Raw genomic sequence first — 56955 nt, 5'->3', positions numbered from 1 at the left:
AAATTCCCACCGACTTCCTCATCGGCATGGGCAAGCTCGATACACGTCTAGTGGTGCTGCTCGACATTGGCCGCGTGCTGTCGCTCGATGACCTGCAGTTACTCGCCGGTCGCGAACTGCCCGAATCGGCCTGAGCCCAGGAGCCTGCAATGAGTGTCACCAACCTGAGCAACCGCGAATTCCAGCAGTTTCGCGACATGATCTACGAGATAGCCGGCATCGCCATGGGTGAGGCCAAACGCCAGCTGATCGCCGGTCGCCTGAGCAAGCGCCTGCGCCACTACGGGCTGAACAGCTTCGGCGATTATTTCCAGTTGCTGCTCAAGGACCAGGCCGAGTTGCAGACTGCGGTCGACCTGCTGACCACCAACGAAACCTACTTCTTCCGCGAGCCCAAGCATTTCGACTTTCTCCGCGAGCGCCTACAAAACGAACTGCGCAGCACAAGCCAACCGCTGCGCGTCTGGAGCGCGGCGTGCTCCAGTGGCGAGGAACCCTACACCCTCGCCCTGCTCCTGGCCGACTGTCTGGGCCCGCGGCCATGGGAGATACTCGCCTCGGACATCAGCACACGCATCCTCGACAAGGCGCGCGCCGGTATCTATCCCCTGGAGGATGCCAGTGGCATCCCGCGCGATCTGCTGCATCGCCACTGCCTGCAAGGCACCGGCCAGCATGCCGGCCTGTTCACCCTGGAGCCGTCGCTCAAGCAGCGGATCAGCTTTCGCCAGATCAACCTCAACAATGCCTTGCCTGACGTCGGCCTGTTCGACGTGATCTTCCTGCGCAATGTGATGATCTATTTCGACCAACCCACCAAACGCCAGGTGGTCCAACGCCTGAGTGCACGGCTGCGGCCGGGGGGGTACTTCTTCGTCAGCCACTCGGAAAGCCTTAACGGCTTCAGCGACGAGCTGCAGGCCCTGCGACCCTCCATTTACCGCAAGCCTCATGCATAAGCCCGAGGGCGTTATCGAGATATTCCTGCAACCAGGGGATCTCTACTTCGGTGACCGCCACACGCGCATCCGCACGTTATTGGGTTCGTGCGTGTCGCTGGTGCTGTGGCATCCCCGCGAACGGCTCGGTGGCATGTGCCATTACATGCTCCCCAGCCGCAACCGCCAGGGTGAGCAACTGGATGGCCGCTATGCCGACGAAGCGCTGCACCTGCTGCTCAAGGAGGTTAATGCCAGTGGCACCCATATCGAGGACTACCGCATCAGCCTGTTCGGCGGCGGCAACATGTTTGGCGCCCTGACGCCGCGCAACATTGGCGAAACAAACGTCAGCGCAGGCCTGGAACTGCTCGCCGCTCACGGCCTGCGTTGCCACGCTCGGCATGCCGGCGGGCGGGGCTACCGCAACCTGATTTTCGACATACGGAGCGGCCACGTCGCACTGCGCTGCCCCTCTCAACAACAGATCGCTACACGCCGCTATGAGGCGCAACCATCATGAAGAACATCAAGGTGATGATCGTCGACGACTCCGCTGTCGTCCGCCAAGTGTTGAGCGGGAGCCTGTCCGAACACGCAGGTATCGAGGTGATCGGCACAGCTGCCGACCCCCTCTTCGCCATGGACAAGATGCAACGTAACTGGCCTGACGTGATTGTCCTGGACGTGGAAATGCCGCGCATGGACGGCATCACCTTCCTCAAGAAGCTGATGGCCGAACACCCGACGCCCGTGGTGATCTGCTCGACCCTCACCGAGAGAGGCGCAGCCACCACCATGGAAGCCATGGCAGCAGGCGCGGTGGCCATCGTCACCAAGCCACAAGGTGGCCTGCGCCAGTTCCTGCTGGAGGCCACCGAGGAGCTGGTCAGCGCCATTCGCGCCGCCTCTCAGGCCCGGCTCAAGCGCCTCACGCCCGCATCACCGCCCGTACAGCCGACCCCGAAACTCAACGCCGACGCCATACTCGCCCCGGGCAGTGGCAATGCCATGACCCGCACCACCGAGCGCATCATCGCCCTTGGCACCTCCACCGGTGGCACACAGGCCCTGGAATACGTGCTCACTGCGTTGCCACGCGTCTGCCCGGGTATCGTCATTGTCCAGCACATGCCCGAACGCTTCACCGCAGCGTTCGCCGAGCGCCTCAACGGCCTCTGCCAGATCGAAGTAATAGAAGCCCGCAATGGCGACCGTGTCATACCCGGGCGCGCCCTGATCGCCCCCGGCGGACGCCATATGCTGCTCAAGCGCAGTGGTGCGCAATACCTGGTCGAAGTGGTCGACGGCCCGCCCGTATCCCGTCATAAACCCTCGGTCGACGTGCTGTTTCGCTCCACCGCCCGCGCCGCCGGGGCCAATGCCACCGGCATCATCATGACCGGCATGGGCGACGACGGCGCCCGTGGCCTGCGCGAAATGCACGACGCCGGCGCCCTCACCCTCGGCCAGGACGAAGCCAGTTGCGTGGTCTATGGCATGCCCAGAGAAGCGATGAAGCTCGGCGCGGTCAACCGCGAGATTGCGCTGGAGCAAATCCCCGCCTACATCCTGCGCAGCGACCGCCCCTAACCAGCAGCCTTCCCCACATACCCTGCCGGGCGTAGAATCAAGCGATTCATCGCCTGGCACCCCCCGGCGGACCCGTGAGCTCCGGCTGCCCGAACGGTGATCCCGTTTCGTCATGCAGCCCCACAACCCTGCGGCGACCTGCCGCCCAACGACGCTCACCGCACACATACCCCGAATTAGTCGCAGGAAACCGCCATGCCTGATTACCGCTCGAAAACATCCACCCACGGCCGCAATATGGCCGGCGCTCGCGCCCTGTGGCGCGCCACCGGGATGAAGGACGAAGACTTCAAGAAGCCGATCATCGCCATCGCCAACTCCTTCACCCAGTTCGTGCCCGGCCACGTGCACCTGAAGGACATGGGCCAGCTGGTCGCCCGCGAGATCGAAAAACACGGCGGCGTGGCCAAGGAATTCAACACTATCGCGGTCGACGACGGCATCGCCATGGGTCACGACGGTATGCTCTATTCGCTGCCAAGCCGCGAGATCATCGCCGACTCCGTGGAGTACATGGTCAACGCCCACTGCGCCGACGCCATCGTCTGCATCAGTAACTGCGACAAGATCACCCCCGGCATGTTGCTGGCATCGCTGCGCCTGAACATCCCGGTGATTTTCGTGTCCGGCGGCCCAATGGAAGCGGGCAAGACCAAGCTGGCCAGCCACGGTCTGGACTTGGTCGACGCCATGGTGATCGCCGCCGACGACACGGCCAGTGACGAAAAAGTTGCCGAATATGAGCGCAGCGCCTGCCCGACCTGCGGCAGCTGCTCCGGCATGTTTACCGCCAACTCGATGAACTGCCTGATGGAAGCCCTGGGTCTGGCCCTGCCGGGCAACGGTTCGACCCTGGCCACCCACAGCGACCGCGAACAGCTGTTCCTGCAAGCCGGCCGCACCGCCGTCGAGCTGTGCAAGCGCTACTACGGTGAAGGCGACGCGTCGGTGCTGCCGCGCAACATCGCCAACTTCAAGGCGTTCGAGAACGCTATGACCCTGGACATCGCCATGGGCGGCTCAACCAACACCATCCTCCACCTGCTGGCTGCCGCACAGGAGGGCGAAGTCGATTTCGACTTGCGCGATATCGACCGTCTGTCGCGCAAAGTACCGCAGCTGTGCAAAGTCGCGCCGAACATCCAGAAGTACCACATGGAAGACGTGCACCGCGCCGGCGGCATCTTCAGCATCCTCGGTTCGCTGGCCCGTGGCGGCCTGCTGCACACTGACCTGCCGACCGTACACAGCACGTCCATGGCCGAAGCCATCGCCAAATGGGACATCACCCAGACCGACGATGAAGCCGTGCATACCTTCTTCCGTGCAGGCCCGGCCGGCATCCCGACACAGACCGCGTTTAGCCAGAGCACCCGCTGGGACACCGTGGATGATGACCGTGAAAACGGTTGCATCCGCAGCGTCGAGCATGCGTATTCGCAAGAAGGCGGCCTGGCCGTGCTGTACGGCAATATCGCCGTCGACGGCTGCGTGGTGAAAACCGCGGGTGTGGATGAGTCCATCCACGTCTTCGAAGGCTCCGCGAAAATCTTCGAGAGCCAGGACAGCGCCGTGCGCGGCATCCTCGCCGACGAAGTGCAGGCTGGTGATATCGTCATCATCCGCTACGAAGGCCCGAAAGGCGGCCCGGGCATGCAGGAAATGCTCTACCCGACGTCCTACCTGAAGTCCAAAGGCCTGGGCAAAGCCTGCGCCCTGCTCACTGACGGCCGCTTCTCCGGCGGCACCTCGGGCCTGTCCATCGGCCACGCCTCGCCGGAAGCCGCAGCAGGTGGTGCCATCGGCCTGGTGCGCGAAGGCGACAAGATCCTGATCAACATCCACGAGCGCTCGATCAACCTGCTGATCAGCGATGAAGAGCTGGCCGCACGCCGCGTGGAACAGGACAAGAAAGGCTGGAAGCCGGTAGAAGTGCGCCCGCGCAAAGTGACCACAGCACTCAAGGCCTACGCCCTGCTCGCCACCAGCGCCGACAAGGGTGCAGTGCGTGACAAGGCCCTGTTGGACAAACTGGTGCCGTAAACCAACACGCAGCAGACACAAGCCCGGCCTAGTGCCGGGCTTTTTGTTTTCAGCTGACGCCCATGTAGCGCCCGGCGCGGTGGTTGATCGCCAGCACCATATTCAGCGCCAGCGCACCGAGGATCGACAGCGCCACCTTATCCAGCGGCACAACCAGCACGGCACCCAGCACGATCAGCACATCAATGGCCATCTGCACCTTGCCGGCGCGCAGGCCGAAACGTTCCTGCAGGTACAGCGCGAGGATATTCACCCCGCCGAGGCTGGCGCGGTGACGGAACAGCATCAGCAGCCCCAGGCCCATCGCGAAACCGCCGAACAGCGCGGCATACACCACATTCAGGTGAGTGAAGCCGATCCAGTGCGGGGTTAATTCGGCCAACAGCGAGACCATCCCCACCGCACAGAAGGTGCGCAGGGTGAACGGCCAGCCCATACGCCAGATGGCCAGGGCATAGAACGGCAGGTTGATCAGAAAGAACACCAGACCGAAGGGCCAGCCAAGCAGGTACTTCATCAGAAAGGCCAGACCCACCGTGCCGCCTGTGAGCAACCCGGCCTGGCTGTACAAGGTGATGCCCAGCGCCACCATGGCGGTACCCAGCAGCAGCGCCAGGCCATCTTCCCAGAGCGGGTGGCGAATAAAGAGCGCGGCAATACGATCCGGCTCGGCGTGATCGGCATCAGCGTCATGCATGGAGAACAACCTGTAGAGGGCAAACGACAAGAGACAGCGTAGCGGCCAGCAAGGCAGCGCCTGGCATGGATTAACACGACACAACGACGATGAGCAGCGTGACACGCTCTTCCGACGGCCAGCCTGGCGGAGATCAATGCTGCACAGAAAAACTCAGCCCGAACGGGCTATTTGCGATCCCACACTTCAAACACATAGCCCGGCGTTTCCATGCCTTCCGGGTGTTCGATGGCGGAAGACAGGTGCCAGCCAGCCTCATCCACGTCAGGGAAGTAGGCATCGCCCTGAGGGCTGATGCCGACGCGAGTCAGGTACAGGCGTTCGGCCTGGGCCAGGCCCAGTTCGTACAACTGCGCACCACCGATCAGCATCAGTTCCTCGGCATCCTCTTCGCGCGCCCAGGCTTCAGCCCGCTCAAGCGCGGCGTCGAGGCTGGCGAACACTTCTGCACCTTCCAGCTGCAAGCCAGGCTGACGGCTGACCACCAGATTAAGCCGACCCGGCAAGGGGCGACCGAGCGAGTCCCAGGTCTTGCGACCCATGATGATCGGCTTGCCGAGGGTCAGCGCCTTGAAGTGCTTGAGATCCGCCGGCAAATGCCAGGGCAGTTGGTTATCGCGGCCAATGACGCGGTTTTCCGCGAGGGCGGCGATCATGCAGAGAGGCAGGGAATTTTTCATAGACGCGAGAATACCGTCTGCGTAGCGATCATTGAAGCCTTCCCCTGAACAGACTCAGTACCCTTAACCATCCTGGCGCTTACCCACCACGCGGTTGCGCCCCTGCTCCTTGGCCAAGTAGAGCGCGACATCTGCCAGGCGCAAGGCATCGCCCATACTCTGATGCGGCTGCGGGGTCAGGTAGGCCATGCCGATGCTCAGCGTGACCACGCCGGCGGCATCCGAATGAGCATGCGTCAAGCCCAGACCTTCGATGGCGCTGCGAATGTCCTGCAGAATCGCCAGCAGTTGCGCTTCCTCCAGGCCATACCAAACGCCGACAAACTCCTCACCGCCATAGCGCGCCGCGCAATCCAACGGCCGCCGGGCATACTCGCCAATCACCCGAGCCACCTGGCGCAGCGCCTCGTCGCCGGCCGCGTGGCCATAGTGGTCGTTGTAACGTTTGAAGAAGTCCACATCCATCATCACCACGCCCAGGGCCTGCTTATCGCGCTGCGCCTGACGCCAGCTGCGCTCGGCACGCTCACTGAAGGCGCGACGGTTAAGCAGTCCGGTGAGGAAATCCTTCTCGGCCAGGTCCTGCAACAGCCCATTGGCCAGGAAGTTCTGCCGCGTGGCGTACTCGAGGGAATAGCAGCCCACCGAGCCAATGATGTTGGCCAGCGCCAGGAAAAGGGCGTTGCTCAGGAGCAATTCGCCTGCCAGCCCCAGGCTCAATTCCACAGCCAGATAGGCGAAGAAAGTCAGCCAGCCACACAACACCGCAGTGGTGAAGCGCAACCCGGTGAGGAAGTAGAAGAACACCGTGACCAGAATGATGCCCTCATAGGGCAGCGCAAAGTGGTGGTAACGGGCCAGGCCAATGATGCCCGCCACGGCCAGGCCGGAGAGTAACGCCACGATGCCGCCGATCAGCTGCAGATGATCACGCAAACCCGGTCGGTAGGTGGCCAGCCAGGCCAGGAGCAGCATCGGCTGGATGACCCCCAGTCGTAGGGCGAGTATCCGGCCGCGCAGTGGATCCGGCAGGTTGATCGCATCCAGCAACACAAACAACAGCGCCATCAGCGTCGCCACCAGCAATGACCAGCGCATACGTCGCAGAAACACGTTGGCGTGATAACGCTTGAACGCCTGCTCCAGTTCATCGTCAAAACTCAGCGCACGAAAACCCTGCTGATGCTGACGCAGGTAGGGCGAATCCTGATTGACCCAATCCAGATGCGGTAACTTCACGATGGCACTCGCTTTTATTGTTATGCATTCAGGGGCTAGTGATCGATACATGCAGCCGCCCGCTGACGACAGACTAGCTGGACTGGCCACAGTAGTACACGCATGCACCGCGGTGCCATGTACCGGCCGCTACGGTTATGCTCTGGCTTCCACTCAGCTATGGAACACCGCGTGAGCCCACTCAACACCCCCACGCCCAGCCGACTGCAGCGCCTCTGGCTCAGTGAAACCATTCGCTTGCGTGAGGAGCATGCCGGCCCGCTGGACGACAGCGAAGCCAACCGTCGCGCCCAGGCCAAAGGAGGGGCACTCGCTGAGCGCATCCAGAATCGTGCCTGGGCGCTGGGCGAACGCGACGGCCAGGTATCGGCGCTGCAGCATTGGTTACACGGCGCACGCCTGGCTGGGTTGTTGCTGGTGCTGCTGGCCATCCTCAGCGGCAGCGGCCTGGCAGTGGCAGCGTTGGGCGATGGTTTGCGCCCGGTCAATGTGTTCTGGGCCCTGGGCAGCCTGCTCGGGCTGAACCTGCTTCTGCTGCTGGGCTGGGCGCTGGGGCTGCTGCTAAGCCGCGACAGCGCGGGCGCCCTCGGCCATCTGTGGTTATGGCTGAGCGCCAAGCTCGCGCGCGACGCCCAAGCCGCACAACTGGCCCCTGCCCTGCTGTTGATGTTGCAACGCCAGCGCCTCAGTCGCTGGGGCCTGGGCGTACTGGTACAGGGCTTCTGGCTGCTGACCTTAATCACCGCGCTGCTGACCCTGCTGGCCCTGTTGGCCACCCGCCGTTACGGCTTTGTTTGGGAAAGCACCCTGCTTGGCGGCGACAGCTTTATCGCCATGACCCAAGCCATCGGCACCCTGCCGGCGCTACTGGGTTTTAGTCTGCCGGATGCTGAGTTAATCCGCGCCAGCGGCGACAGCGCTCTGGCCAACGAAAGCGCGCGGCTTAGCTGGGCCGGCTGGCTGGTCGGCGTATTGGTGGTCTATGGCCTACTGCCGCGCCTGGGCCTGCTGCTGTTCTGTCTATGGCGCTGGCGTCGCGGTTGTGCGGCGCTGAGCCTGGACCTCAGCTTGCCGGGCTACAGCCTGCTGCGCGAACGCCTACAACCGAGCAGCGAACGCCTCGGGGTGTGCGATGAGGCTCCGACGCAGCTGCATCAGCCGCATGCAGGCAGCCATACCGAAGGTAGCCAGGGCGCGCTGCTGGTAGCCGTCGAGCTGGACCCGCAACGCAGCTGGCCACCCGCGCTACCCAAGGGCGTCGGCGATGCCGGAGTGATCGACAGCCGCGAACAGCGCAACCAGCTGCTCGACCAGCTCAGTCGTTTCCCACCGGCGCGCCTGCTTATTGCCTGCGACCCGCGCCGCTCGCCGGATCGCGGCAGCCTGGCGCTGCTCGGAGAACTGGCGCGTACGGCCAGCGCTACGCGGATCTGGCTGCTGCCCCCACCGCCCGGTGAAGCGCTGGACAGCGCCCGCTTGGGCGACTGGCACCGCGCCCTGGAGCAATTGCAGCTGAGCTACAGCGACAGTGCGCCGTTCAGCTGGCTGGAGCATGGCCATGACTAAAGCCCTCAAGCTGGCCGTGGTCGGCCATACCAATGTCGGCAAGACCTCGCTGCTGCGCACGCTGACCCGCGATGTCGGCTTTGGTGAGGTGTCCCATCGCCCCAGCACCACCCGCCACGTCGAAGGCGCACGGCTGTCGGTGGACGGCGAGGCGCTGCTGGAGCTGTACGACACCCCCGGTCTGGAAGACGCCATCGCCCTGCTCGATTATCTGGAACGCCTGGATCGCCCCGGCGAACGCCTGGACGGTCCGGCAAGGCTGGCGCGCTTTCTCGACGGCAGCGAAGCACGCCAGCGTTTCGAGCAGGAAGCCAAGGTGCTGCGCCAGCTGCTGGCCTCGGATGCCGGCCTCTATGTGATCGATGCGCGCGAGCCGGTGCTGGCCAAATACCGTGATGAGCTGGCCGTACTGGCCATGTGCGGCAAACCCTTGCTGCCGGTGCTGAACTTCGTCAGCAGCAACCAACACCGCGAGCGAAACTGGCGCGATGCCCTGGCCCGCCTTGGCCTACATGCTCTGGTGTGTTTCGACAGCGTGGCGCCGCCGCTGGATGGCGAACGACGCCTGTACGACAGCCTGGCGCTGCTGCAGGAAAAAGCCCGACCGCAACTGCAACGCTTGATCGACGATCACCTGGCGCAGCGCCAATTACGCAAAAGCAGCGCTGCGCGGCTGATCGCCGAACTGCTGCTGGACTGCGCCGCCTGCCGCCGTAGCGTGGCGGCGCAAGCGGTGCTGGAACAGGGTGCAATCCGCGACCTGCATCAAACTATTCGCCAGCGCGAACAACGCTGTGTGGAAGCCCTGCTGCGTCTGTATGCCTTCCGCCAGGATGATGCCAAGGCCGGTGACCTGCCCTTGCTCGACGGTCGCTGGGGCGACGACCTGTTCAACCCGGAAACTCTCAAGCAACTCGGCATCAATATCGGCGGCGGTATGGCGGCGGGTGCGGCCACCGGGGTGGGCGTAGATCTGCTGGTCGGCGGCATCACCCTCGGTGCAGCCGCGCTGATCGGCGCCGTGCTCGGCGGCAGCGCGCAAACCCTGCGCGGCTATGGCGCGCGGCTGAAAGGCAAACTCAAGGGCCAACGCGAGCTGACCGTGGACGACGCCGTGCTGCGTCTGCTCGCGCTGCGTCAACAGCTGCTACTGCAAGCACTGGAAGCCCGTGGCCATGCTGCGGTTGAGGCCATCAACCTGAGCACGCCGCAGGACACCAGCTGGCGCGAAGGCAAGCTGCCGGAGGCCCTGCACAAAGCCCGCGCGCACCCGGAATGGTCATCGCTCAACCCCGGTGCAACGCTGGAAGACAGCGAACGCCAGGAGCAGGTGCAGCAGTTGGCGGCTGAGTTGCTCTAGCTCTAAGACATCGCGGCCATGGCCGCGATTAACGATCAGACCGCGACAGGCGCCGGAATATGCGGATGCGCCTGGTAGCCGACCAGCTCGAAGTCCTCAAACTTGAACGCCAGCAGGTCCTTCACCTCGGGATTGAGCTTCATCACCGGCAGCGGCAGCGGCTCACGGCTCAGTTGCAGGTCGGTCTGCTCGATATGGTTGGCGTATAGGTGACAGTCGCCGCCAGTCCAGATGAAGTCACCGGGCTGCAGGCCGCAGACCTGAGCAACCATCAGCGTCAGCAGCGCATAACTGGCAATGTTGAACGGCACCCCAAGAAAGATATCCGCCGAGCGCTGATAAAGCTGGCAGCTCAGCTTGCCGTCGGCCACATAGAACTGGAACAGCGCATGACACGGCGGCAGGGCCATCTGCTCGACCAGCGCCGGGTTCCAGGCGGAGACGATCAGACGGCGCGAGTCCGGATTCTTCTTGATCATCTCGATCAGCTTGCTGATCTGGTCGATCGACTCACCGTTCGGCGCCGGCCAGCTGCGCCACTGGTAGCCATAGACCGGGCCGAGGTCGCCATTCTCGTCGGCCCACTCGTCCCAAATGCGCACACCGTTGTCCTTCAGGTACTTGATGTTGGTGTCGCCCTGGAGGAACCACAGCAGCTCGTGAATGATGGATTTCAGGTGGCACTTCTTGGTGGTCACCAGCGGGAAGCCGTCTGCCAGGTTGAAACGCATCTGATGGGCAAAAATACTGTAGGTGCCAGTGCCAGTACGGTCACTCTTGAAGGTGCCCGTCTCGCGCACCAGGCGCATCAGGTCGAGGTACTGTTTCATTGCACGGCCTCCTGCGCCGCCTGGCGCTTGTAGGCATAGGCGATCAGACCCAGGCCACCGAGGATCATCGGCACGCAGAGTACCTGGCCCATGGTCAACCAGCCGCCTGCCAGGTAACCAAGTTGAGCATCCGGCACGCGGACGAACTCAACGATAAAACGGAAGATCCCGTAGCACATGGCAAACATGCCGGACACGGCCATGGTCGGCCGCGGCTTGCGCGAGTAGAACCAAAGGATGGCGAACAGCGCCACACCTTCCAAGGCGAATTGGTACAGCTGCGAGGGGTGGCGCGCCAGTTGCTGCGGGTCGGTGGGGAAGATCATCGCCCACGGCACGTCGGTCGCCTTGCCCCACAGTTCGGCGTTGATGAAGTTGCCGATACGCCCAGCACCCAAGCCAATCGGCACCAGCGGCGCAATAAAGTCCATCAGCTCAAAGAAGCTCTTGTTGTTGCGCTTGCCGAACCACCAGGTGGCCAGCATTACGCCGATCAACCCGCCGTGGAACGACATGCCGCCTTCCCAGATGCGCAGCATGCGCACCGGTTCGGCGATATAGGCAGCCAAATCGTAGAACAGCACGTACCCCAGGCGGCCACCGAGGATCACGCCCATGGCGACCCAGAACACCAGATCGGAGAGCTTCTCCTTGTTCCAAGTCGGCGCGAAGGCGTTGACCCGGCGCGAGGCCAGCCACCAAGCGCCGCCGATGCCGATCAGGTACATCAGGCCGTACCAATGGATTTTCAGTGGGCCAAGGGCCAGCGCAACTGGGTCGATCTGCGGGTAAGGCAGCATCAAAAACTCCTTAAACGAGGAAACTCAGGCCCACGCTAAACAGCAGCAGGGCAAACAGACGCTTGAGCAGGCGCGGCGACAGCTTGTGCGCCAAGCGTGCGCCGACACGAGCAAAGTACATGCTGGGGATCGCAATGCCGACCAACGCCGGCAGGTAGACAAAGCCCAGGCTCCACTCTGGCAGCGCGGGTTTATCCCAGCCCAGCCAGATAAAACTCAGGGCGCTGGCTATCGCAATCGGCAAACCGCAGGCCGAAGACGTGGCCACCGCCTGCTGCATCGCAACGCTGCGCCAAGTCAGGAATGGCACAGTCAGCGAACCGCCGCCAATCCCGAAAATCGCCGAGGCCCAGCCAATCACGCCACCGGCCAGGGTCAGCGCCGGCTTGCCTGGGACAGTGCGGCTGGCTTTGGGTTTCAGTTCCAGGGCCATTTGCACGGCAATAATGATCGCAAACACGCCGATGATCTTCTGCAGCAGCGGCCCCTGAATCGCCGCTGCAGTCATTGCGCCCAACCCGGCACCGAGCAGAATGCCCAGGGTCATCCAGGCAAATACCGGCCACAGCACCGCGCCTTTGCGCTGATGTTCTAGCACCGAGTTGATCGAGGTGAAGATGATCGTCGCCAGCGACGTACCGACCGCCAGGTGGGTCAGAATCATCGGATCAAAGCCCTGCGCAGCAAAACTCAGCACCAGCACCGGCACGATGATAATGCCGCCGCCCACCCCAAATAACCCGGCAAGCGTTCCGGCGGCAGCCCCCAGGACCAAATACAGCAGCAGTTCCATCAGCACCCCCGCAAACAATCCGGCATGGTAACGGATGCACAGGGCCGGACTCTACTTTGGGCGATGGATGTCCGTCCTGGCTTTGCGTAAAGTGCCTGCATCGCCTGTGGAATAGACCAGCATGCGCCCGACCCTGTACCTGAAGCTGAGCTGTAACCAGATGCACCTGACGCACCTGCAGAGTGGCCGCGTACTGCACTTGCAAGCGGACCCTGCGTTCAGCAACCCACGCCTATTGGTGGCAGATTTTGCGGCAGCCCAACACCTGCTGCTGGGCGGTATCACGGCCCTGTTGCCCCATCGCTTCCTGCGTCTGAGCCGACCACCACAACTGCTGATTCAACCGCTGGAACGCCTGGAGGGCGGTTTGTCTCAGGTTGAAGAACGCATTCTGCTGGAGCTTGGCCTCGGCTGCGGCGCGCGCAAGGTACGCCTGCACCTGGGCCAGGAGCTGGACAATGCCGGCGTGCTGGCGAAATTAGGGAGCTGATCATGTGCCTGATCGTCCTGGCCTGGCGACCGGGCCATGCCCAACCGCTGCTGGTGGCCGCCAACCGCGATGAGTTCTATGCCCGCCCGAGCCAACCTCTGGCCGAATGGCCCGACAGACCGGGACTGATTGCCGGGCGCGATCTGCAAGCCGGAGGTACCTGGCTGGGTATCGGTCCGGGCGGACGCTTTGCCGCACTGACCAATATTCGCGCCCCCGGCCAGGCATTAGGCAGCCGCTCTCGTGGCGAGCTACCGGTGGCCTTTCTTAGTGGCGAAAGCAGCATCGATACATTTCTACAAGACCTGCACGAGCAGCGGCACCACTACAGCGGCTTTAACCTGCTGCTGGGTGACCCTCAGCAACTCTGGCACTTCAACTCCCATACCGGGAACGCCACGCCCTTGGCGGAAGGCGTACACGGCCTGTCGAATGCCGACCTGAATACACCCTGGCCCAAGCTGCAGCGGGCCAAGCAGGCCCTGAGCGACGGCCTGCATGAAGCCACCCCACAAATGTTGCTCAAGCTGTTGGCCGACCCCACCGGTGCGGCGGACGCGGAGCTGCCGCAAACCGGTATCGGCCTAACCGGCGAACGCCTGCTTTCCAGCGTGTTTATTGCCAGCGCCAGCTACGGCACGCGCGCCAGCACCGCCTTGATTGTGAATGCCGACGGCAGCCGCACGCTCACCGAACGCACGTTCGGCAGCCATGGCAGTTATCTGGGTGAGGTGCTCGTTCCCTGTTGAGGCCGCTCAGTCGCTGCGCACAGGTTCGCTGAGCTCATCCAAGGTAAACAGCGGCGCGGCAATCGCCGGGTCGTCGGCATCCGCCACCAGCAGGGGTCGACCATCGGCCTGAAAGGCCAGCCCTTCGATCTTCACCACTGGCGCCAAGCGGTTCAGCGCGACGATATTCAGTTGCGCGTCCAGCCGCCCAAGCACGCTGCCAACGCAGGCACCGTCCAGGTAGCTGGAATCAGTAGCTTCCGCCGATGCCGTGAAATACAGCGCGCCACTGGGCGCCACGCTGAGATCGGTGAGGCTCAATTGCACACCGTCCAGCTCCGGTAATTGCAGCGGCACGATCTGCTGCAATGCAGCGGCACTCAGTTGTCCGTCCTGTAGATCGCGCAGCACATGCGGCAAATCGAGCAGCACCAGGGCGTTTTCTCGGCCGCGACCATTGCCGCGCTGCGCCAGCAGCACCTGCTCGCGATAGACCACGCCGCCTTCGATATTCAGGTCCTGAAAGTGCTCAGCGAGCGCCCGGTACAAGGGATTAAGGTCGATCACGCGCACATTCCCAGCCTCAACCAGACAACCGCGACAGCGGCGTTCGGTGGAACCGGAACCTAACGCCAACAGGCTGTCAGCGGGCAATGATATCAAGGCTTCGAAGTCGGGCTTTAGGCGCTTGCGCAGCTTGGCATCGCGGGGTAATTCGCCGGGGAGCAGAGTCAGCTCGGCCTGCCAGTCGCCGCTCAGGCTGTAGCGCTGCAGCACCAGCGCATCATCGGCCAACACCCAGAAACTATGCCCCTGACAGACCAATGCGCTGGCTGCCGACAGCCGCAGCGTGGTCAGTTGGCGCAATTGCATGGGGGTTGCGGCGAGCGTCAGCATGAGCCGCGAGCACTCACGCCTGAATATCTGACGCCGGATTGATCATCCGACCCAGGCCGAGGTTGCGCAGGGCCAGCTGCAGGGTGCTGTGAATCACCTGTGGGTTGTCGATGTTCATCACTTGGCCCAGCAGCTCCTGGGCTTTGCCCAGGCTGATCTGCCGCAGCAGCCATTTCACCTTGGGCAGGTTGGTGGCGTTCATCGACAAGCCATCGAAGCCCATCGCCATCAGCAATACTGCGCACGCCGGATCACCGGCCATCTCGCCGCAAATGCTCACCGGCTTGCCTTCGGCGTGGGCGCCGGCCACTACCAGGCGCAGCGCCTGCAAGACCGCCGGATGGAGGAAGTCGTAAAGATCAGCAACGCGAGGGTTGTTACGATCCACGGCCAACAAGTATTGGGTCAGGTCATTCGAGCCGACCGAGAGGAAGTCGACTTGGCGCGCCAGTTCGCGCACCTGATAGACCGCTGCGGGAATCTCAATCATCACCCCGACCGGCGGCAGTGGCACGTCGGTGCCTTCATCGCGCACTTCACCCCAAGCACGGTGAATCAAGTGCAGCGCCTCTTCCAGCTCCTGAATCCCGGAAATCATCGGCAGCAGAATGCGCAGGTTATTCAACCCTTCGCTGGCCTTAAGCATGGCGCGGGTCTGCACTAGGAAGATTTCCGGGTGGTCGAGGGTGACGCGAATACCGCGCCAGCCGAGGAAGGGGTTGTCTTCCTTGATCGGGAAATAGCTCAGCGCCTTGTCACCGCCGATATCCAGGCTGCGCATGGTCACCGGCAGCGGGTGGAAGGCGGCAAGCTGCTCGCGGTAGATCGCCAACTGCTCTTTCTCGCTGGGGAAGCGCTCCTTGATCATAAAAGGCACTTCGGTGCGGTACAGACCAACGCCTTCGGCACCGCGCTCCTGGGCGCGCTTTACATCAGCAAGCAGGCCGGTGTTGACCCACAGCGGCATACGGTGGCCGTCGAGGGTTTCGCACGGCAAGGCGCGCAGTGCATCAAGACCCTGCGCCAGCTGGCGTTCTTCCTCGACCACTTCGGCGTATTGCTTGCGCAACACTTCGCTCGGGTTGGTGAACACCTCACCGTGGTAGCCGTCGACGATCAGCTGAATACCGTCGATCTTCGAATACGGCAGGTCGACCACGCCCATGACCGTGGGAATACCCATGGCCCGCGCAAAGATGGCCACATGCGAGTTACCCGAGCCCTGCACCGAAACCAGGCCAACCAGCTTGCCTTCCGGCACTTCGCCAAGCATCGCCGGCGACAGCTCTTCGCTGACCAGAATGCAGTTGTCCGGGTACACCAAGGTCTGCTGCCGCGCCTGCTGCAGGTAGGCGAGCAGGCGTCGACCGAGGTCTTTGACATCGCTGGCGCGCTCACGCAGGTAGGCGTCGTCCATCAGTTCAAAACGATTGATGTGCTCGCCAATCACCTGACGCAGTGCGCCCTGGGCCCACTGGCCGGTGCGAATGACCTTGACCACCTCGTTACCCAGGGCGGCGTCTTCCAGCATCATCAGGTAGACATCGAACAGCGCGCGCTCTTCCGGGCGCAGCTGCGTGGCCATTCTCGCCGACAACGCGCGCATGTCGCTGCGTACGCCTTCCAGAGCATCATTGAACAGGGCCAGCTCGGCGGCGATGTCGTCGACGGTCTTATCCGGCACCACTTCCAGATCAGCCGGCGGCAGGACCACCACTGCGGTGCCCACGGCTGCGCCAGGCGAGCCGGGTACGCCGATGAACTTGGCTTCCTGAATGCCCTTGCCCTGCCGACCCAGGCCGCGGATCGAACCGGTGGCCTCGGCGTGGGCGATAACCCCGGCGAGCTGGGCGCTCATGGTGACTAGGAAGGCTTCTTCGCCTTCGTCGAACTGGCGCTGTTCTTTCTGCTGGATAACCAATACGCCCATCACCTTGCGGTGGTGAATGATCGGCGCACCGAGAAAGGAGGCGTAACGCTCCTCGCCGGTTTCGGCAAAGTAGCGGTAGCGTGGGTGCTCGGAAGCGTGTTCGAGGTTGAGCGGCTCTTCGCGGGTGCCGACCAGGCCGACCAAGCCCTCGTTGGGGGCCATGCTGACCTTGCCGATGGCTTTCTTGTTCAAGCCCTCGGTGGCCATCAGCACAAAGCGATTGCTTTCCGGGTCGAGCAGGTAGACCGAGCAGACCTGGCTGCCCATAGCCTCGCGCACTCGCTGCACGATAATGCCCAGCGCCGCCTTGAGGTCCTTGGCGGCATTTACTTCCTGGACAATCTTGCGCAGCGTATTGAGCATACTTGGCTCTAGCCTGTGTCAGTCCCGCGCCAAGAGGCGCGGAGCGAGTTCCTTGAGGGCGCGACGGTAAACCTCGCGCTTGAATGTCACCACCTGGCCCAGCGGGTACCAGTAACTGACCCAGCGCCAGCCGTCGAACTCCGGCTTACCGGTCAGGTCCATGCGCACCCGATCCTCTGCGCCAGTCAAACGCAGGAGGAACCACTTCTGTTTCTGCCCGATGCACAGCGGCTGGCTGTGCGTGCGCACCAGGCGCTGAGGCAGACGATAACGCAACCAGCCTCGGGTGCAGGCGAGAATTTTCACATCCTGCTGTTCAAGGCCAACTTCTTCGTTCAATTCGCGGTACAGCGCTTCTTCCGGCGACTCATGGTCATTGATCCCGCCCTGCGGAAACTGCCAAGCGTCCTGGTTTATCCGACGCGCCCACAGCACCTGGCCGACATCATTGGTCAGAATGATGCCGACATTCGGGCGAAAACCATCGGAATCGATCACGGCACACAACCTCGTAAACGCCTGAATTTAAGACATGCGGGCATTGTTCCACAAAGGCCGCGGCAGCAGCAACGCGAGCGGGGCGCGTAATAGGAATGACCTATAAAAGCCGTTATTCTTGCCGCCTTTCGTAGCTGGCAATCAAAGGTGCTCCCGTGCGTTTGGCTTTATTCGATCTCGACAACACCCTGCTCGGCGGCGACAGCGATCACGCCTGGGGAGACTACCTGTGTGAGCGCGGCATCCTCGACGGGATTGCCTATAAGGCGCGCAACGATGACTTCTATCAGGACTACCTGGCCGGCCGCCTGAACATCACCGACTACCTGAACTTCAGCCTGGAAATCCTCGGCCGCACGGAAATGGCGCAGCTGGAGCAGTGGCACCGCGAGTTTATGCGCGACTGCGTCGAGCCGATCATCCTTGCCAAAGGTGAAGCGCTGCTCGCCGAGCACCGCGAAGCCGGCGACAAGCTGCTGATCATCACCGCCACCAACCGCTTCGTCACCGCGCCGATTGCTGCGCGCCTTGGGGTCGACACCCTGCTGGCCACCGAATGTGAAATGGCCGACGGCCGCTACACCGGACGCACCACCGACGTGCCGTGCTTCAAGGAAGGCAAGGTCACCCGCCTTAACCGCTGGTTGGCGGAAAGCGGCCTTAACCTCAACGACAGCTACTTCTACAGTGACTCAATGAACGACCTGCCCCTGCTGGAGCAAGTCACTCACCCCTTCGCCGTCGACCCCGATCCAAACCTGCGCGCCGAAGCAGAAAAGCGCGGCTGGCCGGTGATCTCGCTACGCTAAACTGGCTACAAATAAAAACGCCGCCTGATCAGGCGGCGTTTTTTATTGCGGTATTGATCAAGCTGGCTTGGCGCCCATCAACCCCATGATCACCAGCAACAACAACACGATCAGCCCGGCATAGGCCGCGCAGAAACCCAGCAGGCGCTTGGGTGCTGGCGCGCCATTAAGGGCTTGCCAGGTGCTCAGGCGGCCCGCCAGCAGCAACCCGGCAACCATCAACACACCAAACAGCACGCTGCTGAGCAGAAGCCAGGTTTGGCTCAGCGGCAAACCGATCAGGTCAACCAGCAACCAGCCGGTTACCGGCAGGCTCAGGGCCAGCAGGCCGAGCACCGGCATGCTGATCAAGCGGGTGCGTTTCAGCTTGCGCTGCAAGATGGCGGCATCACCGCCACGCGAGGCCTTCCATAACATAAACAGATGTACCAGCACCCCAACCAGCAAGAGGATGCCGGGCAGCATGTGCAGCATTTTCAGCAATGGGTAATGTTCCATTGTTTCAGTCCTACCGGGTTTCCGGCTTATCCAAGAAAGAGTTTGTACGCCGGGTTATCGCTCTCATCCCAGTAGGGATAGCCGATGGCTTCCAGCGCCGCTGGCACCAAATGGCGCTCGGCCTGCGGCACCTGCAGGCCCGCGACCACTCGACCATCGGCCGCGCCGTGATTGCGGTAGTGGAACATCGAGATGTTCCAGCGCCCACCTAATTTCTGTAAGAAATTGAACAATGCACCCGGACGCTCAGGAAACTCGAAGCGGTAAACACACTCATCCGGCACCGCTGCCGCATGACCGCCGACCATATGGCGGATATGCAACTTGGCCAGTTCGTTGTCAGTCAGGTCCAACACCGGGAAGCCCTGGTCGCGCAGACCCTGAACCAGCGCGGCACGCGGGTCACTTTCCGGGTGGGTTTGCACGCCGACAAAGATGTGCGCCTCCTTATCTTCGTGATAGCGGTAGTTGAACTCGGTGATCTGCCGCTTGCCGATGGCTTCGCAGAACGCCTTGAAGCTACCCGGTTGCTCGGGGATGGTCACGGCGATGATCGCTTCACGCTTCTCGCCCAGTTCGGCGCGTTCAGCAACGTGGCGCAGACGGTCGAAGTTGACGTTGGCCCCCGAGTCGATGCCCACCAGCACGCGCCCACTGCAGCCCTCGCGCTCCACATACTTCTTGATCCCAGCCACGCTCAGCGCACCGGCCGGTTCGGTGATCGAACGGGTGTCGTCGTAGATGTCCTTGATCGCCGCACAGATCTCGTCGGTGCTGACGGTGATCACCTCGTCAACATGGTCCTTGCACACATCAAAGGTGTGCTGACCGATCTGCGCCACGGCCACGCCATCGGCAAACAGCCCAACCTGCGACAGCACAACACGTTCACCGGCGGCCATCGCGACCTGCAGGCAATTGGAATCGTCCGGCTCAACACCGATGACCTTGATCTCTGGACGCAAGTATTTGACATAGGCGGCGATACCCGCAATCAGCCCGCCGCCGCCCACCGGCACGAAGATCGCGTCGATCGCCCCCGGTTGCTGACGGAGGATTTCCATCGCAATGGTGCCCTGCCCGGCAATGGTGTGCGGGTCATCATAGGGATGGATATAGATGTAGCCCTTCTCATCGACCAGCTTCAGCGAGTAGGCCAGTGCTTCCGGGAAGCTGTCGCCGTGCAGCACCACCTTGCCGCCGCGCGAGCGTACGCCCTGCACCTTGATTTCCGGGGTGGTCTTGGGCATCACGATGGTCGCTTTGACCCCCAGCACCTTGGCCGCCAGCGCCAGGCCTTGGGCATGGTTGCCGGCCGAGGCGGTCACCACACCGCGCGCCAGCTCCTCAGTCGAAAGCTGCGCCAGTTTGTTGTAGGCACCGCGAATCTTGAACGAGTACACCGGCTGCAGGTCTTCACGCTTGAGCAGAATCTGGTTGCCCAGGCGCTCGGAAAGCTGGTTAGCGGCTTGCAGCGGGGTTTCAACCGCCACGTCATAAACGCGCGAGGTGAGGATTTTCTTGACGTACTGTTCGAGCATGGCGGGATCGCAGGCGGCTTTTCAGAGAGTCAGCGAGTCTACCCCAGCGCCGCGCCGAACGACCATACAAGCCACAGGGTTTTCCCGGCCAGCGGCCCCCTGGCGCCTCAGTCAGGCTATAATTCGCGCCTTTCAATCACTCCCACTCCAGGCCTAAAGATGAATCAGGATCAACTCAAGCAAGCCGTCGCCCAGGCTGCCGTCGACTTTATTCTCCCCAAACTCGACGCCAAGAGTGTGATCGGTGTCGGCACCGGCTCCACTGCCAACTGTTTTATCGATGCCCTGGCCAAGCACAAGATGGAATTCGACGGCGCTGTGGCCAGTTCCGAAGCCACCGCCGCACGCCTCAAGGGCCATGGCATTCCGGTGTATGAGCTGAACACCGTCAGCGACCTGGAGTTCTATGTGGATGGCGCCGATGAAAGCGACGAGCACCTCAACCTGATCAAGGGCGGTGGCGCGGCCCTGACCCGCGAAAAAATCGTCGCGGCCGTGGCACAGACCTTTATTTGCATCGCCGACGCCAGCAAGCTGGTGCCAGTCCTCGGCGCCTTCCCACTGCCGGTGGAAGTCATCCCGATGGCACGTAGCCATGTCGCCCGCCAGCTGGTCAAACTCGGCGGCGATCCGGTGTACCGCGAAGGCGTGGTGACCGACAACGGCAATATCATCCTCGATGTGTTCAACCTGTCGATCACCAACCCCGTGGAGCTGGAAACCCAGATCAACGCCATCGTCGGCGTGGTCACCAACGGCCTGTTCGCTGCACGCCCAGCTGACCTGCTGTTGCTCGGCACCGCAGAAGGCGTGAAAACCCTCAAGCGCGCCTGACGCGCAGAGCAGCAAGGTCTGACAGCTGTGCAAAAATGGATCAAGTCGGCAGACAGCCCACGCCCTTGGCGTCATGCTGCCGGCATTGCTTAGTTATCAGGATCGTCAGGGAGTTTTATGTCCGCATTCGTCTCGTCCGCCCATGACCGCCAGCTAGAGCTCGCCGATCTGCTGCGTGAGCTAGTCGCCCAGGGCCGGACCAATCAGGACAATGCCGAACAATGCCTGGCGATCCGCCGCAGTGCCGTCAATAACCAGCAGCATCCGCTGGAATTTCTTGCCGCACAGCAACTGGACGATCTAAAAAACCCTGGCAAGAAGCTTGAGCTGGAAGGCCTGACCAGTTGGCTGGCGGAACAATGCGGCCAGCCGTTTCTGCGCATCGACCCACTGAAGATCAATGTCGCGGCTATCACCCCGCTGATGTCCTATGCCTTCGCCCAGCGCCACAAGATTCTTGCCGTGGCGGTGGACAACGACAGCGTGACCATCGCCAGCAGCGAACCTTTGGTAAATAGCTGGGAAGCCAACCTGACCCACGTGCTCAAGCGTCCGATCAAGCGCGTGGTGGCTAGCCCAACGGATATCCAACGCTTTACTGTGGAGTTCTACCGCCTAGCCAAATCGGTAAGCGGCGCCTCAGCCGGCGACACTAAGCTCAGCAACATGGGCAACTTCGAGCAACTGCTCAACCTCGGCGCCCAGGATCAGGAGCCGGACGCTAACGACGCACATATCGTCAATATCGTCGACTGGCTGTTTCAATACGCCTTCACCCAACGCGCCAGCGATATCCATATCGAGCCACGCCGCGAACAGGGCAGCGTGCGTTTTCGCATCGACGGCGTGTTGCACACCGTCTACCAATTCCCGCCTCAGGTAACCATGGCCATCGTCAGCCGCCTGAAAAGCCTTGGGCGGATGAACGTTGCAGAAAAACGTAAACCGCAGGATGGCCGGGTGAAGACCAAGACCCCGGATGGCGGTGAAGTCGAACTGCGCCTGTCGACACTGCCCACCGCCTTTGGCGAAAAAATGGTGATGCGGATCTTCGACCCGGAAGTGCTGCTGAAAAGCTTCGACCAGCTGGGTTTCTCTGCCGATGACCTGAAACGCTGGCAGAGCATGACCAGCCAGCCCAACGGCATCATCCTGGTCACCGGCCCTACCGGCTCTGGCAAGACTACCACGCTGTACACCACGCTCAAGCAGCTGGCCACGCCTGAGGTCAACGTCTGCACCATCGAAGACCCGATCGAGATGATTGAGGGCGCCTTCAACCAGATGCAGGTGCAGAGCAATATCGACCTGACCTTCGCCAGCGGCGTGCGCGCCCTGATGCGCCAGGACCCGGACATCATCATGGTCGGTGAAATCCGCGACCTGGAAACCGCCGAGATGGCGATCCAGGCAGCGCTCACCGGGCACTTGGTACTCTCAACCCTGCACACCAACGACGCGCCCAGCGCCATCACCCGCCTGCTCGAACTGGGCGTACCGCATTACCTGCTCAAGGCCACCTTGCTCGGTGTGATGGCCCAGCGCCTGGTGCGCACTCTATGCCCGCATTGCAAGGCGCCACAGACGCTGGATGAAGACGGCTGGCAGAGCCTGACCAAACCCTGGAGCGCGCCGCTGCCGACTCAAGCCTGTAGCGCCGTCGGTTGCCTGGAGTGTCGCGACACCGGCTACCGCGGCCGCGCTGGGGTGTATGAAATCATGCTGATCAATGACGCGATGAAGCCGCTGATTACCGCCGATACCGACCTGATCGCGCTGCGCCGGCATGCGTTCAAGGAAGGTATGCGCAGCCTGCGCCTGTCCGGCGCGCAGAAGGTCGCCGCCGGCCTCACCACCATTGAGGAAGTGCTGCGGGTCACCCCGCAGAGTGAGCAGAAATAATCGCGGCCATGAAGTTTCAGCTGCGCGGCAAACGCTGCTGACGGGCGAGGATGCTCGCCACCCGCTGCGGCTTGCACTGCAGGTAAGCCGAGGCTTGCAGCAAGCGCTGATTGGAATGCCAGGCAAACAGAAACTGCCCGCCCTTGAGCTGATCGACCACCATCCGCGCCACTTCCGGACGCACCGCCGGGCAACCCAGGCTGCGGCCGATACGCCCATGCTTCTGTGCCCAGCGTGGGCTGACATAACCGGCGCCATGAATCACGATGGCACGCTCGCGGGCCAGGTCGTTCAGCCCAGGCTCCAGGCCATCCATACGCAGGGAATAGCCATGCTTGCCGCGGTAGCTTTCCGCCGTGCGGAACAGGCCCAGACTGGATTGGTGGCTGCCCAGACGATTGGAAAACGCCTCGGCAAAATTCTCCCCAGACTTGCGACCATGGGCGACGAAATCGCGTAATAGCAGACGCTTGCGCTGCAGATCGAATATCCACAAGCGCCGCTCGGTGGAAGGCCGCGAATAGTCGATCACTGCAAGGCGGCGAGCCGGATCCGCACCGTGATTGACCGCACACTGCATGGCCGCCAGCGCATGCTGCAGCGCCTGCTGATTAAGCCCGGGGGCAATCCGCGCCAGGTCCCTGAGCAAGCCATCCTGCTCGGTTGCAGTCGCCGACAAGGGCATGCAAGAAAGCCAAAATCCGATCAGGCAGAACCTGCCAAGACGTCCAAACATTGCGCAAATACCTCGAGTACCGTCGGACGTCCTGTCACAAGATCCGCCCCTAGCCCGCCTATACTGGTTGCGGCTAACCCGCTTTTCGGCCAAGGACTGGAGCAGTAGATTGTTCAAAAAACGTACACTCTACCTGAGCGCTGCCCTGCTCACCCTGCCATTGGTCGCCAACGCCACCGATGCGCCCTTCGCCACCAGCGTCGATCTGCGCCCATTGCTGGCTCAATTGACGCAGCGCTGCAGCCCATTACCGACAAGCCTAGACGAGAATGCTCAGCACCTGCTGCAGGCTTTTTATGCGCAACGCGACGGCCAGCCGGCCTGGCAGAACAGCGAACAACTGCTGCAATTGCGCGAACAGCTGGCGCAATTGGAAGATGACGGCCTGCAGCCCAGTGACTATCTGCTGCCCAGCCTGGTCGCGGAAAGCTTCGCCAAGCAGCGCGACTGCGCGGAACTGCTGACCAGCCACAGCTACCTGCAGGCCCTGCTGCACCTGCGTCGCGGCCGCTTGCTGCAACAGCGCATGGAACCGCTGTGGCAGGCGCCAGGGCAAACCAACCCGGACCCGCAACTGGCGACCCTCTCACTGGCCCTGCTGCATCTGCACACCCCGTCCCTGGCCTTTGCCAGCGCACGGCCGGCCACCGTGCAATACCAGCGGCTGCGTAGCGCTTATGCGCAACAACGCCTGCAGCCGCTGCAGGAGTGGACGACGCTCGCCAGCGGCCCACAGCTCAAACCCGGCGGCAAGGATGCGCGACTGCCAGCATTGCGCACACGCCTGATCGCCCAGGGTTACCTGGCTGTACCACCAGAAGAACTGGGCAACACCTATGATCTGGCCACACAAAGCGCCCTGGAGAATTTCCAACGCGACCACGGCCTCAACCCGGATGGCATTCTCGGCACCGCCAGCCTGACCGAGCTGAATGTCAGCCCACAGCTGCGCCGTGAGCAGCTGCGCGCCAACCTTGAGCGCCTGCGCTGGCTCGCCGACAACATGGGCGATGCCGAAGTGCTAATCAATGTCGCGGCCGCCGAAATCCAGGTGCAGCGCGATAATCAGCTGCTTTGGCGCAGCCGCACCCAGGTCGGCCGCGCCGAACGGCAAACGCCGCTGCTCGCCTCCAGCATTGTGCGGCTGACCCTCAATCCGACCTGGACCGTGCCGCCGACCATTCTGCGCGAAGACAAACTGCCGGCTATTCGCGACGACATCAGCTATCTGGAGCGCCACCAGATCAGCGTGCTCGACCGCGACGGCAACCTCCTCGACCCGCAGAGCATTGACTGGGAAAGCCCCGGAGCGATCCGCCTGCGGCAGTCGGCCGGCAGCCATAACCCGCTCGGCCGCGTCGCTGTGCGCTTCGACAATCCATTCGCGGTCTACCTGCACGACACTCCCAGCCAGCAGCTGTTCAGCAAAGCCCCGCGTGCTTTCAGCTCGGGCTGCGTAAGGGTCGAGGCGGTCGACACCCTACTCGCCTGGCTGCTCACCCCGGATGAGCTGAGCAGCGTGCAGACGCGTATCGCCAGCGGCGAAACCCAGCAATACCGCCTGCAGCATCCGGCGCCGCTGCTGATTGCCTATTGGACGGTCGAAGCCAGCAAGGACGGGGCACTGCGCTACTACCCGGACATCTACGCGCGCGACATGCGCCTGGTCAAAGCGCTGGCGCCAAACGTGCACTGATCGGTCGCCATGACCGTTGATCGGCACACTCTGCAACGCCATCGACAGCAGTGCCAACGCCAACTGTGCTTAGATAGCTGAACAGCTAATCCGCAGACTAAAACCCACCAAGGAGCTACACCACATGGAAATCGGCAGCGTCATCTTTCTCTTTGTCGGCCTCGCCGTCGCCATCGTTTTTATGGGCTTCAAGGTCGTGCCGCAGGGTTTTGAATGGACGGTGGAGCGCTTCGGTCGCTACACCAACACCCTTAAGCCGGGCCTGAACATCATCGTCCCGGTGATGGATAAAGTCGGCCGCAAGCTCAACGTAATGGAAAACGTGCTGGATATTCCGCCGCAGGAAGTGATCACCGCCGATAACGCCACGGTGCAGATCGACGCCATCTGCTTCTTCCAGATCATCAATTCGGCCCAGGCGGCTTACGAGGTGAACAACCTTGAACACGCCATCCGTAACCTGGTGATGACCAATATCCGTACCGTGCTCGGTTCCATGGAGCTGGACGCCATGCTCGGTCAGCGCGACGCAATCAACGAGAAGCTGCTGCGCACCGTCGATGAAGCAACCGCGCCCTGGGGCATCAAGATCACCCGTATCGAGATCAAGGACATCAGCCCACCCGCCGATCTGATGGCCGCCATGTCCGGGCAGATGAAAGCCGAGCGGATCAAGCGCGCACAGATTCTCGAAGCCGAAGGCCTGCGTGCCGCGGCCATCCTTACCGCCGAAGGGCAGAAGCAGGGCGACATCCTCAAGGCCGAAGGCCAGCGCCAGGCGGCCTTCCTCGAAGCCGAAGCGCGCGAACGTGCCGCCCAGGCAGAAGCTGAAGCCACGCGCATGGTTTCCGAAGCCATCGCCCAGGGCAACGTGCAGGCGGTTAACTACTTCGTCGCGCAGAAATACATCGAAGCCCTCGGCCAACTGGCCAGCGCCAATAACAGCAAAGTCATCCTGATGCCGCTGGAAGCCAGCCAGGTGATCGGTGCAGTCGGCGGTATCAGCGAAATTGTCAAAGCCACCTTCGGCGAGAAGAAGGGTTAAGCCATGTGGGACTTTTTACAGCACCTGTCGTACTGGAACTGGCTGGCGTTCGGCACCCTGCTGCTGATCCTCGAAGTGTTCGGTGCCGGTGGCTATCTGCTGTGGATCGGCCTGGCCGCCGCCAGCGTCGGCCTGCTGACCTTTATCTTTCCGGGCCTGCCCTGGGCTGCGCAGTTCATCCTGTTCGGCCTACTGTCGATACTCACCGCAGTGTTCTGGTGGCAGCGCCAACGCAGCGCCGCCAAGCCTTCCGACCAGCCAGGGCTGAACCAGCGTGGCAGCGAATTCATGGGACGCACCTTTGCCCTGCATGAAGCCATCCATGAGGGGCGTGGCAAGATAAAAGCCGGAGACTCGTTGTGGTTGGTCAGCGGCCCGAATCTACCGGCGGGCACGCCGGTGCGCGTGGTGGGTCAGGACGGTGTGGTGCTGCGGGTCGAAGCCGAGTAATCGGCCTAACAGGCAAACCGGCACTGGCGAAAAATGCTCAGTGCCGGCTTAGTTGCCTGTCACTCAGGCAAGGCGTACACCTTGAACAGCGCCTTGACCATATCCCCCGGCTCACCGAAGTAGCGACCGTAAATCTGCTCTAACTCACCGGAGCGCTGCGCATTGCTAAGGGCCGTGTCGACCAACAGGCGGAAGTCTTCGTCACCACGCGTTAAGGCCATCGCCACCGGGGCGAATTCGTAGATTCGCTCCAGCACCTGCATATCACTGGCATCATCACGCTTGGCCAGGTAATTCTTCAGGACCATGCGCTCAGAAAAGAACGCATCGGCCTTACCCTCGGCCACCAACTGCACACCTTCCTCCTGGCTGCTGACGGTCACCACCGTAGCGACAACACCCAGCATGCGTTGCTGCTTGCGAATCCAGGCTTCTGTCGCTTCGCCCTGTTTAACCGCATAGGTATGGTTAGCCAAGCCGCGATTGACCGTGGCGCGCCAAGTCGGTCCGCTGTGTGCAACCTCACCGTTGAGCACCTTGAGCAAAGCCACGGGCGCATCCTTACGCACCAAGACCGCCAGCCCGGCGGTGTAGATGGGCAGGGAGAAACTGACGTGCTTACGCTGACTGAGGCTTTCCACACTGGGCGAGCAGAGCAGGTCGAGCGAACCGTCACGCACGGCGTTAAGCCCTTGTGTCGCCTTCACAGACTGATAGCGCACCTGCAGCGCAGGCAGGTTCAGTTCGGTTTTGACCTGTTCGACCACCTTCTCGCACAGCTCGATGGCATAGCCGCCGACTTCACCATTTTGCAGGCTGCTGAACGGGGCAATATCGTCGATGTAGCCCAGATTAAGCGTGTTGCTGCTTTCGATGCGCTGCAACGTCTCGGCGTGGGTTACAGGCGACAGCGCCAGGAGGCAGGCCAGCAGCAGATTGAACGGATTACACAGGCGAAGATTCATATCCATATCCCCAGATTCAAAGGGTTTACCGGCCATTACGCCTTACCGGGCGTGGGTTGCTCGGCAACAAAGCGTTTGGCGATAAAGCCGTACAGCAGATAACCCAACGCCAGCACCAGCATCGCGCCGAACACCGCATCCTTGCCCGAGGCATACAGGGCGTAGAAGCAATAAACCATCGCCACCATCAGCACCACCACGTTGCGGGTATAGATCGCCGCGCTGACGCGGGCCTTGTACATGATCACCAACAAACCGGAGAGCGCCGTGACATAGGGAATCAGGTTGGTAACGGCCGCCAGATTGACCAACTTGCTGAACTGCGCGCTGGCGTTCGGCGAGATAGTCGAAAGCGCCAACAGAGTTTGCAGCACCCCGCACACGATCATGCCGATCACCGGTGCATTGGCCGCCGTCACTTTGCCGAACAGTTTGAGGAACATGCCCTGATCAGCCGTGACCTTGGCCGTTTGCGCCAAAGTGAACTGCCAACCCAGCAGCGAGCCGATACAGGCCATGACAGCCAGGCCCATGATGATGTTGCCGATAAAGGGGTTGAACATCTGCGCATAGACATAGGCAAATGGCGCGGTGGAGTTGGCCAGTTCGGCATTCGGTACGATGCCCTGAATCACCGTGGTCGACAGCACATACACCACGGCTGCGCCGAGGGTGCCGAAGAGGCAGGCCAGCGGCACATTGCGCTCTGGATTTTCCACCGCATCGGAGTTCTGCGCCGCCGACTCCATGCCGAGGAAGGCCCACAGAGTCAGCGGAATACTCTGTGCAATGGCATCGCTGATCTTCAGGCTGTGCGGGTTCCAGGCATCCTTCAACACCGCAGGGTCAAACCAGAACCAGCCGATCAGGCTGAGCCCCGCCACCGGAATGATCACGCCCCAGACAGTGATCGCGCCAATTCTGCCGGTGATACGCGGGCCGCCAAAGTTGGCCACTGTGGTCAGCCAGATCAGCCCGACCGTGCCGACAAACAGCGGAATCGCGCCGCTGCCCAGCCAGGGGAAGAACGGCGTGAGATAACCCACTGCAGAAATACCGATGGCCACGTTGCCGATGGCCAGCGAAAGAAAATACAGAAACGAACAGAGAAAGAACGCCGACTTGCCGTGCGCTTCCTCGGTATAGGCCGACATACCGCCCGAGCGGTGGCAGTAGATGCCGCATTGGGCGAAACAATAGGCAATGGCCATGGAGCCGACGGCCGTGATGATCCACGACAGCAACGAAACCGCGCCCAACTGGGCCATGCTCGACGGCAACATGATGATGCCGGAGCCCATCATATTGACCGACACCAGGGTGGTGAGCCCCACCAGGCTCATCTTCTTGCTTGACTCAGCCATCGACCTCTCCTTGTTCTTTGCGTGGCACTGGCGCGGCCAGCAGCCAAGGCTGCCGGCCCGGAGTGGCTAAGCGTTACTGTTTGACCACATAGACCTTGTAAGTCAGCCCACCCTGACCATCGCGCTCAATCTCGACGCCATGGTTGTCGTGCTCGAAACCGGGGAAGTGGCTGTCGAACAGCTCCATCGCCAGCAGGTAATCGATGATCGCCTGCTTGTCCGCGCCAGCCTTCTCGCCCGGCATCATCAGCGGGATGCCCGGTGGATAAGGCACGATTTGCACGGCCACGGTGCGGTCCAGCATGTCACGCACGGCGATCTGCTCGATCTGGCCTTTCACCAGCTTGGCAAACGTCGCCCGCGGTGATGACACCACATCCGGCAACAGGCTGAAGGCGGCGTCCATGTTGTGCAGCAGCTTGGAGGCGAGCATGTCCTGGTGCATGGCGTCGGCCAGGTCCTTGAGGCCCATGCCGGCGTAACGCTCGCCATGGCTAGCGACCAGCTCAGGCATCACCAATTCCAGCGAGGCGTTGCTGTCGTAGTGCTTCTTGAACTCCATCAGCCCGGCGACCAGTGAGCCCCACTTGCCCTTGGTTACGCCCAGGCTGAACAGCAGCAGAATCGAATACGGCTCGGTCTTTTCCACCACGATGCCGCGGCTGGAAAGGAACGATGACACCAGCGGCGCCGGAATGCCGCTGGCCTCCATCTGCCCTTCCAGGGTCTGCCCTGGGGTCAGCACGGTGACCTTGATCGGGTCGAGCATGCAGTAATCGCGGCCCAGGTCACCAAAGCCATGCCAGCTGGCGCTCGGCTGAAGCACCCAGGCATCACCCTGGCGTAACGTCTGCGGATCGAGGTCGGCAAAGGGCACGCCGTTGACCTCATCCGGTTGCCACACGCCAAACCACCAATCCTGCGGCTTGCGCTTACGCACCTCATTCCCCAGGCGCACCATGGCCTGGCGGAAGGCAATGGCTTCGCCGATGGACTCATCGGTGAGGTACTCGCCGGCATCGTCCATCATCTTCGCCGACACATCGGTGGAGGCAATGATGCTGTATTGCGGCGACGTCGAGGTGTGCATCATGAAGGCTTCATTGAACAGCGCCGGCTTGACCGGCACCTTGCCCGAACGGATATGGATCATCGAGGCCTGCGACAGCGCCGCCAGCAGCTTGTGGGTCGAGTGGGTGACGGTCACTGTGGCGTCATCGGCATGCCGTTCGCCACGGTGCATGCCGTAGCGGCCTTCATACAGCGGATTGAAGCGCGCGTAGGCATACCAGGCTTCGTCGTAGTGAATCCGGTCGACGCTCTGGCTCAGTTCGCGGGTGGTGGTCTGCACGTTGTAGCAGAGGCCGTCGTAGGTCGAGTTGGTCAGCACCGCCAGTACCGGACGGGCCTGTTTGTCGGTCATCAGCGGACTTTCGGCGATTTTCTGCGCCACAGCCTCGGGAATCAGCTCGCTGCGCGGCACCGGGCCGATCAGCCCGCGTGCGTTACGCCGTGGCCGCAGGTACAGCGGCACCGCGCCGGACATATTCAGCGCGTAGTTCAGCGATTTGTGGCAGTTGCGATCGACCAGCACCGCGTCGCCATCGGTGACCGCCGAGTGCAGGACGATCTCGTTGCTGGCTGAACTGCCACCGACCGAGAAGAAGGTGTAATCGGCACCAAACACCCGCGCGGCATTCTTTTCCGCCTCGGCAATCGGCCCGGAGTGATCATTCAGCGAGCCCAGCTCACCCACAGACACGCTGAGGTCGGAGCGCAGCATCTGCTCGCCGTAAAAGTCGAGAAAACTGCGACCCACAGCGGTCTTCATAAAGGCGGTGCCGCCGGTATGCCCTGGGGTGTGCCAGGAGTATTCGTGGGTGTCGGCGAAGTTAACCAGGGCGCCAAAAAATGGCGGCAGGATGCTGTCCAGATAACGCCGGGCAGCGGCTTCGATGCGACCGGCGACAAACGCCGGACTGTCTTCCGGCTGCCAGATAAACCCGTCGATATTTTCGACAAATTCCAGCGGCACCCGGCTCTGATGCGCCTGGCTCATGCCGAGCATGATCGGCAGCTGTGCGGTGCGCTGGCGGATCAGCTGAATCAGGTGCAGCGCTAACGGCAAGTTCTCCTCGCACAAGCCCCAGCCGAGGATGACGCAGCAATAGGCTGGGTCGGCGCGAAAGGCGATTTCCGCGTCATCCAGCGAGCTGACTCGCTCAACCTCCAGGCCATGTTGCTGCAAGGCCCGACCCACCTCCTCGGCGCTGCGCAGAACGATGCTGTCCGGGTGCTCCAGGGTGTTGACCACAATCAGCACCGGGTAACGCTGGGCTAGGGATGCCGGCAACGGCACTTTCGCGTGACTCATGATGAACTCCTTGTAATAGACCTGATGGGTGCCAGCCCTTAGCGCTTGAGGCACCAGAAGTGGTAGCCGCCGTCCTGATGCACGGCGCCCTCTACCTCTTTCTCGAAACCGGGGAAGTGGTTGCCCCAATCCTGCAGGGCCTGGATGTAGCGAATCCACGGGCCATCCAGCGGCCCGAGGTTCTCGCCGGGCATGACAATCGGGATGCCTGGTGGATACGGCATGATGCCAACCCCGGTAACCCGCCCTGCTGCCTGTTGCAGCGGCAACAGTTCGACCTCGCCGGTTTGCAGCGCCTGGAATGCAGCGCGCGGGGTTGTTTCGATCAACGGCAAATTACCGAAGGCTTTGGCCTGCAGGGCGTCCATGCGGCTGCTGCGCATGTACTCGAACATCTCGTTGCTGAGGTCACGCAGGCCCATGCCGCGGTAGCGCTCAGGCGCCTTGGCGACCAGATCAGGCAGCACTCGTTCCAGCGCCACGTTGCCGTCGTAGTGGCGCTTGAAGGCCAGCAGCACGTTGATCAGCGTGCCCCACTTGCCCTTGGTTACGCCGATGCTGAACAGGCACAGCACCATAAAATCGGTGATGCGCGACGGCACGATGTTGTTGCGGTAGAGAAAGGCACCGAGGATGGGCGCGGGGATGCCCTCCGCCAACAGCTGGCCGTCGGCGCCCATGCCCGGCACCATGATGCCGACCTTGATCGGGTCGAGCATGCACCAGCCTTTTTCCAGGCCAGCAAAGCCATGCCATTCAGCGCCTGGCTCCAGCTCCCAGCAGGCGGGATCGCTGGTCAGTTGCTCGGCATCGGCGTCAGCAAAATCAACCATCTTGCCGGTTTTGCTATCGCAGACCTGCGGCGCGTTCCATGGCTGGAAGAACCAGTCGCCGCGGCTGGCGAACTCGCGGTGGGTACGCGCCAAGGCCTGACGGAAATCCACCGCCTCGCGCAGCGAATCCTGGGTCAGGCTATAGCCACCATTGCCGTCCATCATCGCCGCGCCCACCTCGTTGGAGGCGAACAGCGCGTACAACGGCGAGGTACTGGCCTGAATCACGAAGGATTCATTGAAGCGGCTGTGCTCGACCGGGTTGCGGCCGTTACGAATATGGATAAACGAGGACTGCGACAGCGCCGCCAGCAACTTGTGGGTCGAGTGGGTGGCAAACACCGTTGGGCCGTCGGCCGGGTGGCGTGCTGGATCGCCACGCATGGCGTAACGCCCCTGGTACAGCGGATTGAAGCGTGCGTAGCCGTACCAGGCTTCATCGAAGTGAATGCGCTCGCTGCTCTGCGCCAGCATGCCCTCGGCGCGTTCGGCGTGCAGGCACATGCCGTCATAGGTGCAATTGGTGACCACGGCATACACCGGCTTGCTGCCCTTGGCCTGGGCGCGCAGCGGATGGTTGGCGATGGCGGCCTGGATGCGCTGCGCATCGAACTGCGCGGGCAGCAGTGGGCCGATAATCCCGTAGCGGTTGCGTGTCGGGGTCATATACAGCGGCAGGCCGCCAGTCAGCACCAGGCCCTGCTCGATGGATTTGTGACAATTGCGGTCGCACAGGGCGAACTGGTTTTCACCGACGCAGGCCATAAAGATCGCCCGGTTGGAGCCCGAGGTGCCGTTGAGTACCGAGTAGCTGGCGTGGGCGCCAAAGATCCGCGCCACATAGGCTTCGGAGTCTGCCACCGGGCCGCTGTGATCGAGCACTGAACCAAGGCTGCCGCGCTCGATACCGCTGTCGGTGCGAAACAGGTTTTCCCCGAAGAAATCGAAGAACACCCGGCCCACCGGCGACTTGGTAAAGGCAATCCCGCCCTGATGCCCCGGCGCAGCCCAGGAATGCTCATCTTTCATGGTGTAGCGCAGCAGTGCATCGGTAAACGGCGGCAGCAGGTGCTCAAGGTAGCGATTGATCGCGGCAATCACCCGACCGACGACAAAGGGCGCGGTGTCTTCGAGCATCCAGACGAACTCGTCGGCCAACCCCATGGCTTCCACCGTGATGCTCTTCTTGGCATTACGGTCGGCCATCAGAAATACCGGAACGTTTTCGTTGCGCTGGCGAATGCTGCGCAGCAACTCCAGCGCCTGGGCGTGGGAGCTGTCGTCATTCTTGCCCAGGGTCCAATCGACGCAGATGCAATGCAGCGCCGCATCGGACATCACCGCCGCCAACCCATCCTCATAGGAGGTGGCCTTGATCAGCTCGGCATTGCGACTGGCAAATTCGTCGACCAGCTCGTTGAGCACACGCCCACGCATGCTGGCAGGGCTGCCAAGGTCATCGTCAACCATCAGCACGCGCATTTTCAGGGGTTTGTTGGTTCGTCCAATCATCAACCTGCCTCCATCGTCCTTTTGCGCAAATGCAGTCGCACTGCCCATACCCTGACATCCAGTAACCGTGCGGGGGTTAGTGCATAGAAACCGGGGAATTGATGCATGCCCACTCAGCGCACTATGCACCGAGCAGCGAAACATCTTGTGACATGGATCAACAGCCTAGTCAGCATCGCGGGCCGCGCAAACTTTCTGACTGAACAAACGGCTGAGTGCGACGAATAGCCGTGCTAGAGCGGCACAGTGCCATTACGAGGGATGGGCAAAGACGCAGAAACAACAAAGCCCCGCGAGGCGGGGCTTTGTTTTGCAGCTAAGCGGGAAGCTTAAGCGTCGCTATCGGCTGTGGCCTTGTAAGCGGCCGCATCCAGCAGCTTGTCCAGCTCGCTGGCATCGCTTGGCTTGAGCTTGAAGAACCAGCTGCCGTAGGGATCGCTGTTGACGCTTTCCGGGCTGTCGGCCAAGCCGTCATTGATCGCGATGACTTCACCGGAAACTGGTGCATAGATGTCGGACGCGGCCTTGACCGATTCCACCACCCCGGCTTCCTGACCGGCATTCAGGCTCTTGCCGACTTCTGGCAGCTCGATGAATACCACATCACCCAGGGCTTCCTGCGCGTGATCGGAAATGCCTACGGTAACGCTGCCATCGGCTTCCAGGCGCGCCCACTCGTGGCTGGCGGCGTAACGCAGATCGGCGGGGATATTGCTCATGTGTCGTTCCTCATCTGACATGACGGCGACCACGCCGTCATGGAAATTTAGCAGGCCTTGGCCATACCGAAAGAAAGTCTTTAAAAACCTAGCGAGCCGCTCCAACACGGGCGCTCTCGACCATCCATGGCTAACTCAAGGCTTAGATAAGCGCCTTGCCGTTACGCACAAAACTCGGCTTGACCACCCGCACCGGGTACCACTTGCCGCGAATCTCAACCTCGGCACGCTCCTGAGTCGCCGCCGGCACGCGGGCCAGGGCGATAGATTTACCCAGGGTCGGCGAGAAGCTGCCGCTGGTAATCTCACCTTCGCCCACGCCCTCAACCCGCACCACCTGATGCGCACGCAGCACGCCGCGCTCTTCCAGCACCAGACCCACCAGCTTGGAGGGAACGCCTTCGGCCTTCTGCTTCTGCAGTGCAGCACGGCCAACAAAGCCACGGCTGGCCGGCTCCCAGGCGATGGTCCAGGCCATGTTGGCGGCCAATGGGGTAACACTTTCGTCCATGTCCTGGCCGTAAAGGTTCATCCCGGCTTCCAGGCGCAGGGTGTCGCGTGCACCAAGACCGATCGGGGAAATACCGGCACCGACCAGCTCATTAAGGAAGGCCACCACTTCGCTGGCTGGCAGCATGATTTCCAGGCCGTCTTCGCCGGTGTAGCCGGTGCGAGCGATAAACCACTCGCCATCGGGCTGGCCTTCGAACGGCTTGAGGCTCTGAATCAGGTTGGCGCGCGACTGGCTGACCAGCTCGGCAGTCTTGCTGCGCGCATGCGGGCCTTGAATGGCCAGCATCGCCAGCTCGGCGCGCTCTTGCAGCTGCACGTCAAAGTCGACGCTCTGCAGGCGCATCCAGGCCAGGTCCTTGTCGCGGGTCGAGGCATTCACCACCACGCGGTAACCAAAGTCGGTCAGGTAGACGATCAAATCATCCACCACCCCGCCCTGCTCATTGAGCATGCCGCTGTAGAGGGCTTTACCGATACTTTGCAGGCGCTCGATATCATTGGCCAGCAGGTGTTGCAAATAGGCCTTGGCCTGGCTGCCACTGACATCCACCACGGTCATGTGCGACACATCGAACACCCCGCAGTCGCGACGCACCTGATGGTGCTCCTCGACCTGCGAGCCATAGTGCAACGGCATGTCCCAACCGCCGAAGTCGACCATCTTGGCACCCAGAGCGAGGTGCAGGTCATAGAGCGGTGTGCGCTGTCCCATAAGTGTCTCCTTGCGGGCTGGGCAGTGCAGCGGCAACCCGGCTGAGCCCACACAATCGGGCACTGGCACAAGCTATCAAGATGATCGGCCGCTGCGAATGGCGCGCATTGTAGCCGCAACACCGGGGGCGGTCATCCCAACGTGGCAGCCTGTCGCGCAGGCCCGTTTGGCTAACCGTGACGGCGCGCCGAACGGCGGATCAGCAAAATCACCGGCAGCAGACCGACCAGTACCAGCGTCAGGGCCGGCAGCGCCGCGCGCGCCCACTCGCCCTCGCTGGTCATTTCAAACACCCGCACCGACAGCGTGTCCCAACCAAAGGGGCGCATCAGCAGGGTGGCAGGCATTTCCTTGAGCACATCGACAAACACCAGCAACGCCGCCGACAGCGCACCCGGCACCAGCAGGGGCAGGTAGACCTTGAAGAACAGCCCGATACCGCCGACGCCCAGGCTGCGCGACGCTTCCGGCAAGGACGGGCGAATGCGCGCCAGGCTGTTTTCCAGCGGCCCGTAGGCCACCGCCATAAAGCGGATCATATAGGCCAGCAACAGCGCCGACAGGCTGCCGAGCAGAATCGGCTTGCCCGCACCGCCGAGCCAGCTGGACAGCGGAATCACCAGCTCACGGTCCAGATAGCTGAAGGCCAGCATAATCGCCACCGCCAGCATCGAACCCGGCAGGGCATAGCCGAGGTTGGCCACGCCGACAGTGCCGCGCATCAAACGGGTCGGGGTTAAACGTCGAGAGAACGCCAGCAGCAAGGCCACACTGACGGTGATCAGCGCCGCCATCGCGCCCAGATACAAGGTGTGCAGGATCAATGCGCTGTAGCGTTCATCCAGATCGAAACGGCCGCGCTGCCAGAACCAGACGATCAGCTGCAGCACCGGGATAACAAAGCCGCAGGCGAACACCAGGCCGCACCAAGCACTGGCAGCCAGCGCCTTGCCGCCCTTGAGGTGATACAGCGCCTTGCCGCGCGGCCGCTCATTCACCGGACGCACCGCACCGCGGGCGCGGCGTTCGCCGTAGAGCACCAACATCACCGCAAGCAGCAGCAGGCTGGCCAGCTGGGTGGCGCTGGTCAGGCTGTAAAAGCTGTACCAGGTCTTGTAGATGGCCGTGGTGAAGGTATCGAAGTTGAACACCGAGACCGCGCCGAAATCTGCCAGGGTTTCCATGATGGCCAGGGCCAGACCGGCGCCAATCGCAGGGCGCGCCATCGGCAAGGCTACGCGCCAGAACGCTCGCCAGGGGCTCAGACCAAGCACCCGCGCCGCTTCCATCAAGCCCTTGCCCTGGGCCAGAAAGGCATTGCGCGCGAGCAGGTAGACGTAGGGGTAGAAAACCAGCACCAGCACGATGATCACCCCGCCGGTGGAGCGCACCCGAGGAAAGCGAATGTCACTGCCGAACCACTCGCGCAGCAGGGTCTGCAGCGGCCCGGCGAAATCCAGCAGACCGACAAACACGAACGCCAGCACATAGGCGGGAATGGCAAATGGCAGCATCAGCGCCCAGTCCAGCCAGCGCCTGCCGGGGAACTCACAGAGGCTGGTGAGCCAGGCCAGGCTGACGCCAAGCAGCGTCACACCCAGGCCCACACCGAGGACCAACACCAGGGTATTGCCGAGCAGGCGCGGCAACTGGGTTTGCCACAGGTGCGCCCAGATCTGCTGGTCGACCTCGTGCCAGCTAAACATCAGCACGCTCAGCGGCAGCAGCACCAGCAAGGCAACGGCAAAGGCGATGGGGTACCAGCGGCGCTGGGCAGGATGGGCCACGCAGAGTCCTCAAAACTGGAAAAGACAACGCCCCGGACTAAGCCGGGGCGTCGAGTATAACGGCGTAGGCCGTAGAACCTGTTTACGATTTCGCGAGCTAGAGTCCTGCAAGGCAAAAACAGGCGAGGAAGCGGAATGTACTTTTGTACATGAGCATTCCGAGCCTGTTTTTAACGCCGCAGGGCCGACGCGCAGCAAATCGTTAAGTTCTTAGTTCCAGCCAGCGCGATCCATCAGCATGGTCGCTTCAGCCTGGCGCTTGCCAGCCACTTCGGTGGCGATCGAGTCAGCCTTGAAGGTGCCCCAAGCAGCCACTTCCTTAGACGGTGCGACCGCCGGGTTGGCCGGGAACTCCTGGTTGACACCGGCGAAGATGGTCTGCGCTTCTGCGGTGGTCATCCACTCCAGCAGCTTGCGGGCGGCTTCGGCGTTTGGCGCGTGCTTGGTCACACCGGCACCAGCCAGGTTGACGTGCACACCACGGTCGTTCTGGTTCGGCCAGTACGGCTTCACTTTCAGATCCGGCTGCTGCTGGTGCAGGCGGCCGTAATAGTAGGTATTGGTGATGCCAACGTCGCACTGGCCGGCGTCGATGGCTTGCAGCAGCGCGGTGTCATCGGCGAACACGTCGGTGGCCAGGTTGTTGACCCAACCCTTGACGATTTCTTCAGTTTTGGCTGCGCCATGGGTTTCGATCAGGGTGGCGGTCAGCGACTGGTTGTAGACCTTCTTGCTGGTACGCAGGCACAGGCGGCCTTCCCAGTTCTTGTCAGCCAGGGCTTCGTAGGTGCTCAACTCGCTCGGTTTAACCCGCTCGGTGGAGTAGAAAATGGTCCGCGCGCGCAGGGACAAGCCTGTCCAGCTGTCAGTGCTGGAGCGGTACTGAGCCGGGATATTGGCGTTGATAAGCTCAGATTTGGTCGGCTGCAGCACGCCTTCCTGCTCGGCTTGCCAAAGGTTGCCGGCGTCGACGGTGATCAGCAGGTCAGCCGGGGTATTGGCACCTTCAGCCTTCAGACGCGCGATCAGCGGCGCTTCCTTGTCGGTGATGAACTTGACCTTAACCCCGGTTTTCGCGGTGTAGGCATCGAACACCGGCTTGATCAGCTCGTCGATGCGCGAGGAATACACCACCACTTCATCGGCGGCCTGCGCAGTGCTAGCGAGCGCAGTGAGGGAGAGTGCGGCGAACAAGCCTTTGCTTACCTGCATGGAGAGTGCCTCTTGGTATAGACGAGTTAAGGTGCCAAATAGTAGTGAATGGCATTTAGGTTCTCAACTCGTTATCTATTTAAACCTGTAACAAGCGCCTTCAATCCTCCTTAGGCCACTGCCTGCTGCGCGGCTAACTGCTTGGCTTGCTCACGCAACACAAACTTCTGCACCTTGCCGGTGCTGGTTTTCGGCAGACTGGTAAACACCACACAGCCCGGCACCTTGAAGCGCGCCATGCGCTGCTGACAGAAGGCGATTACTTCCTCGGCCGTCAGCTCGGCACCCGGCTTGAGGGTGACAAATGCGCAGGGCGTTTCGCCCCATTTGGCGTGGGCCATGGCCACCACAGCGGCTTCGAGGATCTGCGGATGGCGATACAGCACGTCTTCCACCTCGATGGAGGAGATGTTTTCGCCGCCGGAAATGATGATGTCCTTGCTGCGATCCTTGATCTCCACATAGCCGTCGGCATGCCACACCGCCAGGTCGCCGGAGTGGAACCAACCACCGGCAAAGGCCTCGGCGGTGGCTGAGGGGTTCTTCAGGTAGCCCTTCATCACCACGTTGCCGCGCATCATGATTTCGCCGATGGTCTGGCCGTCTTTCGGCACCGGTTGCAGGGTATCCGGGTCGGCCACCATCAGGCCGTCGAGCAGCGGCGCTCGCACGCCCTGGCGGGACTTCAGGCGCGCGCGTTGTTCCGGGCTTTCGCTGTCCCACTCGCTTTTCCACTCGCAAGCCACGCTGGGGCCGTAGGTTTCGGTCAGGCCATAAACGTGGGTAACCCGGAATTCCAGGGCTTCCATGGCTTCTATTACCGCAGCGGGTGGCGCGGCGCCGGCGGTGAGTACTTTAACCGGCTGGGTCTTCAGCGCTTTCAGCGCGTCATCGGCGTTGGCCAGCATATTGAGCACGATCGGCGCACCGCAGAAATGGTCGACGTCATGCTCGGCGAGCAACGGGTAGATGGCTTCGGCACGCACATGGCGCAGGCACACGTTGACCCCGACATAGGCGGCCAGCGCCCAGGGGAAGCACCAGCCGTTGCAGTGGAACATCGGCAGCGTCCACAGGTACACCGGGAAGCGGCTCATGTCCCAGCACATGGCGTTGGACAGGGCATTTAGGTGTGCGCCACGGTGGTGATAAACCACGCCTTTGGGGTTGCCGGTGGTGCCGGAGGTGTAATTGAGGGAGATCGCCTGCCACTCATCAGCCGGCAACTGCCAGGCATAGCCCGGGTCGCCTTCGGCCAACAGCGCCTCGTACTCCAGCTGACCAATCAGCATACCCTCGGCATATTCCGGGTCATCGATGCCAATCACCAGCGGCGGCTGCGGCAAGTGGCCGACCACGCGCTGGGCCAGCTCGCCAAACTCCTTGTCCACCAGCAGCACCTTGGCTTCGCCGTGCTGCAGGATAAAGGCGATGGCTTCGGCATCCAGACGGGTGTTGATGGCATTCAGCACCGCGCCACACATCGGCACGCCAAAATGCGCCTCGAACATCGCCGGGCCGTTGGGCGCTATCACTGCCACCGTGTCGCCCAGGCCGATGCCGCGCTGGGCCAGGGCCGAGGCCAAACGAATACTGCGGCTATAGGTTTCGCCCCAGGTCTGGCGCAGGCTGCCGTTAATCAGCGCCAGGCGCTGCGGGTAGACGCTGGCGGCGCGCTCAAGAAAGCTCAGCGGGCTGAGCGCCTGAAAATTTGCCGCATCACGGGGCATGCCGTATTCGTAGGGATTGACGCTGTGCATTGTTGTTCTCCAGCTGGGCGTTGTGCGCAGAGACCATAGCAGCCGTAAGGTTTTAGCGATGCGCGACCTTGGTCGAAACCGTGACTCGCAAGTCAGCAATCACGTCAGCATAGGCATCCGAACAGCCATGCTGGGCGCTTGATCGCGGCGCAATAACCGCCGCAGAGCGTTCCAGACTGCGTGACAAGCCTCCATAGCCTTATCTCGGTTTGTCTGGCGTTATCTTTTCAAGGAGTTATCGAGTGACCTCACGCTTACCTGTGATCGTTGGTTTTGGTGGCTATAACGCGGCTGGACGCAGCTCCTTCCACCATGGTTTCCGCCGCACCGTGATCGAGTCCATGGACACGCCTGCGCGCCAGCAGACCCTTGCCGGTCTGGCAGTGATGATGAAACTGGTCAAGGTGGTTGATGGCCACTATCAGGATGACGCCGGCAACACCCTGAGCCTGGCCGAGATCGACAGCCGCTTCGCCGAGCAGATTCTCGCCTCGACCCTGGTGCGACGCATCGAGAAGCAGCACCTGGATGTCGACGCCGCGCACTGGCAGAAGACCATCGACATCAGCGCCACCGCCGGCCAGCCGCTGAGTTTTATCACCCTGCGCAAGCACCTGCCCGAGCCGCTGCCATCCGACTGGACGGTGGACGAGTTGAACGCCAGCGAAGTGCTGGTGACCCTGCACGACAACTGCGAATTCAAGGTCGACAGCTACCGCGCCCTGCCGGTGAAATCCGCCGGACAGCTGCCCAGCGGCTTCGAACCGAGCGAGCTGTACAACGCACGCTTCCATCCGCGCGGCCTGGCCATGACCATCGCCGGCGTCACCGACGCGCTACGCGCCACCGGCATCGATTGGCAAACCATCATGCAGCACGTGGCCCCCGACGAAGTCGCGGTGTTCTCCAGTTGCATCATGAGTCAGCTCGACGAAAACGGCTTCGGCGGCCTGATGCAGTCGCGCCTCAAGGGCGGCCGCGTCACCGCCAAGCAACTTGCCCTGGGCCTCAACACCATGTCGGCGGACTTTATCAACGCCTACGTGCTGGGCAGCGTCGGCACCACCGGCGCCATCACCGGCGCCTGCGCCACCTTCCTCTATAACCTGCAGAAGGGCATCGAACAGATTGCCAATGGCAAAGCGCGGGTAGTCATCATTGGCAGCAGTGAAGCGCCGATCAATCAGGAATGCATCGAGGGTTACGGCGCCATGGGCGCGCTGGCCACCGAAGACGGCCTGCGCCAGATCGAAGGCAAGGACTCGGTCGACTTCCGCCGCGCCAGCCGCCCGTTTGGCGAAAACTGCGGCTTTACCCTGGCCGAGGCCTGCCAGTTCGTGGTGCTGATGGATGATGAGCTGGCCCTGGAGCTGGGCGCGGATATCCATGGCGCGGTGCCGGATGTGTTTATCAACGCCGACGGCTTCAAGAAATCCATCTCCGCCCCCGGCCCCGGCAACTACCTGACCGTGGCCAAAGCCGTGGCCAGCGCCGTGCAACTGCTGGGCATCGACGCGGTGCGCGAGCGCAGCTTCGTGCATGCCCACGGCTCCAGCACCCCGGCCAACCGGGTGACCGAATCGGAAATCCTCGACCGCGTGGCCAGTGCCTTCGCCATCGAGCAATGGCCGGTCACAGCAGTGAAAGCCTTTGTCGGCCATTCCCTGGCCACCGCCAGTGGTGACCAGGTGATCTCCGCCCTGGGCAGCTTCAAGTACGGCATCATCCCCGGCATCAAGACCATCGATGCGGTGGCTGAAGACGTGCACCAACAGAACCTAAGCTTCGCCACCCAGGATCGTTCACGCGCACCCGAGCAGCTGGATCTGTGCGTAATCAACTCCAAGGGCTTTGGTGGCAACAACGCTAGCGCCCTGCTGCTGGCGCCACATGTGGCCGAACGCATGCTGCGCAAGCGCCACGGCGAAGCGGCCTTTGCTGCCTACCTGCAGCGACGCGAAGCCACGCGCCACGCCGCTCAGGCCTACGACGCGCAGGCGCTGCTGGGGGATTTGGGGATTATCTATAACTTCGGCAACGACCTGATCGACGATAAGCAGATCGAGATCAGCGCCGAGCAGATCAAGGTGCCGGGCTTCGCCCAGCCGCTGCTGTTCAAAAAGGACGAACGCTACGGCGATATGCTCGACTGAGCATCAGTGATGGGTTGGCCTGCGGCTAACCCATCCTACGGCCACGTCTTAATCCAACGCGCGAGCCAGCTGAATCAGCTCGGCGCGCCAGGGAGCGGCGGCCGGCAGCGCCAGAAAGTACGGATTGAGCAACGACTCACGCGCCTCATAGGTCAGCGTCTCGCCCTTTAGCGTCAGCACTTCACCACCCGCGCCCTCCAACACGCCCTGCGCCGCGGCGGTGTCCCACTGCGAGGTCGGCGCCAGGCGCGGGTAACAATCGGCATTGCCTTCGGCCAGTTGGCAGAACTTCAGCGAGCTGCCGACATTGGCCAATTGCAGATCACCAAAACGCTCGCTCAACCCGGTCAACAACGCTTCCTGCGCCGGGCTGGAATGGCGGCGGCTGGCCACCAGGGTAAAGGCCTCCTGCGGGGCCAGACGCACACGAATCGGCTCAGCCGTACCTGCCGCATCCGCGCGCCAAGCCCCAAGACCGGCACCGCCGTAATAGCACTGGCCGGTGGCCGGAATACCCACCACGCCAAACAACACGCGGCCTTGTTCGATCAACGCGACGTTGACGGTGAACTCCTCGGAGCCACCGATAAATTCTTTGGTGCCATCCAGCGGGTCGACCAACCACCAGCGGCTCCACTGCCCGCGCTCGCTCAGGGCAATATCGGCCGCCTCTTCAGACAGCACCGGAATATCTGCGGCAAGGGCAAGCAGGCCGTCATTCAGAATATGGTGCGCGGCCATGTCGGCAGCCGTGACCGGAGACGCATCGGCTTTTTCATTCACCGTCACATCGGCGCGCCAATGCGGCAATGTTGCCGCGCCAGCCTGACGCACCAGTTCAATCACAGCGGGGATCAGTGGATGGCTCATGGCTTAAAGATCCCACGCTGAGTCAGTACATCGCGGGCCAGGTACAACGCCGCCAGGGCGCGACCTTCGGTGAATTGAGGATGCTGGATCAGGCTCGATAGCTCGCGCAGGCTGGTTTGGTCGACGCGCATCGGCTCAGGTTCATCGCCGGGCAGGCGTTCTTCATAGAGATCCGAGGCCAGCACTACCTGAATCTTCTGGCTCATATAACCCGGCGACAGGCTCAGCTCGGCCAGCAGCTCCAGCTGGCGCGCGCCAAAGCCGGCTTCTTCCTTCAGCTCGCGGTTGGCCGCCACCAACACGTCCTCACCGGGTTCAATCAGCCCTTTGGGCAGCGACAACTGGTAGTCATCGGTGCCGCCGCAGTATTCCTCAACCAGCAGGGCGTGCTCGTCATCGACCATCGCCACCACCATCACCGCGCCATAGCCGGAACCCTTGCCCACCAACCGCTCGTAGGTGCGCTCCACGCCGTTGCTGAAACGCAGTTGCAGCTCCTCAACGCGGAACAGGCGGCTGCTGGCGACGATTTCGCGAGCGAGTACGGTGGGTTTCTGACGCATGGGGCGGCTCCTGGGCAGGACATAGCGGGTTATCATAGCGCGGCTTTTCCTATTATCTGCGTAGGAGATTGCGCGATCACGACGCCTGCGGCGCAAATCGCGACCGCCTGCGCATCTACCAGAAGAACTGCGCATGCCTGCCTTGCCCTGGAACGCCATCGACACCGTCCTGCTGGATATGGACGGCACCCTGCTCGACCTGCACTTCGACAACCACTTCTGGTTGCAGCACCTGCCGCAGCGCTATGCCGAGCACCACGGTGTCAGCCGCGCGCTGGCCGAAGCCGAACTGCTGCCGCTGTTTCGCGAGCACGCAGGTACGCTCAACTGGTACTGCACGGATTTCTGGAGCCGCGAGCTGAACCTGTCGATCCGCGACCTCAAGCGCGAAGTCGCGCACCTGATCGCCCTGCGCCCGGACGCCGACACCTTTATCCAGGCATTGCGCCAAGCCGGCAAGCAGGTGGTGCTGATCACCAACGCGCACCGCGATTCGCTGTCGCTGAAGCTGGAACGCATCGAACTGGCGCCCTACTTCGACCGGCTGATCAGCTCCCACGACTATGGCTTCCCCAAGGAAGACCAGCAGTTCTGGCACGCCCTGCAGCAGGACATCAGCTTCGAGCCGGCGCGCAGCCTGTTTATCGACGACAGCCTGCCAATCCTGCGCAGTGCCGGACATTTTGGCGTCGGCCACCTGCTTGCCGTGCGCCAACCCGATAGCCAAGCGGGGCCAAAGGACACCGAGGAGTTTGCAGCCGTCGAAGACTACCGCGCACTGGTGCAGGGGCTTTAACCTCACACCCGTTGGCCGCCCCAGGACGTTGAGGACGCATCATGGACATTAAACAGCTGAAGTTCCTCATCGCCCTGGATGAAACCCGCCACTTCGGCCAGGCCGCCGCGCGTTGCCATATCACCCAGCCAACCCTGTCGATGCGCCTGCGTCAGTTGGAGGACGAACTGGGTCTGGAGTTGGTGCGCCGTGGCCAACGCTTTGAGGGGTTCAGCGCCGAGGGTGAGCGCATTCTGGCCTGGGCGCGAAGCCTGATGGCCGCGCACGATGGCCTGTATGCCGAAGCGGCCGCCTGCCGTGGCCAGTTGGTCGGCACCTTGCGTTTGGGCGTGGTGCCACTGGCAGGTTTCGATCCGATGCGCCTGGTGCAGTTTTTCGCTGAGCAGCATGCCGGGCTGCGCTTTCAGTTGTTCGCCCTGAGCAGCGAGGAAATTCTCGAGCGCCTGGGGCGTAATCAACTCGACCTTGGCCTGTCGTATCTCGACCGCCTCAACCCGGAACACTTCGACAGCCTGGAGTTGGCGGAAACGCGCATGGGCCTGCTGCATGACCGTCGACATTTTCACTTCACCGACCCGTCCCTGCGCTGGGAAAGCCTGACTGATCTGCCGCTGGGCCTGCTCTCGGCCGGCATGCACTTTCGCCAGTCCATCGACCACAGCTTTCGCTCCCGTGGCCTGACGCCCAATCCACGGTTGGAAACCGATGCCGTGCATCAACTGCTGCAAGCGGTCAGCGCCGGGCTGTGCTGCGCGATCATGCCGCTCAACGGCGGCCTGGCCGAGTTCACCGAGCACTTGGCGCTCACGCCGATTGAGGATGCCCACACCCTCGCCCCGCTGGGCCTGATCCTGCGCCGCAGCGCGCCGCGCTCGGCCCTGGCCGAAGCCTGCTTTGCCGAAGCGCAGAAACTTTTACCGGGCGCGACAGGCTGAAAGGCCCAAGCTTGAAGCCTTGATAGATGCTGTCTATCACGAGATCGGCAACAGCGATTAGACGCACCCGTTAGAGCGGCCTAGGCTGGCGCTATTGCCTCGCTGCCGGGAAGCCTGCTCATGCCACGTCACGCCCCGACCATCGATAAAGATTCCGCGCCGGTGCTGCTGCCAGCGCCCACCTACAGCTACGTCGAGCTGGCGGACGCACCGCAGGATGGCGCTGCCGCGCTGGCCAGTGAAACGGCGCTAGCGATCAGCTACAACGGCATCAGCCACAGCGTGATGATGGTCTCGCCTAGCGACCTTGAAGACTTTATCTACGGTTTCAGCCTGAGTGCCGGCCTGATCGATAGCTTCGATGAGGTCTACGATATTCGTCTGCAGCAACACGACAGCGCCATCAGCGCCGAGGTGCAGGTCAGCAACCGCGCCTTTTGGGCACTCAAGCAGCAGCGTCGCACCCTAGCCGGCAACAGCGGCTGCGGCCTGTGTGGGGTGGAGGCGCTGGAACAAGCCCTGCCGCACCTGCCCAGCCTCACGCCCAGTCCACTGCCGGCAGCCGCCCACTTACAAGGTTTGCGTACGCGAATTCAGGCCGTACAAACCATGGCCCGCCACAGCGGCGCCGTGCATGCCGCGCTGTTTGTTGATGGCCAGGGGCAGATCCGCCTGTGCCGAGAAGACATCGGCCGGCATAACGCCCTCGATAAGCTGCTCGGCGCCTTGCACCGCGAAGGGGAAAACCCGCGCCAGGGTTTTGCCGTGGTCACCAGCCGTTGCAGCCTGGAGCTGATCCACAAGACCCTGCGCGCCGGCATCAGCACCTTGGTCAGCCTGTCCGCGCCGACCACCCTCAGCGTGCAGTGGGCGCGCCAGCACAACCTCAACCTGATCCACCTGCCCCAGCACAACGCGCCACGGGTCTACAGCCCGGCCGCACCCGGAGTCGCCCAGCCATGAGCCTGCAACCGATCAATCCGCGCTATCAACCGTACAAGGGCGCAGCCGCCGGCTGGGGCGCGCTGCGCAGCGTGACGCACTTCTGGCTGGACAGTAAGCAGCCGTTCAAGAACCTGCGTGCCCTGCTCAAGACCAACCAGCACGGCGGCTTCGACTGCCCCGGCTGCGCCTGGGGTGATTCGCCGGAAGACGGCCACATCAAGTTCTGCGAGAACGGCGCCAAAGCAGTCAACTGGGAGGCCACCAAGCGCCGTGTGGACGCCGCTTTTTTCGCCCGTTACAGCGTCAGCCAACTGCGTGAACAAAGCGATTACTGGCTTGAATACCAGGGCCGCCTGACCGAGCCAATCCGTTATGACGCCGCCAGCGATCATTACCAACCGATCAGCTGGGGCGCCGCCTTCGCCCTGATCGCCGAGCACCTGAATGCGCTGCAAAGCCCCAACCAGGCCGAGTTCTACACCTCCGGCCGCGCCAGCAACGAGGCGGCCTACCTGTATCAGCTGTTTGTCCGCGCCTTTGGCAGCAACAACTTTCCCGACTGCTCGAACATGTGCCACGAAGCCAGTGGTGTGGCGCTCGGGCAGAGCGTAGGCGTCGGCAAGGGTAGTGTGACCTTCGCCGATTTCGAGCACAGCGATGCGATCTTCGTGCTCGGGCAAAACCCCGGCACCAACCACCCACGCATGCTTGAACCGCTGCGCGAGGCGGTGAAGCGCGGCGCGCAGGTGGTGTGCTTCAACCCGCTGAAAGAGCGCGGTCTGGAACGTTTTCAACATCCGCAACATGCGTTGGAAATGCTCAGCAACGGCTCCGAACCGCTGAACACCGCATTCTTCCGCCCGGCTTTGGGCGGCGATTTAGCCGCCCTGCGCGGCATGGCCAAGTTCCTCCTGCAATGGCACCGCGAAGCGCTGACGAATGGCGAGCCAGCGGTGTTCGACCTGGCCTTTATCGCGGAACACACCCACGGCGTGGACGGCTATTTAGCGCTGCTGGATGCCAGCAGCTGGGATTCGTTGGTCGAGCAATCCGGCCTGAGCCTGGATGAACTAAAGCATGCCGCCCTGCTTTATCGCCGTGCCGAGCGAGTGATCATCTGCTGGGCCATGGGCATCACCCAGCACCACAACTCGGTGGCGACCATTCAGGAAATCGTCAACCTGCAGCTGCTGCGCGGCAACCTCGGCCGCCCGGGTGCCGGCCTGTGCCCGGTACGCGGCCACAGTAACGTGCAGGGCGACCGCACCATGGGTATCAATGAGCGCCCGTCGGCAGCCTTTCTCGATGCGCTGGAGCAGCGCTTTAACTTCCAAGTGCCGCGCGCGCAGGGCCACAACACCGTTGAGGCGATCAACGCCATGCTCGACGGTCAGGCCAAAGTGTTTATCGGTTTGGGCGGCAACTTTGCCCAAGCCACCCCGGACAGCCCGCGCAGCCATGCCGCGCTGAGCCGCTGCGCGCTGACCGTACAGATCAGCACCAAACTCAACCGCAGCCACCTGACCACCGGCACGGATGCGCTGATCCTGCCGTGCCTGGGCCGCACAGATATCGACCAGCAGGCCGGCGGCCCACAGGCGGTAACCGTGGAAGACTCGTTCAGCATGATCCACGCCTCCTACGGCCAGCTCGAACCGCTGTCGGCGCAGATGCGTTCGGAACCAGCGATCATTGCCGGTATCGCCAGGGCCACCCTGGGTAACCATCCGGTCGACTGGGACGCGCTGATTGCCGATTACCGACGCATCCGCGAACTGATTGCCGAGACCATTCCTGGCTTCAAGGACTTCAACCAACGCCTGCAACACCCCGGCGGTTTCTACCTGGGTAACCCCGCCGCCGAGCGCCGCTGGCTGACCGCCAGCCACAAAGCCAACTTCAAGGCCAACCCGCTGCCTACCGATCTGCTGCCGCCGCAAGTGCGCAGCAGCGGGCAAACGCCGGACCTAATCCTGCAGACGCTGCGCTCCCACGATCAGTACAACACCACCATCTATGGTCTGGATGACCGCTACCGTGGGGTCAAAGGCCAGCGCCAGGTGCTGTTCGTCAATGAAGCGGACATTCTGCGCCTAGGCTTTCAGCCGGGGCAGCAGGTCGATATCCAGTCCATCTGGGATGACGGCATCGAGCGCAAGGTTGTGGGTTTTACCCTGCTGGCTTTCGACATTCCCGCTGGCCAGGCCGCCGCCTACTACCCGGAAGCCAACCCCTTGGTGCCGTTGCAGAGTTTCGGGACGGGCAGCTTTACCCCGACCTCGAAATACGTAGCCATCCGCTTGCAGGCCCATCAGGCCACTGCGCGCATTCTTTAAGTGAATCTGTGGCGGCGATCACAGCGGCGACCAGCGGCAGGGAATTTTTCGGCAAACCGCCCTCTAAGACTGTGCGCGGAGTAATCATCCTTTAAAAACAAAGGCCTAGGTCCGCACCCTGTTCAATCGAGAAGGTCTGCCGTATGCGTACATTATTTTCTGCGCTGGTATTCAGCGCCCTGGCTTCGCCCCTGGCCCTGGCGGGCGATACCGGCAAGGTCGCCATCGGCGGCGGTATTGGTGGTGCCCTGGGCAACGTAATCGGTCAACAAGTCGGTGGCAGCACCGGCGCGGCGATTGGTGCAGGCCTGGGTGGCGCGGCAGGTGGCGTCATTACCGCACGCGACGGTAACAAGACCGAAGCCGCATTGGGCAGCGGCCTGGGTGCAGCCGGTGGCTCGGTACTGGGTAACAAGGTCGGCGGCAGCACCGGTTCAACCATCGGCGCCGGCCTGGGCGGCGCAGCCGGTGGCGCGCTGGCCAATGAATACGCCGGCGGCAGCGAACGTGATCGCGGCCACTACAATGGCAAGAAACATAAGAAGCATAAAAAGCACAAACATCACTAAGTGCCGAGCGCTGACAACAAAAAGCCGCCTAACAGCGGCTTTTTTGTGTGTGGTAAGCGCCTTAGCCGCGACGCCAGCCTGGCGGCGCGCAGCTCAAGCGCCGCTACGCAGCCGGTTCCATCAGTAGCACCGTCAGCGCCGCCCGCAGGTTCTCGGGAATGCTCATCGGGCGGTTGCTGCTGCGATCGACGAAGACATGCACAAAGCGCCCGGCCGCGCAGGCCTCATCTTCATCGGCCTTGAACACGGCCAGCTCGTACTGCACCGAACTGTTGCCCAGCTTGCCGACCCGCAGGCCGATCTCGATGCGCTCGGGGAAGGCGATGGAAGCGAAGTAGTCGCAGCTGGAGCTGACCACAAAACCGACCACCTCGCCGTGATGGATATCCAGGCCGCCGACTTCGATCAGGTAGGTGTTCACCGCGCTGTCGAAGAAGCTGTAGTAGGTGACGTTGTTGACGTGACCGTAGACATCGTTGTCATGCCAGCGCGTGGTGATCGGCTGGAAGTGCCGGTAATCGCTGCGCAAGTGTTGGGGTTGGCTCATCGGAAGTCCTTGAGGTTGACGAGGCGGCTTAATAGGCCACCTGGTAGATGGCCAGGGCATGGGCCTCGGTCATTTCCCGTGGGTTGTTCACCAGCAGGCGCTGTTGCTGCATGGCGTCGCGGGCCAGGGTCGGCAGCATGTCTTGCGGCACACCGGCATCACGCAGGCGCGTGGGCAGGCCGCTGCGCAAGCTGAAATCGGCTAGTGCACCGATAAACTGCTCGGTCTGCTGCAAAACACTGCCGGCGCGCAGCTGATCGCCCAGCACCAGCGGCGCCAGCTCGGCATACAACGGCGCGGCCGCATTGCCGTTGAAGCCCAGCACATGCGGCAGCACCAAGGCGTTACTCAAGCCGTGGGGAATATGGAAATGCCCGCCCAGCGGATAAGCCAGCGCATGCACCGCCGCCACCGGCGCATTGGCAAACGCCTGGCCGGCCAGGCAGGAACCCAGCAACATGGCCTGACGCGCCTCGCGGTTACCGCCGTTATGCACCACTTCATCCAGATTGGCCGCCAGCAGGCGCAACGCTTCGCGGGCCAGCAGGTCGGATAACGGATTCTTTTTCAGCGCGCTGGTGTAGGCCTCGATGGCATGCACCATAGCGTCGATTCCGGTGGCGGCGGTCACAGCCGGCGGCAGGCCAAGGGTCAGCTCGGCATCGAGCAGCGCCAGGTCCGGCAGCAGCAGCGGCGAGACCACACCCATCTTGGTGGTTTCGCCGGTGGTGATGATGGAAATCTGCGTGACTTCCGAACCGGTGCCGGCGGTGGTCGGCACCAGAATCAGCGGCAAACGCTGACCCCGGGCATTGCCAACGCCGTAAATCTGCGCCAGCTCCTGGCCGCACTCGGGATGCGCCAGCAACGCCACCAGCTTGGCCACATCCATCGAGCTGCCGCCGCCAAAGCCGACGATCAGCTGCGCCTTGAGCGCGCGGGCCTGCTCGACCGCTGCCAGCAGAATCGTCTCGGGCGGGTCGGCGACCACCTGATCGAAGACCTCAACCGTCAGCTCGGCACGGGCAAAACCTGGCAGCACCTCATCCAGCAGGCCGAGCTTGCTGATGCCCGGGTCGGTGACGATCAGCACCCGTTGCGCGCCGCGCTCGCGGCACAGCTCGGCCAGACGCTGGGATGCACCGATCTCACACAGAATCTGCGCCGTGGTGGCAAAGCTAAAGGGCAGCATGGGGTGATCCTCTTGTTGTAATGATTGGCTCGCGCCGCAGCGTGGCTTGCACCCACGCTACGCGCTTCGGTCAGAAGGCGAAACTCGCCTCATCCATGGCCATCAGACAGTCGGCACCGCCCAGCAGGGACTCGCGATGGGCGCTGGCCCGTGGCAACACCCGGCGCAGGTAGAAGTCCGCGGACTGCAGCTTGGCCTGGTAGAACGCGGCCTCGCCGCTGCCCGTCTCCAGGGCATCCTGCGCCCGTGCCGCCGCCTGCAGCCAGAAACCGGCCAACAGCACATAGGCCGAATACTGGAGGAAATCCACCGAAACCGCGCCGATCTCCTGCACATCGCGCTGGCTGGCGGCAATCACTGCGCTGCTCAGCTCACGCCACTCGCCCAGACGCGCCTGCACCGTTTGAGCCAGCGCGGCCAGCGCCGGGCGGCCAACCTGAGCGTCGCACAGCTCGCTGAACTCGGCCTGCAGCGCCGACAGTTCCGCTCCGCCGTCACCGAGCACCTTGCGGCGGATATAGTCCAGCGCCTGAATGCCGTTGGTGCCCTCATACAACTGGGTAATACGGCTGTCGCGCATCAGCTGCTCAATGCCCCACTCGCGGATAAAACCGTGGCCGCCATACACCTGCACCGCATGGCTGGCGACTTCCTGGCCCATATCGGTAAAGAAGGCTTTGACGATCGGGATCAGCAGCGCCGCGCGCTTGCCGGCGGCCTTGCGCGCGGCGGCGTCCGGGTGAGCGTGCTCCAGATCAAGTTGGCGCGCGCAGTAAGCCGCCAGCATACGGCTGCCTTCGACCAGGCTCTTCTGCGTCAGCAGCATGCGCCGCACATCGGGATGCACGATGATCGGATCGGCCGCTTTGCCCGGCTCCGCCGCCCCATTCAGGGCGCGCGATTGCAGGCGCTCGCGGGCATAGCGCAGCGCACCCTGGAAGGCCGCTTCGCCAATGCCCAGCCCCTGCAAACCGACCTGAAAGCGCGCGTCGTTCATCATGGTGAACATGCAGGCCAGGCCCTGGTTGGCTTCACCGATCAGCCAGCCGGTGGCGCCGTCGAAGTTCATCACGCAGGTGGACGCACCCTTGATGCCCATCTTGTGCTCGATGGCACCGCAGGACAGCGCGTTGCGCGCGCCAGGAGTACCGTCGGCAGCGGCGACAAATTTCGGCACCAGCAGCAGGCTGATACCCTTCACCCCGGCTGGCGCATCCGGCAGGCGGGCGAGCACCAGATGAATGATGTTTTCTGACAGGTCCTGCTCGCCGCCGCTGATAAATATCTTGCTGCCGCTGACCTTGAAGCTGCCGTCCGCCTGCGGCTCAGCCTTGGTGCGCAGCAGGGCCAGGTCGGTACCGGCCTGCGGCTCGGTGAGGCACATGGTGCCGGCCCACTGGCCACTGACCAGTTTGTGCAGGTAGGTGTTTTTCAGCGACTCGCTGCCGTGCTTGTACAGCGCCAGCACCGCGCCTTCGGTCAGCCCGGAATACACGCGAAACGACAACGAGGCACCCATCAGCATCTCGTGAAAGTTGCACGCAAGCATCTGCGGCAGCGCCTGGCCGCCGTATTCGCTGGGCCCGGTCATACTTGCCCAGCCGTTATCGACATACTGCTGATAAGCCTCGGCAAAGCCATCCGGCGTGCGCACCTGGCCTTCGCTCAGCTGGCAACCTTGCTCATCACTGTTGCGATTCAGCGGCGCCACCACCTCGGCGGCGTAACGTGCGCCCTCCTCCAGCACGCCGTCGATCAGCTCGCGATCAAGGCCGTTGCCGAGCAGCTCACAGTGGCCGCTGATATCGAACAGTTCGTGCAGCACAAAGCGCATATCGCGCAGCGGAGCCTGATAACTCATACCTGGCCCTCCTGCACGTCGGATACCCGCACGTCGGCGAAGCGCTGGCCGCTGCTGGCCAGTTTTTCAATCAGGCGTGCCGGCAACCAGTGCTCACCGAACGCCGCCTGCAGCGCTTTCAAACGATCATGAATCGCCGCCACACCCTGGCCATCGGCCCAGTTCATCGGTCCACCCTTGTCGGCGGGGAAGCCGTAGCCGTTGAGGTAGACCAGATCGATGTCATGACTATTGGCAGCGATATTCTCTTCGAGAATCTTCGCGCCCTCGTTGACCAGCGCCAGCAGGCAGCGTTCGAGGATTTCCTCGGGGCCGATCTCGCGGCGCGTGAAGCCCAGCTGCTCGGATACCTGCAGCACCAGCGCATCCACTTCAGGGTCATGCTCGGCCTGGCGGCTGCCCTCGGCGTAGCGGTAATAGCCCATGCGCACCTTCTGGCCAAAACGGCCGAGGCCGCACAGGCGGTTATCCACCTGCACCGCCGGATCATCCTGGCCCTTGCCGGCCAGCTCGCGGGCGCGCCATTCCAGGTCGATACCGACCACGTCATACATGCGGAACGGCCCCATGGCGAAACCAAAGCCCTGCAGCGCGGCGTCGACCTGATGCGGATAAACCCCTTCGAGCAGCAGCATGCGCGCCTCGCGGACATAGGTGTGCAGCATGCGGTTGCCGATAAAACCGTCGCAGTTACCCGCCACCACGCTGACCTTGCCGATACGCTGACCCAGGGCCAGTGCCGCGTCCAATACCGCCTGCGCTGTCTTGGCGCCACGGACGATTTCCAGCAGCTTCATGATGTGCGCCGGGCTGAAGAAGTGCAGACCGAGCACGTCCTGCGGGCGCGCCGTGACGGCGGCAATGGCGTCGATATCCAGCGCCGAGGTGTTGCTGGCGAGAATGGCGCCTGGCTTCAGGGTGGCGTCGAGCGTGCGGAAAATCTGCTGCTTGAGTTCCAGGTTCTCGTACACCGCTTCGATCACCAAATCAGCATCGGCCAGCGCCGCGTAGTCGCCCACCGGGGTGACGCAGGCGAGGCGCGCAGCCGACTGCTCTTCGCTGATACGACCCAGTTTGAGGTTGTGGGCATTGGTCTCGGCCACCACCTTTATGGCCTGCTCGAGCATCTGCGGGTTGTTGTCCAGCCACAGCACTTGAATGCCGGCGTTGGCCAGGCTCATGACGATACCGCGCCCCATAGTGCCCGCGCCGATCACGGCGGCCTGTCGAACCTCGAATGCCTTGCTCATGCCCACTCCTCTAATTAGTGCCGAACGAAATGCCTGTGCTGCAAAGAAAATTCGCCAGCCACCTTAAGCAAGGCGCTACTATTTTTGAAATTTAGTCTTGTGATAAGTCGTATTCAGCAGATGAATTTCTCTACCTTCGACCTCAACCTGCTGCGCGTGTTCGATGCACTGATGCGCGAGCAGAACGTTTCCCGCGCGGCCGAACGCCTGGCCCTGAGCCAGCCGGCAGTCAGCAACGCACTGAATCGTCTGCGCGAACTGCTCGATGACCCGCTGCTGGTGCGGGTGGGCCGCAGCATGCAGCCCACGCCGCGCGCCCAGGCGCTGGAAACGCCGATCCGCGCGGCCCTGCAGCAACTGGAACAGAGTCTCAGTGCCGGCGACGTGTTCGATCCGGCCAGCAGCCGTCAGCACTTCAGCATCGCCGTTACCGACTATGTCGAGCTGATCTGCATGCCACGGCTGCTTGAACAACTCAGCCAGCAGGCACCCGGCATGCGCATCGACATCCGCCACCTGAGCCCCAGCCTGCCGGCCGAAGCGCTGGACAAGGGCGAGTTGGACCTGGTGCTGGGGCGTTTCGAGGACATACCTGCGCGCTTTGCCCGCCAACACTGGATGAGCGAAACCCTGCAACTGGCGCTGCGCCGCGACCATCCGCTGGGCAACCAACCGATGGATCTGCCGACCTTTCTGCAGCTGCGCCACCTGTGGGTACACGGCGGTCAGACGCGCGGCATGGTCGACCAGTGGCTGGGCGAACAGGGCCTGTGCAGGGAGATTCGCTACACCACGCCCAATTACCTGCAGGCCGCGCATATCGTCGCCAGCAGTGAACTGGCTGCCGTGCTGCCGACCCAGCTGGCGCGCCACTTTGCCCGCCTGCTGCCGCTGCAACTGTTCGAGCTGCCGTTCGCCCTCGGCCCGTTTCACCTGGAAATCGTCAGCCTGGCCCAGCGCCAACGTGACCCGGCGCTGCATTGGCTGATTGAGCAGATCCAGCAGATCGATCAGCGCTGATCACCCGTCAGCCGGGAAAAGCCTTCCTATACTGACGGCTACTGTCGTGGGGTCGTGGGGGATCAATCATGCTGAAATCGGCGTTGGCACTGCTGTTAGTGCTGCTGGGCACACTGGCGCAGGCCCAGAATCTGGAGATCGTGCTGCTCGATAATCAGGGCAAACCGCTGAGTGACGCCGTGCTGTGGATCGAACCCGGTCCGGCGCAAAGCCAACCCGCCACTGCAGTGATGGACCAGCAGAAGCGCCAGTTCACCCCCTATGTCCTGCCAGTACAAGTCGGCACCACGGTGAGCTTCCCCAACGCCGACCCGATCAACCATCACGTTTACTCCTTCTCGCCGGCCAAGCGTTTCGAGCTGCGCCTGCACCAGCAGAAAGCCGCACCGCAGGAGATGCGTTTCGACCAGCCTGGCCTGGTCACCCTGGGCTGCAATATCCATGACTGGATGCTCGGCTTTATCCTCGTGCTCGACACCCCCTGGTTCACCCAGACCGACAGCCAAGGCAAAACCCGCCTGGACTTCGATGCCGCCGCCGGACAAACCCTGCACATCTGGCACCCACGCATCGCCGATCCGCAGGAAGCCATGAGCCGTGCCGTACCCGGCGACGGCACGTTGACCTGGCAACTCACCGGCGCGCTGAAGCGCGACCCTCGGCCGAAAGAGCCGAAAGCGCGCCCCATGGCCAAAGATGACTACGCCTCATGACCCTGCGCGGCAAGATTCTCGGCTTCTTCCTGCTGTTGCTGCTGGCGGTCATGGTGCTGCTATTGGCACTGGTTTATCGCTCCACGTATCAACACACCCTGAGCCAGGTGGCCGGGCAGCTGAACTTCGCCCATGCAGTGCTGAGTAACGAGCTGCAAAGCCGCCGTCAGGCGCAGAGCGCCATGGCCGATCTGATCGCCAAGGACTTCACCCTGCTCGGCGAAATCGCCGACCTGATCGCCAGCCCCCAGCAGGAAGCGCAATCACTGTCCGCAGCCCTGGAATCGTTTGCCTCGCGCAGCCAGGCAAGCTTTGCCCTGGTCAGTGCGCCCGAGGGGCTGATCCTGGCTGGCACCAGTGGCGAACTGTTGCCGGGCGCGCAATTGCCCTGGAATGACCTGCTCGACACAGAAGAGGCACAGAGCAAAGAACGCCTGGTGGTGTTCGGTGAGCGGGTACTGCATATCAACGCCACGCCAATCTTCGCCCCACGGCCCA

The 56955-nt window shown here is 62.5% G+C and carries 51 protein-coding genes (2 of these 51 running past the window's edge); 24 read left to right on the top strand and 27 right to left on the bottom strand.

The window, feature by feature from the left end; genetic code table 11:
• The 5 genes from CUR33_RS19815 to ilvD all read left to right on the top strand — a co-directional run.
• Nucleotides 1-134, top strand: partial view of a chemotaxis protein CheW gene (locus CUR33_RS19815; RefSeq protein ID WP_090250247.1) — the 3' end only. Its footprint begins 376 nt before the window's first position; the window shows 134 of its 510 coding nt (coding positions 377-510); the start codon falls outside the window, past its left edge; its stop codon occupies nt 132-134.
• 15 nt (nt 135-149) lie between these two features.
• Nucleotides 150-959, top strand: a complete 810-nt coding sequence (locus CUR33_RS19810; protein WP_289240707.1) for a CheR family methyltransferase — start codon at nt 150-152, stop codon at nt 957-959.
• Nucleotides 952-1461 carry a chemotaxis protein CheD gene (locus CUR33_RS19805; RefSeq protein ID WP_289240706.1) on the top strand — a complete coding sequence of 170 codons (510 nt, stop codon included), beginning with the start codon at nt 952-954 and terminating at the stop codon, nt 1459-1461. The genes CUR33_RS19810 and CUR33_RS19805 overlap by 8 nt, the downstream gene beginning before the upstream one ends.
• Entirely contained in the window at nt 1458-2531 is a 1074-nt protein-coding gene (locus tag CUR33_RS19800) for a protein-glutamate methylesterase/protein-glutamine glutaminase (protein WP_289240705.1), read from the top strand. The genes CUR33_RS19805 and CUR33_RS19800 overlap by 4 nt, the downstream gene beginning before the upstream one ends.
• Nucleotides 2532-2726: 195 nt before the next feature.
• Entirely contained in the window at nt 2727-4574 is a 1848-nt protein-coding gene (gene ilvD / locus CUR33_RS19795) for a dihydroxy-acid dehydratase (protein ID WP_289240704.1), read from the top strand.
• Nucleotides 4575-4623: 49 nt separating this feature from the next.
• On the opposite strand, the gene CUR33_RS19790 is transcribed toward ilvD, so the two are convergent.
• The 3 genes from CUR33_RS19790 to CUR33_RS19780 form a co-directional block, all read right to left on the bottom strand.
• On the bottom strand, nt 4624-5271 hold the full coding sequence (locus tag CUR33_RS19790) for a YitT family protein (RefSeq protein WP_289240703.1): 648 nt from the start codon (nt 5269-5271) through the stop codon (nt 4624-4626).
• 167 nt (nt 5272-5438) lie between these two features.
• The gene (locus CUR33_RS19785) at nt 5439-5951 is read right to left on the bottom strand and encodes a dihydrofolate reductase (protein WP_289240702.1); all 513 of its coding nucleotides are present in this window, start codon (nt 5949-5951) and stop codon (nt 5439-5441) included.
• Nucleotides 5952-6014: 63 nt separating this feature from the next.
• Nucleotides 6015-7190 (bottom strand): GGDEF domain-containing protein, encoded by a 1176-nt coding sequence (locus CUR33_RS19780; RefSeq protein ID WP_289240701.1) that lies wholly within the window; start codon nt 7188-7190, stop codon nt 6015-6017.
• A gap of 159 nt (nt 7191-7349) precedes the next feature.
• Here CUR33_RS19780 and CUR33_RS19775 point away from each other — a divergent pair, with 159 nt between their 5' ends.
• Together CUR33_RS19775 and CUR33_RS19770 are read left to right on the top strand one after the other, a co-directional pair.
• A complete protein-coding gene (locus tag CUR33_RS19775; RefSeq protein WP_289240700.1) occupies nt 7350-8756 on the top strand; it encodes a DUF2868 domain-containing protein in 1407 nt (468 codons plus the stop codon).
• Nucleotides 8749-10116, top strand: a complete 1368-nt coding sequence (locus tag CUR33_RS19770) for a GTPase/DUF3482 domain-containing protein (protein ID WP_289240699.1) — start codon at nt 8749-8751, stop codon at nt 10114-10116. The genes CUR33_RS19775 and CUR33_RS19770 overlap by 8 nt, the downstream gene beginning before the upstream one ends.
• A gap of 35 nt (nt 10117-10151) precedes the next feature.
• Here the strand turns inward: CUR33_RS19770 and CUR33_RS19765 are convergent, their stop codons facing one another.
• The 3 genes from CUR33_RS19765 to CUR33_RS19755 are packed head-to-tail and all read right to left on the bottom strand — an operon-like array spanning nt 10152 to nt 12539.
• Nucleotides 10152-10946, bottom strand: a complete 795-nt coding sequence (locus CUR33_RS19765; protein WP_090250272.1) for a thymidylate synthase — start codon at nt 10944-10946, stop codon at nt 10152-10154.
• The gene (gene lgt, locus CUR33_RS19760; RefSeq protein ID WP_090250274.1) at nt 10943-11746 is read right to left on the bottom strand and encodes a prolipoprotein diacylglyceryl transferase; all 804 of its coding nucleotides are present in this window, start codon (nt 11744-11746) and stop codon (nt 10943-10945) included. Before lgt ends, CUR33_RS19765 begins: the two co-directional genes overlap by 4 nt.
• 10 nt (nt 11747-11756) lie before the next feature.
• Entirely contained in the window at nt 11757-12539 is a 783-nt protein-coding gene (locus CUR33_RS19755) for a sulfite exporter TauE/SafE family protein (RefSeq protein ID WP_167143537.1), read from the bottom strand.
• 121 nt (nt 12540-12660) lie between these two features.
• On the opposite strand from CUR33_RS19755, the gene CUR33_RS19750 reads away from it, so the two are divergent.
• Nucleotides 12661-13029: a hypothetical protein gene (locus tag CUR33_RS19750; protein WP_090250277.1), complete on the top strand. Its 369-nt coding sequence runs from the start codon at nt 12661-12663 to the stop codon at nt 13027-13029.
• Nucleotides 13030-13031: 2 nt separating this feature from the next.
• A complete protein-coding gene (locus CUR33_RS19745; protein ID WP_289240698.1) occupies nt 13032-13778 on the top strand; it encodes an NRDE family protein in 747 nt (248 codons plus the stop codon).
• Between the two features lie 6 nt (nt 13779-13784).
• Here the strand turns inward: CUR33_RS19745 and CUR33_RS19740 are convergent, their stop codons facing one another.
• The 3 genes from CUR33_RS19740 to CUR33_RS19730 are packed head-to-tail and all read right to left on the bottom strand — an operon-like array spanning nt 13785 to nt 17445.
• Nucleotides 13785-14630 (bottom strand): DUF6929 family protein, encoded by an 846-nt coding sequence (locus tag CUR33_RS19740; RefSeq protein ID WP_289240697.1) that lies wholly within the window; start codon nt 14628-14630, stop codon nt 13785-13787.
• Between the two features lie 37 nt (nt 14631-14667).
• Complete coding sequence (ptsP, locus tag CUR33_RS19735; protein ID WP_090250284.1) at nt 14668-16947, bottom strand: phosphoenolpyruvate--protein phosphotransferase; 2280 nt, start codon at nt 16945-16947, stop codon at nt 14668-14670.
• Nucleotides 16948-16965: 18 nt separating this feature from the next.
• Nucleotides 16966-17445, bottom strand: coding sequence for an RNA pyrophosphohydrolase (locus tag CUR33_RS19730; RefSeq protein WP_090251327.1), 480 nt, complete (start codon nt 17443-17445; stop codon nt 16966-16968).
• Between the two features lie 155 nt (nt 17446-17600).
• On the opposite strand from CUR33_RS19730, the gene CUR33_RS19725 reads away from it, so the two are divergent.
• Nucleotides 17601-18254, top strand: a complete 654-nt coding sequence (locus CUR33_RS19725; protein WP_090250287.1) for a histidinol-phosphatase — start codon at nt 17601-17603, stop codon at nt 18252-18254.
• 57 nt (nt 18255-18311) lie between these two features.
• Here CUR33_RS19725 and CUR33_RS19720 read toward each other — a convergent pair whose 3' ends face one another.
• Complete coding sequence (locus CUR33_RS19720) at nt 18312-18752, bottom strand: DUF2269 family protein (protein WP_160085849.1); 441 nt, start codon at nt 18750-18752, stop codon at nt 18312-18314.
• Nucleotides 18753-18778: 26 nt separating this feature from the next.
• Nucleotides 18779-20293 (bottom strand): threonine ammonia-lyase, biosynthetic, encoded by a 1515-nt coding sequence (gene ilvA / locus CUR33_RS19715; protein ID WP_289240696.1) that lies wholly within the window; start codon nt 20291-20293, stop codon nt 18779-18781.
• 159 nt (nt 20294-20452) lie between these two features.
• Between ilvA and rpiA the strand changes: the two genes are divergently transcribed.
• On the top strand, nt 20453-21127 hold the full coding sequence (rpiA, locus tag CUR33_RS19710; RefSeq protein ID WP_289240695.1) for a ribose-5-phosphate isomerase RpiA: 675 nt from the start codon (nt 20453-20455) through the stop codon (nt 21125-21127).
• 117 nt (nt 21128-21244) lie between these two features.
• On the top strand, nt 21245-23029 hold the full coding sequence (locus CUR33_RS19705) for a GspE/PulE family protein (RefSeq protein ID WP_289240694.1): 1785 nt from the start codon (nt 21245-21247) through the stop codon (nt 23027-23029).
• Between the two features lie 16 nt (nt 23030-23045).
• Here CUR33_RS19705 and CUR33_RS19700 read toward each other — a convergent pair whose 3' ends face one another.
• Complete coding sequence (locus CUR33_RS19700; RefSeq protein WP_448703248.1) at nt 23046-23765, bottom strand: murein L,D-transpeptidase catalytic domain family protein; 720 nt, start codon at nt 23763-23765, stop codon at nt 23046-23048.
• A 109-nt stretch (nt 23766-23874) separates the two neighbouring features.
• Here CUR33_RS19700 and CUR33_RS19695 point away from each other — a divergent pair, with 109 nt between their 5' ends.
• The 3 genes from CUR33_RS19695 (at nt 23875) to CUR33_RS19685 (ending at nt 26956) form a co-directional block, all read left to right on the top strand.
• On the top strand, nt 23875-25461 hold the full coding sequence (locus CUR33_RS19695; protein ID WP_289240692.1) for a L,D-transpeptidase family protein: 1587 nt from the start codon (nt 23875-23877) through the stop codon (nt 25459-25461).
• Between the two features lie 124 nt (nt 25462-25585).
• Nucleotides 25586-26506: an SPFH domain-containing protein gene (locus CUR33_RS19690; protein ID WP_090250305.1), complete on the top strand. Its 921-nt coding sequence runs from the start codon at nt 25586-25588 to the stop codon at nt 26504-26506.
• Nucleotides 26507-26509: 3 nt separating this feature from the next.
• Nucleotides 26510-26956 (top strand): NfeD family protein, encoded by a 447-nt coding sequence (locus CUR33_RS19685; protein ID WP_090250308.1) that lies wholly within the window; start codon nt 26510-26512, stop codon nt 26954-26956.
• A gap of 59 nt (nt 26957-27015) precedes the next feature.
• Here the strand turns inward: CUR33_RS19685 and CUR33_RS19680 are convergent, their stop codons facing one another.
• The 9 genes from CUR33_RS19680 to CUR33_RS19640 all read right to left on the bottom strand — a co-directional run bounded on the left by CUR33_RS19680 (nt 27016) and on the right by CUR33_RS19640 (nt 40707).
• Nucleotides 27016-27921, bottom strand: a complete 906-nt coding sequence (locus CUR33_RS19680) for an amino acid ABC transporter substrate-binding protein (RefSeq protein WP_289240691.1) — start codon at nt 27919-27921, stop codon at nt 27016-27018.
• Nucleotides 27922-27956: 35 nt separating this feature from the next.
• The gene (gene potE / locus CUR33_RS19675; protein WP_289240690.1) at nt 27957-29285 is read right to left on the bottom strand and encodes a putrescine-ornithine antiporter; all 1329 of its coding nucleotides are present in this window, start codon (nt 29283-29285) and stop codon (nt 27957-27959) included.
• A gap of 73 nt (nt 29286-29358) precedes the next feature.
• Nucleotides 29359-31659, bottom strand: coding sequence for an Orn/Lys/Arg family decarboxylase (locus CUR33_RS19670; RefSeq protein ID WP_289240689.1), 2301 nt, complete (start codon nt 31657-31659; stop codon nt 29359-29361).
• A 38-nt stretch (nt 31660-31697) separates the two neighbouring features.
• Nucleotides 31698-34004, bottom strand: coding sequence for an Orn/Lys/Arg family decarboxylase (locus tag CUR33_RS19665; RefSeq protein WP_289240688.1), 2307 nt, complete (start codon nt 34002-34004; stop codon nt 31698-31700).
• Between the two features lie 329 nt (nt 34005-34333).
• On the bottom strand, nt 34334-34723 hold the full coding sequence (gene gcvH / locus CUR33_RS19660; protein WP_090250315.1) for a glycine cleavage system protein GcvH: 390 nt from the start codon (nt 34721-34723) through the stop codon (nt 34334-34336).
• Between the two features lie 142 nt (nt 34724-34865).
• Complete coding sequence (gene gcvT, locus CUR33_RS19655) at nt 34866-35948, bottom strand: glycine cleavage system aminomethyltransferase GcvT (protein ID WP_289240687.1); 1083 nt, start codon at nt 35946-35948, stop codon at nt 34866-34868.
• A 170-nt stretch (nt 35949-36118) separates the two neighbouring features.
• The gene (locus CUR33_RS19650; RefSeq protein WP_289240686.1) at nt 36119-37735 is read right to left on the bottom strand and encodes an ABC transporter permease; all 1617 of its coding nucleotides are present in this window, start codon (nt 37733-37735) and stop codon (nt 36119-36121) included.
• 210 nt (nt 37736-37945) lie between these two features.
• Nucleotides 37946-38947, bottom strand: a complete 1002-nt coding sequence (locus CUR33_RS19645; protein WP_289240685.1) for an extracellular solute-binding protein — start codon at nt 38945-38947, stop codon at nt 37946-37948.
• Between the two features lie 110 nt (nt 38948-39057).
• Nucleotides 39058-40707 (bottom strand): acyl-CoA synthetase, encoded by a 1650-nt coding sequence (locus CUR33_RS19640; RefSeq protein ID WP_289240684.1) that lies wholly within the window; start codon nt 40705-40707, stop codon nt 39058-39060.
• A gap of 242 nt (nt 40708-40949) precedes the next feature.
• On the opposite strand from CUR33_RS19640, the gene CUR33_RS19635 reads away from it, so the two are divergent.
• Nucleotides 40950-42860, top strand: a complete 1911-nt coding sequence (locus tag CUR33_RS19635) for a beta-ketoacyl synthase (RefSeq protein WP_289240683.1) — start codon at nt 40950-40952, stop codon at nt 42858-42860.
• Nucleotides 42861-42908: 48 nt separating this feature from the next.
• Here the strand turns inward: CUR33_RS19635 and cysQ are convergent, their stop codons facing one another.
• Both cysQ and nudE read right to left on the bottom strand, forming a co-directional pair.
• The gene (gene cysQ, locus CUR33_RS19630) at nt 42909-43730 is read right to left on the bottom strand and encodes a 3'(2'),5'-bisphosphate nucleotidase CysQ (protein WP_289240682.1); all 822 of its coding nucleotides are present in this window, start codon (nt 43728-43730) and stop codon (nt 42909-42911) included.
• A complete protein-coding gene (gene nudE / locus CUR33_RS19625) occupies nt 43727-44293 on the bottom strand; it encodes an ADP compounds hydrolase NudE (protein WP_233683329.1) in 567 nt (188 codons plus the stop codon). The genes cysQ and nudE overlap by 4 nt, the downstream gene beginning before the upstream one ends.
• Nucleotides 44294-44426: 133 nt before the next feature.
• On the opposite strand from nudE, the gene yrfG reads away from it, so the two are divergent.
• The 5 genes from yrfG (at nt 44427) to CUR33_RS19600 (ending at nt 49874) form a co-directional block, all read left to right on the top strand.
• Nucleotides 44427-45089, top strand: a complete 663-nt coding sequence (gene yrfG / locus CUR33_RS19620) for a GMP/IMP nucleotidase (RefSeq protein ID WP_170048616.1) — start codon at nt 44427-44429, stop codon at nt 45087-45089.
• A 41-nt stretch (nt 45090-45130) separates the two neighbouring features.
• Nucleotides 45131-46024, top strand: coding sequence for a LysR family transcriptional regulator (locus CUR33_RS19615; protein ID WP_170048617.1), 894 nt, complete (start codon nt 45131-45133; stop codon nt 46022-46024).
• A 120-nt stretch (nt 46025-46144) separates the two neighbouring features.
• Nucleotides 46145-46987 carry a formate dehydrogenase accessory sulfurtransferase FdhD gene (gene fdhD, locus CUR33_RS19610; RefSeq protein WP_289240681.1) on the top strand — a complete coding sequence of 281 codons (843 nt, stop codon included), beginning with the start codon at nt 46145-46147 and terminating at the stop codon, nt 46985-46987.
• Nucleotides 46984-49305, top strand: coding sequence for an FdhF/YdeP family oxidoreductase (locus CUR33_RS19605; protein ID WP_289240680.1), 2322 nt, complete (start codon nt 46984-46986; stop codon nt 49303-49305). Before fdhD ends, CUR33_RS19605 begins: the two co-directional genes overlap by 4 nt.
• A 143-nt stretch (nt 49306-49448) precedes the next feature.
• On the top strand, nt 49449-49874 hold the full coding sequence (locus tag CUR33_RS19600) for a glycine zipper domain-containing protein (protein ID WP_289240679.1): 426 nt from the start codon (nt 49449-49451) through the stop codon (nt 49872-49874).
• A 103-nt stretch (nt 49875-49977) separates the two neighbouring features.
• Here the strand turns inward: CUR33_RS19600 and CUR33_RS19595 are convergent, their stop codons facing one another.
• From CUR33_RS19595 to CUR33_RS19580, 4 genes are all read right to left on the bottom strand, one after another.
• Nucleotides 49978-50421, bottom strand: coding sequence for an acyl-CoA thioesterase (locus tag CUR33_RS19595; RefSeq protein ID WP_282874715.1), 444 nt, complete (start codon nt 50419-50421; stop codon nt 49978-49980).
• A gap of 28 nt (nt 50422-50449) precedes the next feature.
• Nucleotides 50450-51613, bottom strand: coding sequence for an iron-containing alcohol dehydrogenase (locus CUR33_RS19590; RefSeq protein ID WP_289240678.1), 1164 nt, complete (start codon nt 51611-51613; stop codon nt 50450-50452).
• A gap of 70 nt (nt 51614-51683) precedes the next feature.
• A complete protein-coding gene (locus CUR33_RS19585; protein WP_289240677.1) occupies nt 51684-53474 on the bottom strand; it encodes an acyl-CoA dehydrogenase C-terminal domain-containing protein in 1791 nt (596 codons plus the stop codon).
• Nucleotides 53471-54724, bottom strand: coding sequence for a 3-hydroxyacyl-CoA dehydrogenase (locus tag CUR33_RS19580; RefSeq protein ID WP_289240676.1), 1254 nt, complete (start codon nt 54722-54724; stop codon nt 53471-53473). Before CUR33_RS19580 ends, CUR33_RS19585 begins: the two co-directional genes overlap by 4 nt.
• A gap of 120 nt (nt 54725-54844) precedes the next feature.
• Between CUR33_RS19580 and CUR33_RS19575 the strand changes: the two genes are divergently transcribed.
• The 3 genes from CUR33_RS19575 to CUR33_RS19565 form a co-directional block, all read left to right on the top strand.
• Nucleotides 54845-55744 carry a LysR family transcriptional regulator gene (locus tag CUR33_RS19575; protein ID WP_090250359.1) on the top strand — a complete coding sequence of 300 codons (900 nt, stop codon included), beginning with the start codon at nt 54845-54847 and terminating at the stop codon, nt 55742-55744.
• A gap of 68 nt (nt 55745-55812) precedes the next feature.
• Nucleotides 55813-56457: a methylamine utilization protein gene (locus CUR33_RS19570; RefSeq protein ID WP_289240675.1), complete on the top strand. Its 645-nt coding sequence runs from the start codon at nt 55813-55815 to the stop codon at nt 56455-56457.
• Nucleotides 56454-56955 carry the 5' end (the start) of a putative bifunctional diguanylate cyclase/phosphodiesterase gene (locus CUR33_RS19565; RefSeq protein WP_289240674.1) on the top strand. The gene runs 1892 nt beyond the window's last position, so 502 of the gene's 2394 nt are visible here — the first part of the coding sequence; it begins with the start codon at nt 56454-56456; its stop codon lies beyond the right edge, outside the window. Before CUR33_RS19570 ends, CUR33_RS19565 begins: the two co-directional genes overlap by 4 nt.

The sequence above is a fragment of the Pseudomonas sp. FEMGT703P genome, from assembly GCF_002786345.1.
Taxonomy (GTDB): Bacteria; Pseudomonadota; Gammaproteobacteria; order Pseudomonadales; family Pseudomonadaceae; genus Aquipseudomonas; species Aquipseudomonas peli.
The sequence above is the reverse complement of the archived record's forward strand: the minus strand, read 5'-3'. Positions and strand labels throughout refer to the sequence as shown.

What these genes read in the sequence shown, in the direction of transcription:
- CUR33_RS19755 (WP_167143537.1), bottom strand. Translation starts at nt 12,539, where the DNA reads ATGGAACTGCTGCTGTATTTGGTCCTGGGGGCTGCCGCCGGAACGCTT.
- CUR33_RS19680 (WP_289240691.1), bottom strand. Translation starts at nt 27,921, where the DNA reads ATGAATCTTCGCCTGTGTAATCCGTTCAATCTGCTGCTGGCCTGCCTC.
- gcvT (WP_289240687.1), bottom strand. Translation starts at nt 35,948, where the DNA reads ATGGGACAGCGCACACCGCTCTATGACCTGCACCTCGCTCTGGGTGCC.
- CUR33_RS19750 (WP_090250277.1), top strand. Translation starts at nt 12,661, where the DNA reads ATGCGCCCGACCCTGTACCTGAAGCTGAGCTGTAACCAGATGCACCTG.
- CUR33_RS19745 (WP_289240698.1), top strand. Translation starts at nt 13,032, where the DNA reads ATGTGCCTGATCGTCCTGGCCTGGCGACCGGGCCATGCCCAACCGCTG.
- CUR33_RS19670 (WP_289240689.1), bottom strand. Translation starts at nt 31,659, where the DNA reads ATGAGTCACGCGAAAGTGCCGTTGCCGGCATCCCTAGCCCAGCGTTAC.
- CUR33_RS19800 (WP_289240705.1), top strand. Translation starts at nt 1,458, where the DNA reads ATGAAGAACATCAAGGTGATGATCGTCGACGACTCCGCTGTCGTCCGC.
- CUR33_RS19595 (WP_282874715.1), bottom strand. Translation starts at nt 50,421, where the DNA reads ATGAGCCAACCCCAACACTTGCGCAGCGATTACCGGCACTTCCAGCCG.
- CUR33_RS19645 (WP_289240685.1), bottom strand. Translation starts at nt 38,947, where the DNA reads ATGCAGGTAAGCAAAGGCTTGTTCGCCGCACTCTCCCTCACTGCGCTC.
- lgt (WP_090250274.1), bottom strand. Translation starts at nt 11,746, where the DNA reads ATGCTGCCTTACCCGCAGATCGACCCAGTTGCGCTGGCCCTTGGCCCA.
- CUR33_RS19770 (WP_289240699.1), top strand. Translation starts at nt 8,749, where the DNA reads ATGACTAAAGCCCTCAAGCTGGCCGTGGTCGGCCATACCAATGTCGGC.
- CUR33_RS19665 (WP_289240688.1), bottom strand. Translation starts at nt 34,004, where the DNA reads ATGATTGGACGAACCAACAAACCCCTGAAAATGCGCGTGCTGATGGTT.
- CUR33_RS19585 (WP_289240677.1), bottom strand. Translation starts at nt 53,474, where the DNA reads ATGAGTTATCAGGCTCCGCTGCGCGATATGCGCTTTGTGCTGCACGAA.
- CUR33_RS19810 (WP_289240707.1), top strand. Translation starts at nt 150, where the DNA reads ATGAGTGTCACCAACCTGAGCAACCGCGAATTCCAGCAGTTTCGCGAC.
- fdhD (WP_289240681.1), top strand. Translation starts at nt 46,145, where the DNA reads ATGCCACGTCACGCCCCGACCATCGATAAAGATTCCGCGCCGGTGCTG.
- CUR33_RS19705 (WP_289240694.1), top strand. Translation starts at nt 21,245, where the DNA reads ATGTCCGCATTCGTCTCGTCCGCCCATGACCGCCAGCTAGAGCTCGCC.
- CUR33_RS19785 (WP_289240702.1), bottom strand. Translation starts at nt 5,951, where the DNA reads ATGAAAAATTCCCTGCCTCTCTGCATGATCGCCGCCCTCGCGGAAAAC.
- rpiA (WP_289240695.1), top strand. Translation starts at nt 20,453, where the DNA reads ATGAATCAGGATCAACTCAAGCAAGCCGTCGCCCAGGCTGCCGTCGAC.
- CUR33_RS19790 (WP_289240703.1), bottom strand. Translation starts at nt 5,271, where the DNA reads ATGCATGACGCTGATGCCGATCACGCCGAGCCGGATCGTATTGCCGCG.
- ilvA (WP_289240696.1), bottom strand. Translation starts at nt 20,293, where the DNA reads ATGCTCGAACAGTACGTCAAGAAAATCCTCACCTCGCGCGTTTATGAC.
- CUR33_RS19640 (WP_289240684.1), bottom strand. Translation starts at nt 40,707, where the DNA reads ATGCACAGCGTCAATCCCTACGAATACGGCATGCCCCGTGATGCGGCA.
- CUR33_RS19570 (WP_289240675.1), top strand. Translation starts at nt 55,813, where the DNA reads ATGCTGAAATCGGCGTTGGCACTGCTGTTAGTGCTGCTGGGCACACTG.
- yrfG (WP_170048616.1), top strand. Translation starts at nt 44,427, where the DNA reads ATGCCTGCCTTGCCCTGGAACGCCATCGACACCGTCCTGCTGGATATG.
- CUR33_RS19605 (WP_289240680.1), top strand. Translation starts at nt 46,984, where the DNA reads ATGAGCCTGCAACCGATCAATCCGCGCTATCAACCGTACAAGGGCGCA.
- nudE (WP_233683329.1), bottom strand. Translation starts at nt 44,293, where the DNA reads ATGCGTCAGAAACCCACCGTACTCGCTCGCGAAATCGTCGCCAGCAGC.
- CUR33_RS19690 (WP_090250305.1), top strand. Translation starts at nt 25,586, where the DNA reads ATGGAAATCGGCAGCGTCATCTTTCTCTTTGTCGGCCTCGCCGTCGCC.
- CUR33_RS19700 (WP_448703248.1), bottom strand. Translation starts at nt 23,765, where the DNA reads ATGTTTGGACGTCTTGGCAGGTTCTGCCTGATCGGATTTTGGCTTTCT.
- cysQ (WP_289240682.1), bottom strand. Translation starts at nt 43,730, where the DNA reads ATGAGCCATCCACTGATCCCCGCTGTGATTGAACTGGTGCGTCAGGCT.
- gcvH (WP_090250315.1), bottom strand. Translation starts at nt 34,723, where the DNA reads ATGAGCAATATCCCCGCCGATCTGCGTTACGCCGCCAGCCACGAGTGG.
- ptsP (WP_090250284.1), bottom strand. Translation starts at nt 16,947, where the DNA reads ATGCTCAATACGCTGCGCAAGATTGTCCAGGAAGTAAATGCCGCCAAG.
- CUR33_RS19615 (WP_170048617.1), top strand. Translation starts at nt 45,131, where the DNA reads ATGGACATTAAACAGCTGAAGTTCCTCATCGCCCTGGATGAAACCCGC.
- CUR33_RS19775 (WP_289240700.1), top strand. Translation starts at nt 7,350, where the DNA reads ATGGAACACCGCGTGAGCCCACTCAACACCCCCACGCCCAGCCGACTG.
- ilvD (WP_289240704.1), top strand. Translation starts at nt 2,727, where the DNA reads ATGCCTGATTACCGCTCGAAAACATCCACCCACGGCCGCAATATGGCC.
- CUR33_RS19805 (WP_289240706.1), top strand. Translation starts at nt 952, where the DNA reads ATGCATAAGCCCGAGGGCGTTATCGAGATATTCCTGCAACCAGGGGAT.
- potE (WP_289240690.1), bottom strand. Translation starts at nt 29,285, where the DNA reads ATGGCTGAGTCAAGCAAGAAGATGAGCCTGGTGGGGCTCACCACCCTG.
- CUR33_RS19600 (WP_289240679.1), top strand. Translation starts at nt 49,449, where the DNA reads ATGCGTACATTATTTTCTGCGCTGGTATTCAGCGCCCTGGCTTCGCCC.
- CUR33_RS19685 (WP_090250308.1), top strand. Translation starts at nt 26,510, where the DNA reads ATGTGGGACTTTTTACAGCACCTGTCGTACTGGAACTGGCTGGCGTTC.
- CUR33_RS19720 (WP_160085849.1), bottom strand. Translation starts at nt 18,752, where the DNA reads ATGGAACATTACCCATTGCTGAAAATGCTGCACATGCTGCCCGGCATC.
- CUR33_RS19740 (WP_289240697.1), bottom strand. Translation starts at nt 14,630, where the DNA reads ATGCAATTGCGCCAACTGACCACGCTGCGGCTGTCGGCAGCCAGCGCA.
- CUR33_RS19575 (WP_090250359.1), top strand. Translation starts at nt 54,845, where the DNA reads ATGAATTTCTCTACCTTCGACCTCAACCTGCTGCGCGTGTTCGATGCA.
- CUR33_RS19580 (WP_289240676.1), bottom strand. Translation starts at nt 54,724, where the DNA reads ATGAGCAAGGCATTCGAGGTTCGACAGGCCGCCGTGATCGGCGCGGGC.
- CUR33_RS19590 (WP_289240678.1), bottom strand. Translation starts at nt 51,613, where the DNA reads ATGCTGCCCTTTAGCTTTGCCACCACGGCGCAGATTCTGTGTGAGATC.
- CUR33_RS19765 (WP_090250272.1), bottom strand. Translation starts at nt 10,946, where the DNA reads ATGAAACAGTACCTCGACCTGATGCGCCTGGTGCGCGAGACGGGCACC.